The 53425-nt window shown below is 63.2% G+C and carries 47 protein-coding genes and 1 other RNA gene (1 of these 48 running past the window's edge); 16 read left to right on the plus strand and 32 right to left on the minus strand.

Annotated elements, in window-relative coordinates; all coding sequences use genetic code 11:
• From RN01_RS21075 to RN01_RS21085, 3 genes are all read left to right on the plus strand, one after another.
• A protein-coding gene (locus RN01_RS21075) for an NINE protein (protein WP_008643690.1) crosses the window boundary here: on the plus strand, positions 1-320 show its 3' portion. 172 nt of this gene lie to the left of the window's left edge; the window shows 320 of its 492 coding nt (coding positions 173-492); the start codon falls outside the window, past its left edge; its stop codon occupies positions 318-320.
• 32 nt (positions 321-352) lie between these two features.
• Positions 353-1285: a LysR family transcriptional regulator gene (locus tag RN01_RS21080; protein WP_024570700.1), complete on the plus strand. Its 933-nt coding sequence runs from the start codon at positions 353-355 to the stop codon at positions 1283-1285.
• Between the two features lie 134 nt (positions 1286-1419).
• Positions 1420-2505 (plus strand): PA0069 family radical SAM protein, encoded by a 1086-nt coding sequence (locus RN01_RS21085; protein WP_017515202.1) that lies wholly within the window; start codon positions 1420-1422, stop codon positions 2503-2505.
• Positions 2506-2524: 19 nt separating this feature from the next.
• Here the strand turns inward: RN01_RS21085 and RN01_RS21090 are convergent, their stop codons facing one another.
• Positions 2525-3034, minus strand: coding sequence for an Lrp/AsnC ligand binding domain-containing protein (locus RN01_RS21090; protein WP_008643687.1), 510 nt, complete (start codon positions 3032-3034; stop codon positions 2525-2527).
• Positions 3035-3142: 108 nt separating this feature from the next.
• Between RN01_RS21090 and RN01_RS21095 the strand changes: the two genes are divergently transcribed.
• On the plus strand, positions 3143-4447 hold the full coding sequence (locus RN01_RS21095; protein WP_008643686.1) for a D-amino acid dehydrogenase: 1305 nt from the start codon (positions 3143-3145) through the stop codon (positions 4445-4447).
• Between the two features lie 77 nt (positions 4448-4524).
• Here the strand turns inward: RN01_RS21095 and RN01_RS21100 are convergent, their stop codons facing one another.
• From RN01_RS21100 to RN01_RS21130, 7 genes are all read right to left on the minus strand, one after another.
• Entirely contained in the window at positions 4525-6309 is a 1785-nt protein-coding gene (locus RN01_RS21100) for an acyl-CoA dehydrogenase (protein WP_017513036.1), read from the minus strand.
• A gap of 119 nt (positions 6310-6428) precedes the next feature.
• Positions 6429-7364 (minus strand): electron transfer flavoprotein subunit alpha/FixB family protein, encoded by a 936-nt coding sequence (locus RN01_RS21105; protein ID WP_008643684.1) that lies wholly within the window; start codon positions 7362-7364, stop codon positions 6429-6431.
• An 18-nt stretch (positions 7365-7382) separates the two neighbouring features.
• Entirely contained in the window at positions 7383-8132 is a 750-nt protein-coding gene (locus tag RN01_RS21110) for an electron transfer flavoprotein subunit beta/FixA family protein (protein WP_008643682.1), read from the minus strand.
• A 211-nt stretch (positions 8133-8343) separates the two neighbouring features.
• The gene (locus tag RN01_RS21115; protein WP_017513035.1) at positions 8344-9138 is read right to left on the minus strand and encodes a MetQ/NlpA family ABC transporter substrate-binding protein; all 795 of its coding nucleotides are present in this window, start codon (positions 9136-9138) and stop codon (positions 8344-8346) included.
• Between the two features lie 66 nt (positions 9139-9204).
• A complete protein-coding gene (locus RN01_RS21120) occupies positions 9205-9858 on the minus strand; it encodes a methionine ABC transporter permease (protein ID WP_011515580.1) in 654 nt (217 codons plus the stop codon).
• The gene (locus RN01_RS21125) at positions 9848-10882 is read right to left on the minus strand and encodes a methionine ABC transporter ATP-binding protein (protein ID WP_008643673.1); all 1035 of its coding nucleotides are present in this window, start codon (positions 10880-10882) and stop codon (positions 9848-9850) included. Before RN01_RS21125 ends, RN01_RS21120 begins: the two co-directional genes overlap by 11 nt.
• A gap of 173 nt (positions 10883-11055) precedes the next feature.
• On the minus strand, positions 11056-11979 hold the full coding sequence (locus RN01_RS21130) for a histone deacetylase family protein (protein ID WP_008643671.1): 924 nt from the start codon (positions 11977-11979) through the stop codon (positions 11056-11058).
• Between the two features lie 164 nt (positions 11980-12143).
• On the opposite strand from RN01_RS21130, the gene mltB reads away from it, so the two are divergent.
• Positions 12144-13250, plus strand: a complete 1107-nt coding sequence (gene mltB, locus RN01_RS21135) for a lytic murein transglycosylase B (RefSeq protein ID WP_024570699.1) — start codon at positions 12144-12146, stop codon at positions 13248-13250.
• Between the two features lie 79 nt (positions 13251-13329).
• Here the strand turns inward: mltB and cysM are convergent, their stop codons facing one another.
• From cysM to cmk, 11 genes are all read right to left on the minus strand, one after another.
• On the minus strand, positions 13330-14232 hold the full coding sequence (gene cysM, locus RN01_RS21140) for a cysteine synthase CysM (protein WP_024570698.1): 903 nt from the start codon (positions 14230-14232) through the stop codon (positions 13330-13332).
• 110 nt (positions 14233-14342) lie between these two features.
• Complete coding sequence (locus tag RN01_RS21145) at positions 14343-15668, minus strand: solute carrier family 23 protein (protein WP_024570697.1); 1326 nt, start codon at positions 15666-15668, stop codon at positions 14343-14345.
• Positions 15669-15888: 220 nt separating this feature from the next.
• A complete protein-coding gene (locus RN01_RS21150; RefSeq protein WP_024570696.1) occupies positions 15889-16218 on the minus strand; it encodes a helix-hairpin-helix domain-containing protein in 330 nt (109 codons plus the stop codon).
• A 260-nt stretch (positions 16219-16478) separates the two neighbouring features.
• Positions 16479-17474, minus strand: coding sequence for an ADP-glyceromanno-heptose 6-epimerase (gene rfaD, locus RN01_RS21155; protein ID WP_017511709.1), 996 nt, complete (start codon positions 17472-17474; stop codon positions 16479-16481).
• 26 nt (positions 17475-17500) lie between these two features.
• Positions 17501-18445, minus strand: coding sequence for a D-glycero-beta-D-manno-heptose-7-phosphate kinase (gene rfaE1, locus RN01_RS21160; protein WP_011515574.1), 945 nt, complete (start codon positions 18443-18445; stop codon positions 17501-17503).
• A 79-nt stretch (positions 18446-18524) separates the two neighbouring features.
• The gene (locus RN01_RS21165; RefSeq protein WP_008643662.1) at positions 18525-19898 is read right to left on the minus strand and encodes a UDP-glucose/GDP-mannose dehydrogenase family protein; all 1374 of its coding nucleotides are present in this window, start codon (positions 19896-19898) and stop codon (positions 18525-18527) included.
• A gap of 57 nt (positions 19899-19955) precedes the next feature.
• Positions 19956-21185: a lipopolysaccharide assembly protein LapB gene (lapB, locus tag RN01_RS21170; protein WP_017511708.1), complete on the minus strand. Its 1230-nt coding sequence runs from the start codon at positions 21183-21185 to the stop codon at positions 19956-19958.
• Positions 21186-21188: 3 nt separating this feature from the next.
• On the minus strand, positions 21189-21512 hold the full coding sequence (locus tag RN01_RS21175; protein ID WP_008643660.1) for a lipopolysaccharide assembly LapA domain-containing protein: 324 nt from the start codon (positions 21510-21512) through the stop codon (positions 21189-21191).
• 228 nt (positions 21513-21740) lie between these two features.
• Complete coding sequence (locus tag RN01_RS21180; protein ID WP_017511707.1) at positions 21741-22148, minus strand: integration host factor subunit beta; 408 nt, start codon at positions 22146-22148, stop codon at positions 21741-21743.
• Between the two features lie 33 nt (positions 22149-22181).
• A complete protein-coding gene (gene rpsA, locus RN01_RS21185; RefSeq protein ID WP_008643658.1) occupies positions 22182-23876 on the minus strand; it encodes a 30S ribosomal protein S1 in 1695 nt (564 codons plus the stop codon).
• A gap of 143 nt (positions 23877-24019) precedes the next feature.
• Positions 24020-24679 carry a (d)CMP kinase gene (gene cmk / locus RN01_RS21190; protein WP_008643657.1) on the minus strand — a complete coding sequence of 220 codons (660 nt, stop codon included), beginning with the start codon at positions 24677-24679 and terminating at the stop codon, positions 24020-24022.
• A 158-nt stretch (positions 24680-24837) separates the two neighbouring features.
• Here cmk and RN01_RS21195 point away from each other — a divergent pair, with 158 nt between their 5' ends.
• Complete coding sequence (locus RN01_RS21195) at positions 24838-25068, plus strand: DUF2061 domain-containing protein (RefSeq protein WP_008643656.1); 231 nt, start codon at positions 24838-24840, stop codon at positions 25066-25068.
• Between the two features lie 27 nt (positions 25069-25095).
• On the opposite strand, the gene aroA is transcribed toward RN01_RS21195, so the two are convergent.
• From aroA to gyrA, 7 genes are all read right to left on the minus strand, one after another.
• A complete protein-coding gene (aroA, locus tag RN01_RS21200; RefSeq protein ID WP_017511706.1) occupies positions 25096-26409 on the minus strand; it encodes a 3-phosphoshikimate 1-carboxyvinyltransferase in 1314 nt (437 codons plus the stop codon).
• A gap of 43 nt (positions 26410-26452) precedes the next feature.
• Positions 26453-27361 carry a prephenate dehydrogenase/arogenate dehydrogenase family protein gene (locus tag RN01_RS21205; RefSeq protein WP_017511705.1) on the minus strand — a complete coding sequence of 303 codons (909 nt, stop codon included), beginning with the start codon at positions 27359-27361 and terminating at the stop codon, positions 26453-26455.
• 9 nt (positions 27362-27370) lie between these two features.
• A complete protein-coding gene (hisC, locus tag RN01_RS21210; protein WP_017511704.1) occupies positions 27371-28495 on the minus strand; it encodes a histidinol-phosphate transaminase in 1125 nt (374 codons plus the stop codon).
• A gap of 19 nt (positions 28496-28514) precedes the next feature.
• Positions 28515-29678: a prephenate dehydratase gene (gene pheA, locus RN01_RS21215; RefSeq protein ID WP_011515565.1), complete on the minus strand. Its 1164-nt coding sequence runs from the start codon at positions 29676-29678 to the stop codon at positions 28515-28517.
• 100 nt (positions 29679-29778) lie between these two features.
• On the minus strand, positions 29779-30942 hold the full coding sequence (gene serC / locus RN01_RS21220) for a 3-phosphoserine/phosphohydroxythreonine transaminase (protein WP_008643651.1): 1164 nt from the start codon (positions 30940-30942) through the stop codon (positions 29779-29781).
• Positions 30943-31110: 168 nt separating this feature from the next.
• Positions 31111-31680: a DUF2059 domain-containing protein gene (locus RN01_RS21225; protein WP_011515564.1), complete on the minus strand. Its 570-nt coding sequence runs from the start codon at positions 31678-31680 to the stop codon at positions 31111-31113.
• An 82-nt stretch (positions 31681-31762) separates the two neighbouring features.
• The gene (gyrA, locus tag RN01_RS21230; RefSeq protein ID WP_024570695.1) at positions 31763-34456 is read right to left on the minus strand and encodes a DNA gyrase subunit A; all 2694 of its coding nucleotides are present in this window, start codon (positions 34454-34456) and stop codon (positions 31763-31765) included.
• Positions 34457-34902: 446 nt separating this feature from the next.
• On the opposite strand from gyrA, the gene ompA reads away from it, so the two are divergent.
• The 4 genes from ompA to ssrA all read left to right on the plus strand — a co-directional run bounded on the left by ompA (position 34903) and on the right by ssrA (position 37493).
• Positions 34903-35556, plus strand: coding sequence for an outer membrane protein OmpA (gene ompA / locus RN01_RS21235; RefSeq protein ID WP_008643648.1), 654 nt, complete (start codon positions 34903-34905; stop codon positions 35554-35556).
• Positions 35557-35656: 100 nt separating this feature from the next.
• Positions 35657-36400 (plus strand): bifunctional 2-polyprenyl-6-hydroxyphenol methylase/3-demethylubiquinol 3-O-methyltransferase UbiG, encoded by a 744-nt coding sequence (gene ubiG, locus RN01_RS21240; RefSeq protein WP_017515205.1) that lies wholly within the window; start codon positions 35657-35659, stop codon positions 36398-36400.
• Positions 36401-36403: 3 nt separating this feature from the next.
• Positions 36404-37060 (plus strand): phosphoglycolate phosphatase, encoded by a 657-nt coding sequence (gene gph, locus RN01_RS21245; protein ID WP_024570694.1) that lies wholly within the window; start codon positions 36404-36406, stop codon positions 37058-37060.
• Between the two features lie 73 nt (positions 37061-37133).
• Positions 37134-37493: a transfer-messenger RNA gene (gene ssrA / locus RN01_RS33205) on the plus strand.
• A gap of 80 nt (positions 37494-37573) precedes the next feature.
• Here ssrA and RN01_RS21250 read toward each other — a convergent pair.
• Both RN01_RS21250 and RN01_RS35070 read right to left on the minus strand, forming a co-directional pair.
• On the minus strand, positions 37574-37945 hold the full coding sequence (locus tag RN01_RS21250; RefSeq protein ID WP_024570693.1) for a hypothetical protein: 372 nt from the start codon (positions 37943-37945) through the stop codon (positions 37574-37576).
• Positions 37946-38046: 101 nt separating this feature from the next.
• Positions 38047-38199 carry a carbohydrate-binding protein gene (locus tag RN01_RS35070; protein WP_369799878.1) on the minus strand — a complete coding sequence of 51 codons (153 nt, stop codon included), beginning with the start codon at positions 38197-38199 and terminating at the stop codon, positions 38047-38049.
• A gap of 287 nt (positions 38200-38486) precedes the next feature.
• On the opposite strand from RN01_RS35070, the gene RN01_RS21255 reads away from it, so the two are divergent.
• Positions 38487-38888 carry a hypothetical protein gene (locus RN01_RS21255; protein WP_008643644.1) on the plus strand — a complete coding sequence of 134 codons (402 nt, stop codon included), beginning with the start codon at positions 38487-38489 and terminating at the stop codon, positions 38886-38888.
• Between the two features lie 98 nt (positions 38889-38986).
• On the opposite strand, the gene RN01_RS21260 is transcribed toward RN01_RS21255, so the two are convergent.
• Positions 38987-39457, minus strand: a complete 471-nt coding sequence (locus RN01_RS21260; protein WP_017515705.1) for a DUF1854 domain-containing protein — start codon at positions 39455-39457, stop codon at positions 38987-38989.
• 34 nt (positions 39458-39491) lie between these two features.
• On the minus strand, positions 39492-41795 hold the full coding sequence (locus tag RN01_RS21265) for an ABC transporter ATP-binding protein (RefSeq protein WP_024570692.1): 2304 nt from the start codon (positions 41793-41795) through the stop codon (positions 39492-39494).
• Between the two features lie 294 nt (positions 41796-42089).
• Here RN01_RS21265 and cphA (RN01_RS21270) point away from each other — a divergent pair, with 294 nt between their 5' ends.
• The 3 genes from cphA (RN01_RS21270) to RN01_RS21280 all read left to right on the plus strand — a co-directional run bounded on the left by cphA (RN01_RS21270) (position 42090) and on the right by RN01_RS21280 (position 48060).
• Positions 42090-44741: a cyanophycin synthetase gene (gene cphA / locus RN01_RS21270; RefSeq protein WP_017514141.1), complete on the plus strand. Its 2652-nt coding sequence runs from the start codon at positions 42090-42092 to the stop codon at positions 44739-44741.
• Between the two features lie 36 nt (positions 44742-44777).
• Positions 44778-47348 carry a cyanophycin synthetase gene (cphA, locus tag RN01_RS21275; RefSeq protein WP_024570691.1) on the plus strand — a complete coding sequence of 857 codons (2571 nt, stop codon included), beginning with the start codon at positions 44778-44780 and terminating at the stop codon, positions 47346-47348.
• Positions 47349-47583: 235 nt separating this feature from the next.
• Complete coding sequence (locus RN01_RS21280) at positions 47584-48060, plus strand: SRPBCC family protein (RefSeq protein ID WP_017515504.1); 477 nt, start codon at positions 47584-47586, stop codon at positions 48058-48060.
• Between the two features lie 201 nt (positions 48061-48261).
• Here RN01_RS21280 and RN01_RS21285 read toward each other — a convergent pair whose 3' ends face one another.
• A complete protein-coding gene (locus RN01_RS21285) occupies positions 48262-49170 on the minus strand; it encodes a glutamate/aspartate ABC transporter substrate-binding protein (protein WP_017515503.1) in 909 nt (302 codons plus the stop codon).
• A gap of 88 nt (positions 49171-49258) precedes the next feature.
• Positions 49259-50536 (minus strand): D-amino acid dehydrogenase, encoded by a 1278-nt coding sequence (locus RN01_RS21290; RefSeq protein WP_024570690.1) that lies wholly within the window; start codon positions 50534-50536, stop codon positions 49259-49261.
• A 204-nt stretch (positions 50537-50740) separates the two neighbouring features.
• On the opposite strand from RN01_RS21290, the gene RN01_RS21295 reads away from it, so the two are divergent.
• Both RN01_RS21295 and RN01_RS21300 read left to right on the plus strand, forming a co-directional pair.
• Complete coding sequence (locus tag RN01_RS21295) at positions 50741-51694, plus strand: LysR substrate-binding domain-containing protein (protein ID WP_008643631.1); 954 nt, start codon at positions 50741-50743, stop codon at positions 51692-51694.
• Between the two features lie 82 nt (positions 51695-51776).
• On the plus strand, positions 51777-53093 hold the full coding sequence (locus tag RN01_RS21300) for a hemolysin family protein (protein ID WP_017513861.1): 1317 nt from the start codon (positions 51777-51779) through the stop codon (positions 53091-53093).
• Positions 53094-53425: the final 332 nt, after the last annotated feature.

Here is a 53425-nt window from a genome sequence, read left to right on the forward strand (position 1 = left end):
TAGCCGGCGTGCTCGGTATCGCCTCGCTGATCCTCGGCACCGGCAATACCGCACTGAACTGGGTCTTCGCAGTGGCCGGCGGCGCGTCCCTTATCAGCGCCTTCCTGACGGCCATCGTGTTCGGGCTGCGCCCCGACGACAAGTGGGATGCGCAATACAACCCCCATGGCACGCCCACGCGCTCGGGCTGGCCCGTGGTCATCCTGATCATCTTTTCGCTGATGATCGGCACCGGCCTGCTGATGGCAGGACTTGCCATCAGCTTCCAGACGTTCTTCGAATCGCAAGTCGAGGCAGCCAAGGCGCTCTCGCAGGAATAGCCGAAGGCCTGGCCCCACTTTACGCGCCGACGATGCCTTTCGACCTGACCGATATCGCGGTCTTCGTGCGCGCGGCGGCGCTCGGCAATCTGTCGGCGGCCGCACGCGATCTGGGACTGTCGACGTCGACCGCCAGCGCCCGACTCCAGCGCCTGGAGGATCGGCTAGGCACCCGCCTGCTACATCGCACAACGCGCCGCCTTTCGCTCACCGGAGATGGTGAGCGGTTCCTGACCCACGCCGAGCCATTGCTGGCCGCATCGGAAGTGGCCGCGCAATCCGTGGGCCGAGGCGCGGAGGTGCCGCACGGTCCGTTGCGTGTCACGGCGCCTGCCTCGTTTGGACGCCAGCATGTCTCGCCGGCGATCCCCGCCCTCCTGGCCACCTACCCCGGCATCACACTGGATCTGCGCCTGAGCGACCAGATCGTCGGCCTCGTCGATAGTGGGATTGACGTCGCGCTCCGCATGGGCGCGCTCCCCGATTCCTCGCTGGTCGCCAGGCCACTCGCGCCCAGTCATCGTGTGATCTGCGCATCGCCGGAATACCTCGCGCGACACGGCTCCCCACGGCACCCGGAAGACCTGAGCAATCACAACTGCCTGGTCCTCGGCGATCAATCGACCTGGCGCTTCGATACTCCGGTCGGCGAAAGCGCGGTGAGCGTGCGGGGCACGCTACGCGCCGATAACGGCGAGGTGATTCGCGACGCGATCGTCGCGGGCGTGGGCATCGCGCTGAAGTCGACCTGGGATGTGGCGCCATACCTGCGCCGCGGCGAGTTGGTCACCGTGCTCGATGAATACCCGGTATTGCCGGTCGTCTCGATCTGGGCGGTCTATCCGAGCCGGCATCTGGTTCCCGCCAAGACACACGCCTTTGTCGACTTCTTTGCCAACTGGTTCGGCTCCCCGCCCTACTGGGATCGCGACGACGCGCCTCCCTTGGCCACACGTACCGTCTGACGAGATCTGAAGCCCACCGGAGGTTCAATCCCCAGGGCGCGCATTCCATCAGGGCACTGATCAGGGCACTGGTATCTCGCCACCAATACTGTATATTTATACAGTATTGGAGATTGTACGAGTCAAGAGCCCCCATGACGTCACTACCCGATGGCTTCCGCAAGGGAAGAGGCGCGCTGTCGAACACGGAATCGCGTTTCGACAGCCTGTCCCGAGAGGCGGATGCGGCCATGCTTGCCGATCTGGAGGCCTTGCACGGAGAGTCTCCCGCGCCACGGACGACGATCGCGATCGAGCCGGCCAGGACGATCATCTCGCGCAACCAGTCGCCCGATGTTCCGTTCGACCAGTCGATCAACATGTACCGGGGTTGCGAGCACGGATGCTCGTACTGTTTTGCGCGACCGAATCATGCCTACCTGGGCCTGTCGCCTGGTCTCGACTTCGAGACAAAGCTGTTCGCCAAGCCAAATGCCGCTACGCTGCTCGAGCAGGAACTCCGCAAGAAACACTACAAGCCGAGCGTCATCGCGCTCGGCACCAACACCGATCCGTACCAGCCGATCGAGCGGAAATTCCAGCTCACGCGCGGCATTCTGGAGGTGCTGGAACGCTTCCAGCACCCGGTGGCCATCACAACCAAATCGTTTCTGGTGACGCGAGATATCGACATCCTTGCCCGTATGGCCCGGAATGGGCTGGCGCGCGTATTCATGTCCGTCACGACGCTCGATGCCGATATCGCCAGAAAGATGGAGCCGCGCGCCAGCACACCAGCCAAACGGATCGAAGGCATCCGGTTGCTGGCCGAGGCCGGCGTGCCGGCCGGGGTGCTCTTTGCCCCGGTGATACCGGCGCTGACCGACTACGACCTGGAAAACGTGCTGAAGGCCTGCAGCGAAGTCGGGGCAACGTCGGCCGGCTTCGTCATGCTGCGCCTGCCGCTAGAGGTTCACGGCATCTTCATCGAATGGCTCGAGGAGCATTTTCCCGGCCGCAAGCAGCATGTGCTGAGCATCATCGAGGACATGCGTAACGGGAAGCACAACGACGCGGCATTCACGAGCCGGATGCGCGGGACGGGCATTTTTGCCGAACTGGTCCGCAAGCGTTTCGAGATCGCATGCCGGAGGCTTGGGCTCAATCAGGAGCGCCACCCGCTGCGCACCGATCTGTTCCGCGTGCCGCCCGAGGATTCGCCGCAAGGCAGCCTTTTCTGAGCCGGCAGGCCAGGAGCCGTCAGCCCGGCTGGCTGCGCTCCTTCTCGTCCACGGCGATCGCCAGCGTCTCCTTGATCTCTTCCATCACCACGTAGCTTTTCGACTGCGCCGCGCCCGGCAGTTGCAGCAGGATGTCGCCGAGCAGCCGGCGATATTCGCCGATCTCGCGGATGCGCGCCTTGATCAGGTAATCGAAATCGCCCGATACCAGGTGGCACTCGAGCACCTCGGGGATCCGCAGCACCTCGCGCCGGAACTGCTCGAACATGTTGCCCGATTTGTTCCCCAGGGAGATCTCGACGAAGACCAGCAGCGCGCTGCCAAGCAGCGTCGGGTTCAGCCGCGCGTAGTACCCCATGATGACCCCGTCGCGTTCGAGCCGCTTCACGCGCTCGATGCACGGCGTGATGGTCAGCCCGACGGCCTCCGCCAGCTCCTTCATCGAAATCCGGCCATCGGCCTGCAGGACCCCCAGAATCTTCCGGTCCAGCCGATCCAGCGCACGTACCGGCTGACGACTCGTTCTCATGATTTTTTCCTGTTTTACAGAGAAATTCGGTAACTATGACTGCCTTGAAGTCAATAGTATAGAAGCGAATTCTCCCACACATCCATTCCGCAGTAGAGAGCCCCCAACATGCGCGTTCTAATTCTTGGCAGTGGCGTTATTGGCGTCACCAGTGCGTGGTATCTGGCCCGCGCCGGTCACGAAGTGATCGTGGTAGACCGCGAAGGCGGCCCCGCTCTTGGCACCAGCTTTGCCAACGCCGGCCAGATCTCTCCGGGCTATGCGTCGCCGTGGGCAGCACCCGGCGTTCCGCTCAAGGCGATCAAGTGGATGTTCCAGGAGCACGCACCGCTCACGATCAAACCCGACGGCACGCTGTTCCAGCTTCAGTGGATGTGGCAGATGCTGCAGAACTGCACGGCCGACCGCTACGCGGTGAACAAGGAGCGCATGGTGCGTCTGGCCGAGTACAGCCGGGACTGCATCCGCGCGCTGCGCGCGGATACCGGCATCAGCTATGAAGGCCGCCAGCAAGGCACGCTCCAGGTGTTCCGCACCGACGCGCAATTGGAAGCCGCGTCGCGCGACATCGCCGTGCTCGAGGAAGCCGGCGTGCCATACGAATTGCTTTCGCGCGAAGAACTCGCCGCGAGCGAACCGGCGCTCGCCGCCGTCGGCCACAAGCTGGCCGGTGGCCTGCGCCTGCCGAACGATGAAACCGGGGACTGCCAGCTGTTTACGGAACGGCTGGCAGCCATGGCCGAATCGATCGGCGTGCAGTTCATCTACAACCGCTCGATCGACGGCCTGCTGACGCAGGGCGATGCCGTGACCGGCGCGATCGTCGAAGGGCAACCGATGATGGCCGATGCCGTGGTGGTGGCGCTGGGCAGCTGGTCCACACCGTTCGTGAAGCACGTGCTGCCTGGCCTGTCGAACCTGCCCGTCTATCCGCTCAAGGGCTTCTCGATCACGGTGCCGCTCACCGATGCATCGAAGAGCCCGGTGTCGACGGTGCTCGACGAGACATACAAGGTGGCGATCACGCGCTTCGACGACCGCATCCGCGTGGGCGGCATGGCGCAGATTGTCGGCTATGACCGCTCGCTCGATCCGAACAAGCGCCGCACGCTGGAACATGTGGTGAACGACCTGTTCCCGGGCGCGGGCGATGTGAGCCGCGCCACGTTCTGGACCGGCCTGCGCCCGATGACACCCGATAGCACTCCGGTGGTCGGCCCCGCTGGCATCCGCGGCCTCTGGCTCAACACGGGTCACGGCACGCTTGGGTGGACGATGGCCTGCGGCTCGGGCCAGTTGCTGTCCGACCTGGTCTCGGGCACGCGCCCGGCAATCCGTGCCGACGACCTCTCGGTGGATCGCTACCGCAAGCAGCCGCGCACGCACCACTTGCCACGGCCGCTACCGGCCTGATCCTTCGGCACCATGACGAAAAAAGGGCGACCCCTCGGGGTCGCCCTTTTCATTGCCTTGATGCCCGGTGCGCTGGATCAGAACTGATCTGCCGTCAGCGCGTTGGCCGGAGCGCCACCGCCCACAATCGCGGCACGGAATGCGGATGCCTGGGACAGGATGTGCTGGCCGAAGAAATGCGCCGTCGCGATCTTTGCGTCGTAGAAGGCCGGATCTTCCGCGCGCTTCGCATCGGCAACCAGCATGGCACGTCCGAACTGCCAGCCCGAGAACACGATGCCACACAGCTTCAGGTACGGCACGCTACCGGCGAACACGGCATTCGGGTCCGCCTTCGCGCTGCCGATGACGAACTCCACCACGGCCTCCAGCGCTTCACGCCCCTGCTTCAGTTGCGCCTGCACCGCCGTGAACGCGTCACCGCCGTGCTTGCCCAGCGCCGCTTCGGTCTCGGCGATCTGCGCGCAGATTGCGCGTGCCATGGCGCCGCCATCGCGCACGGTCTTGCGGCCAATCAGATCGTTCGCCTGGATCGCGGTCGTGCCTTCATAGATCGGCAGGATGCGCGCGTCGCGATAGTGTTGTGCCGCGCCGGTTTCCTCGATGAAGCCCATGCCGCCGTGCACTTGCACGCCCAGGCTGGTCACGTCGATTGACAGCTCGGTGCTCCACCCCTTCACCACCGGCACCAGGAACTCGTACAGCGCCATGTTCTGACGACGCACACCCTCATCCGGATGCTGGTGCGCGATGTCGCTAGCGGCGGCGGCCACATAGGCCACCGAGCGTGCGCCTTCGATCAGCGCGCGCATCGTCATCAGCATCCGCTTGACGTCCGGATGATGGATGATCGTCACGGCCTCGCGGGCCGAGCCATCGACCGGACGGCTTTGCACGCGCTCCTTCGCGAACGCCACGGCCTGCTGGTAAGCACGCTCGGACACGGCGATGCCTTGCATGCCCACCGAGAAGCGTGCCGAGTTCATCATGATGAACATGTACTCAAGCCCGCGGTTCTCCTCGCCAACCAGCGTGCCAATGGCGCCACCGTGATCGCCGAACTGCAGCACGGCGGTGGGGCTGGCCTTGATACCGAGCTTGTGTTCGATCGACACGCAATGCACATCGTTGCGCTCGCCCAGCGAGCCGTCCGCATTGAGCAGGAACTTCGGCACGATGAACAGCGAAATGCCCTTGACGCCTTCGGGCGCGTTCGGGGTGCGTGCCAGCACGAGATGGACGATGTTCTCCGCCATATCGTGCTCGCCATACGTGATGAAGATCTTGGTGCCGAAGACCTTGAACGTGCCATCGCCCTGCGGCTCCGCGCGGGTCCGCACGGCGGCCAGATCCGAACCGGCTTGCGGTTCAGTCAGGTTCATCGTGCCGGTCCACTCGCCCGAGATCAGCTTCGGCAGGAAGGTTTCCTTCTGGGCATCCGATCCGGCTGTCAGCAGCGCCTCGATCGCACCGTCGGTCAGCAGCGGGCAGAGCGCGAACGACAGGTTCGCGGCATTCAGCATCTCGTTGCACGGCGTGGCCACCAGCTTCGGCAGACCCTGGCCGCCGAATTCGGACGGATGCAGCACGCCCTGCCAGCCGCCTTCACCAAACTGGCGGAATGCGTCGCTGAAACCCGGGGTCGTGGTCACCACGCCGTCCTTCCAGCTGCTCGGGTTCAGATCGCCCGCGCGGTTCAGCGGTGCCACGACCTGTTCGTTGAACTTCGCGGCCTCTTCCAGCACGGCCTGTGCCGTATCGGGCGTGGCGTCTTCGTAGCCAGGCAACTGGCTGATGCTTTCCAGGCCCGCCAGCTCGTTCATGACGAACTGCATGTCCTTGAGCGGTGCACGATAGGTCATTAATGTCTCCAGCGTTTGCAAAAAAGCCGCTCGCGGGCGATACCCGGAACGGCTTCATTCTTCTTGTTCGATCGACCGGCTTTCGCCGGCCGACCAGGCCATAAGCCCGGTGTTACCTATCAGCCCAGTGCGGCCACCAGCTCCGGCACCACGGTGTTCAGGTCGCCCACCAGACCGTAGTCGGCCACCGAGAAGATCGGGGCTTCGGCATCCTTGTTGATCGCGACGATCACCTTGGAGTCCTTCATGCCGGCCAGATGCTGGATCGCGCCGGAGATACCGACGGCGATGTACAGCTGCGGGGCAACGATCTTGCCGGTCTGACCAACCTGGTAGTCGTTCGGCACGAAGCCGGCATCGACTGCCGCGCGCGATGCGCCCAGCGCGGCGCCCAGCTTGTCGGCCAGCGGCGTCAGCACCTTGGTGTAGTTCTCGCCCGAACCCACGCCACGGCCACCCGAGACGATGATCTTGGCGGCGGTCAGTTCCGGACGATCGCTCTTGGTCACTTCACGCGACACGAATTGCGAGATGCCAGCGTCAGCCACGACCGGGATCGTGTCCACGGAAGCCGAGCCACCTTCGGCAGCGGCGGCGTCGAAGCCGGTACCGCGCACGGTGATGACCTTGATCTTGTCCGACGACTTCACGATGGCGATCGCGTTGCCAGCGTAGATCGGGCGCTCGAACGTGTCGGGCGAGTCGACCTTGGTGATGTCCGACAGTTGTGCCACGTCCAGCTTGGCGGCCACGCGCGGCAGGACGTTCTTGCCCGAGGCGGTAGCCGGAGCCAGGATGTGCGAGTAGTCGCTGGCCACGGCCAGGATCTGCTCAGCGAGGTTCTCGGCCAGGCCGTCACCAAAGTACGGTGCGTCGGCCAGCAGGACCTTCGACACGCCGGCGATCTTCGCGGCGGCATCGGCGGCAGCCTTGGCGTTCGAGCCAGCCACCAGCACGTGGACATCGCCGCCGCATTGGGCAGCTGCCGTCACGGTGTTCAGCGTGGCGGCCTTGATCGATTGATTGTCGTGTTCAGCAATGACGAGTGCAGTCATGTTCTATCTCCCCCGCGCTCAGATAACCTTGGCTTCCGTCTTCAGCTTCTGCACCAGCGTGGCCACATCCGGGACCATCACGCCAGCACTGCGCTTCGCGGGCTCGACGACCTTCACGGTCGACAGACGCGGCTTCACGTCGACGCCGAGATCTTCCGGCTTGACGGTTTCCAGCGGCTTCTTCTTGGCCTTCATGATGTTCGGCAGCGTGACGTAGCGCGGCTCGTTCAGGCGCAGGTCGGTGGTCACCACGGCCGGCAGCTTGATCGACACGGTCTCCAGACCGCCGTCCACTTCACGGGTCACCGATGCCTTGCCGTCAGCCAGCACGACCTTCGAGGCGAAGGTAGCTTGCGGCATGCCGGCCAGCGCGGCCACCATCTGGCCGGTCTGGTTCGAGTCATCGTCGATGGCCTGCTTGCCCAGGATCACCAGTTGCGGCTGCTCCTTGTCGATCAGGGCCTTGAGCAGCTTGGCCACGGCCAGCGGCTGCAGGTCTTCGTTCGACTCGACCAGGATGCCACGGTCGGCGCCGATGGCCATCGCGGTACGCAGGGTCTCCTGGCATTGCGCCACGCCGCACGACACGGCAATCACCTCGGTGACGACGCCGGCTTCCTTCAGGCGCACGGCCTCTTCCACGGCGATTTCGTCGAACGGGTTCATGCTCATCTTCACGTTGGCCAGGTCGACGCCCGTGCCATCCGACTTCACGCGGACCTTGACGTTGTAGTCCACCACCCGCTTGACTGCGACGAGTACTTTCATGCGCTCACTCCACTGATAGCTGATAGTCCAAAATTTTTTGAATCGCTCGCCATTATAACCACCGGGGTGGCAGCGCTTTTGATTTTCGAACGATCGTACTATTTTATAGGCAAAGAATTGCCGGGCATAGCCGGCAACTCAGAAAATTTTCACGCCATTGTGCCGCAGGATGCCCTGCGCGCACAGAGTTTGGATGAAAACCTCGAAAAGATCACCAAGCAGTGATCACAGAATCCTTGAACGTGGTCTGGATGTACTGCTTGATTTCCGGCGAGTGGTACGCCTTCACGAGCTTGGCCACCCACGGCTTGGTTTTGTCGGCCTCGCGGATCGCGATCAGGTTGGCGTACGGGCCCTTCGGACCTTCCATCGCAATCGCGTCGCGGGTGGGCGACAGGCCAGCCGATTCCGCGTAGTTGCCATTGATCGCGGCTGCGTCGAGGTCGTCGAGCGAGCGCGGCAGCTGGGCGGCGTCGAGTTCCACGAGCTTGATCTTCTTCGGATTCTCGACCACGTCGAGCGGCGTCGCCTTCAGGCCGGCGTCCGGGCGCAGCTTGATCAGGCCCTTGCTTTGCAGCAGCAGCAAGCCACGGCCACCATTCGTCGGATCGTTCGGCACGCCGACGCGGGCACCCTGCTTGAGCTGGTCAAGCGACTTGATCTTCTTCGAGTAGACCCCCATCGGGAACGTCACCGTGAAGGCCACGTTCGTGAACTTGTAGCCACGGTCCTTGATCTGTGCCTCGAGGTACGGCAGGTGCTGGTAGCTGTTGGCATCCAGATCGCCGGCAGCCAGCGCGGCGTTCGGCTGGATGTAGTCACTGAACTCCACCACCTGGATGGTCAGGCCATCCTTGGCTGCCACTTTCTTCACCTGCTCCATGATCTGGGCGTGCGGGCCACCCGTCACGCCGACCTTGATCGGCTTTTCCTGCGCGAATGCGCCAGCCGACACCACCACACCCAGCGCGACGATGGCGCCCTTCAGCACGTTACGACGTTGCATGTTTTACCCCAAGGTTTCCCTGTGAATTGCTTTGCGTTGCTTTGATTGATTTGAGCGGCCGTTGTATCAGCGATGGCTGATGCGGCGGACCAGCCAGTCGCCGAAACTCTGCACGGCTTGCACGAACACGATCAGGATCACCACCACGGCAACCATGACTTCCGTGATGTAGCGCTGGTAGCCGTAGCGGATGCCGAGGTCACCCAGACCACCACCGCCGATCGCGCCGGCCATGGCGGAATAGCCAACCAGGCTGACAAACGTGATGGTCAGACCGGCCACGATACCGGGCATGGCCTCTGGCAGCAGCACCTTCCAGACGATCTGGCCTGTGGTGGCACCCATCGACTGCGCGGCCTCCACCAGCCCCTTGTCGACCTCGCGCAGCGAGGCTTCCACCAGACGGGCGATAAACGGGATCGCCGCGATCGTCAGCGGCACGACCGCAGCCGTGGTGCCGATCGAGGAACCGACGATGAAACGCGTGAACGGGATCACCACCACGAGCAGGATGATGAACGGGATCGAACGCACGGCGTTGACGACCACGCCGATCGTGCGGTTGAACAGCGGGTGCGACAGCACACCACCACGATTCGTCAGATGCAGCAGCACGCCCAGCGGCACGCCCAGCAGCGCGCCAACCACGCCGGAAATCGCCACCATCAGCAGGGTCTCGCCGAACGACGACAGGAACAGGTCAAACATCTCAGACCACATGTTCGATCTCCTCCACCACTACGCCTTGCGACTGCAGATAGTCCATGGCCGCGCGCACGTCGGCCAGTTCGCCCGTGGCCATGATTGCCAGCGAGCCAAATGCCTGGCCCTGGATCTCATCGATATGGCCATGCAGGATGTTGAAATCGAGCCCGTGCTGGCGGATTGCCTGGGCCAGCACCGGCTGATCGACGTTCTCGCCCGTGAAAGCAAGGCGATAGACGTGATCGCGCCCATTGCCAAGACGGCTTTCCACGCGCTTGAGCACACTCACCGGCAGTTCCTGGGCAATGACGTCGCCGATCATGGCGCGCGTGACTTCGTGCTGCGGACGCAGGAACACGTCGATCACGCGGCCCGATTCCACCACCTGACCGGCCTCGAGCACGGCCACGCGGTCGCAAACCTGTTTGATCACTTCCATCTGGTGCGTGATCATCACGATGGTCAGGCCGAGCTCGCGATTGATCTGCTTGAGCAGGTCGAGAATCGCGCGCGTCGTTTCAGGATCCAGCGCCGAGGTTGCCTCGTCCGACAGCAGCACCTTCGGCTTGCTGGCCAGCGCCCGCGCAATGCCGACGCGCTGCTTCTGCCCGCCACTGATCTGGGCGGGATAGCGGTCACGCAGCTTCGACAGTCCGACCAGTTCGAGCAGCGGTTCCACGGTCGATGCGATCTCCTGCTTCGACTTGCCGGCCAGCTCGAGCGGCAGCGCCACATTGTCATAGACCGTGCGCGACGACAGCAGGTTGAAGTGCTGGAAGATCATGCCGATCTCGCGGCGGGCCTCGCGCAGCGCGCCCTTGTCGAGCGCGGTCAGATCCTGGCCGGCGACGATCACGCGGCCGCTGGTGGGTCGGTTCAGCAGGTTGATGGCGCGCACCAGCGTGCTCTTGCCGGCGCCGCTTCGGCCGATGATGCCGAAGATCTCACCGGAGGCGATGGAGAGGCTGACGTCTCGCAGCGCATGGACTTCCCCCGACCCGCCGGGGAACCGCTGCGAGAGTCCTTGCAGTTCAATCATGGAAAGTAAAAAGAAAACGGCAACATCGCGGGGTCTCCTGCGTTGTTGCCGCACTTTATTTTTGTGAAGCGAGCATTTTATGCGATCCGCTTCATACCTCAAACGAGATTTTTTCGATGGCTTTATGCGCTGGCGTCATATAGACGTCCCTATAAGCGGCGTTTTTGTCACTTTCAGGTCTCGACCAGCACCTTCAGGTGGGCGAATACGCTTCGCGCCAGGGCGCTAAGGTTGTACCCCCCCTCCAGGCAACTCACAATTCGGCCCTTCGCATGAGCCCGCGCCACATCGACGAGCTGCTGCGTGATCCACGCATAGTCCTGCTCGACCAGCCCCATCTGTCCGAGATCATCCTCGCGGTGCGCATCGAAGCCGGCGGAGATAAACAGCATCTCGGGCTTGAATTCGTTGAGCCGCGGCAGCCAGATCGTTTCCACGACCTCGCGCACGGCCAGGCCGTTGGAGTACGCGGGCAGCGGGATGTTCGACATGTTCGGCGCAAAGTGCTCCGTGCCGCTGTACGGGTAGAACGGGTGCTGGAAAAAGCTGCACATCAGCACCTGCGGGTCGTCGCGGAAAGCCGCCTCGGTGCCGTTGCCGTGGTGCACATCGAAATCGACGATCGCCACGCGCGACAGGCCGTGCGCCGTGAGCGCATGTCGTGCCGCAATCGCCACGTTATCGAAGAAACAGAATCCCATCGCGCGATCGGGCTCGGCATGATGGCCCGGCGGACGCGCGCAGCAGAACGCGTTCTCCAGTTCGCCGGCAATGACGGCGTCCGTGGCAGCCACCGCCGCACCAGCCGCATGCCTGGCAGCGGTGAGCGTGTGCGGGTTCATCAGGGTATCGGGATCGATCGGGTGGTAGCCGGTGGCGGGACTCATCGCGACAAGGCTGGCCACATATTCGGGCCGGTGCACGCGCTCGATCTGCGCGTCGGTGGCAGCCGGCGCCTCCCGCCGGTCCAGCAGGCCATCCATCCCGTGCGAAATCAGATGGTCCTCGATAGCCTGCAGGCGTTCCGGGCATTCAGGATGGAAATGCCCCATCTCATGCATCAGGAACGACGGATGCGTGTAGTAGCCCGTTGACATTATTCGTTATGGGTCAAGTTCGTCTCCAGACGCTACGTTAGCACATGACGTGCCCCGCGCTTCTGCGCCTGTTGGCTGTCGTGTGCGGCGCACCGGAATACGCCCTCGACGAGGCGTCGCGTACATCGCATCCGCTATACTCGGTGCGACTTGCAAAGGACAACATGACCGACCACCAGCGCACCCTGCGCCGCCCGCTGATGGGCGCCGCACTCACCGCTGCCGCATTGGGCCTGTGCGGCATTTCTCCTCGGCTTCTCGCCGCCGGCAAGCGCCGCGTGAGCGTCCGGGAAGAAGAGATCGAACCGGGCCGCTATCAGAATCATCCGCAAACCCGCGCATTCATCGACGAGATGGTGGCCAACAACGGCTTCCAGCGGGCCGAGCTCGAGGGATGGTTCAGCCAGGCGGTCTATTCCACGACGGTCGCACGACTGATCATGCCGCCGACCACCCCGGGCAAGAAAAGCTGGCGGGCGTACCGGTCACGCTTTATCGAACCGATCCGCATCAACGCCGGCGTACGCTTCTGGCAGCAGAACCGCGAGACGCTGCGTCGCGCCGAGGCCGAGTTCGGCGTGCCGGCATCGGTCATCGTCGGCATCATCGGGGTGGAGACGATCTACGGGCGCGACATGGGCAACTTCCGCGTCCTGGACTCGCTCTCGACGCTGGCGTTCGACTACCCCGACACCCCGAACCGTGAGGCGCGCACCAAGCTCTTCCGGAATCAGCTCGCTGACTACCTGCTCTGGTGCCGCGACACCAAGACCGACGTATTTTCGGTGCTGGGCTCCTATGCCGGCGCAATCGGCATCCCGCAGTTCATGCCCACGAGCCTGCGCGAGTACGCGGTCGACTATGACGGCGACGGGCATATCGACCTGCGCAACAGCCCGACCGATGCCATTGGCAGCGTCGGCCGATTCCTGCAACTGCATGGCTGGGAACAGGGACGTCCGGTGGTCTGGCAGATCGCCAACGACGATGGCAGCCGAGGCGTTGCCGCGGCCGCGGCCGACGGCGAACCGTGGCCGACACGCACACTCAACCAGCTCACGCGCGCCGGACTTCGCGTGGACGAACCGATCGACGTCGCCCGCGAAGGCGAAACAGGGGTGTTGATCGCCGATCTCCCGACGCCCGACCAGCCGACCGAATACGTGATCGGCCTGCGCAACTTCTACGTGCTGACGCGGTACAACCGAAGCTTCTTCTATGCGCTGACGGTGTATCAGCTTGGGGAAGCCGTGAAGGCCGCGATGGCCTGAACACCAAGCGGCGACAGCAAAGAAAAAGGCCCCGCGGCGCAAGCCTGCGGGGCCTTTCTTTCAGGGCAAATCCGGGCGATCAGGCTGGGAACACGCCCGTCGACAGATAGCGGTCACCGCGATCGCACACGACGAACACGATCGTCGCATTCTCGACTTCTTCGGCAATCCTCAGCGCCACGCACAGGGCGCCTGCGGCAGAGATACCTGCAAAGATGCCTTCCTCACGCGCCATGCGGCGAGCCATATGCTCCGCATCGGCCTGCGTTACGGGCTCCTGGCGATCAATGAACTTCGGATCGTAGATCTTCGGCAGATACGCCTCCGGCCATTTGCGGATACCCGGGATACGCGAACCTTCCGCCGGCTGCGCGCCAATGATCTGGACCAGCGGATTCTTTTCCTTCAGATAGCGTGACACGCCGGTGATCGTGCCCGTGGTGCCCATCGCCGAAACGAAGTGGGTCACGCGACCGTCAGTGTCTTTCCAGATCTCCGGGCCAGTCGTCTCGTAGTGCGCCAGCGGATTGTCCGGATTGGCGAACTGGTCGAGGATCACACCCTTGCCGTCACGCTCCATGGCATCGGCCAGATCGCGGGCGTATTCCATGCCACCCTTGACAGGCGTCAGGATGATTTCGGCGCCATACGCCGCCATGCTCTGGCGACGCTCGAGACTCAGATCCTCGGGCATGATCAGGACCATGCGATAGCCGCGGATAGCCGCGGCCATAGCCAGCGCAATGCCGGTATTGCCGGAAGTGGCTTCGATCAGCGTATCGCCGGGCTTGATGCGGCCACGGGCCTCGGCATGGCGGATCATCGACACCGCCGGACGGTCCTTGACCGAACCTGCCGGGTTATTGCCTTCAAGCTTGCCGAGAATCACATTGCCGCGTGCCTCGATCGCGGTGCCGGGAATGCGTTGGAGTCGGACCAACGGCGTGTTGCCAATGGTGTCTTCAATCGTTTTATAAGCCATGGGTGCGGTGTCGGTCGGTTTTTCGCAGGCCATTGTAATGCACCCAACTTATCCGCACCGGCGGCCGGGCCATTTCCAGGCGCCCAGCCGGCGGGATTCCCTGTGGCAGATCAATGCGTCAGGCCCTGCTCCTGCGTCCGGCCCTTGCCGAGCAGGTGGTACAGCAGGATGGCGCCAAATGTCGCGGTACCGATGCCGCCAAGCGTCAGGCCGCCCAGCTTCAGGGTCAAATCGCCGGCAGCCACCGTCAGCGTGGCGCCCACGGTAATCAGATTGCGCGAGCTCGAGAAATCGACGTGGTTCTGCACCCAGATGCGGCCCGCCGTCGCCGAAATCAGGCCGAACACGACAATGGTCAGGCCCCCGATCACCGGCCCCGGGATCGTCAGGATCAGCGCACCGAACTTCGGCGAGAAGCCGAGCAGGATAGCCACGGCGGCCGCCACCACGAAGATCAGCGTCGAATAGATCTTGGTCACCGCCATCACGCCCATATTCTCGGCGTAGGTGGTCACGCCAGTGCCGCCACCCGCCGCCGACAACATCGTTGCCACACCGTCACCGATGAAGGCGCGGCCGATGTACGGATCGAGGTTGCGGCCGGTCATGACGCCGATCGCCTTGATATGCCCGAGATTCTCCGCCACGAGCACGATGGCCACGGGCGCGATCAGCAGCATGGCATTGGCCTGGAATACCGGCGCCGTGAACTCCGGCATGCCGAACCAGTTCGCCGCCGCCACTCCCGAAAAGTCGATGGCCTTGCCCAGCCCCATCAGGTTGGTGGCAATGTAGTAGGCGAGATAGCCGGCCAGTCCGCCCAGCAGCACCGGCAAGCGGCCAAGCATACCTGGCGCGCGCACGGCGATCAGGCCGACAGCCAGCACCGTCAGCAAACCCACCCAGGTATCGAGCGGCGCAGCGCTGACCGCCTTGACCGCCACCGGCGCCAGGTTCAGGCCGATTGCCGCGACGATCGCACCAGTCACGACCGGCGGCATCAGCTTTTCCACCCAACCGTAGCCAACTGCCTGCACGACGAGGCCGATGACCGTATATAAGGCGCCCGCCGCGATGATGCCGCCCAGCGCCAGGGGAATATTGGGATTGGGACCACTGCCCGCATAGCCAGTGGCCGCGATGACAACGGCGATGAACGCAAAGCTCGAGCCGAGATAGCTAGGCACGCGACCGCGGACGAAAAGGAAGAACAGCAGGGTACCGATGCCCGAGAACAGGATGGCGATATTAGGATGGAAACCCATCAGGATCGGTGCGATTGCGGTCGACCCGAACATCGCCACCACGTGCTGGATACCCGCCAGCAGCGTCTGTCCGGCGGGCAGGCGCTCGTCGGGGCCGATCACGCCCTCGGTCTTGAGCCGCCACTTCGGAAAAAAACCTTCCTCCCCCGCATTGTCCTGGCCATTCGCCATGTTGTTCTCTCCCTTTTCAGTGGCGGCCCGGTCCACACCAGGCACGCCAGTTGGTTGGTCTTGTTCGATGGTTTTGTCGGATTGCACGGCCCGGCGACCACTGCCGGCAGTGGCGTTGCGCATGATACTCCGCACCCCGGGCCGTGCAAACGGCACCTCGTGCCGCAAGCACAACGCATACCAGCCTGCGACTGTTGACCCGGGTGCGGATCCGCTGGCGTCAGCGGGCGGCGGCCTTAGGCGCTGGCCGGGCATCCTTGCGCGCGACGTCCGGCGCCTTGCCGAACCTCAACCCCGCTGCCTGCAAGTTGGTCACCGATTTCGGCCCGATGCCGGGGACCCGATCCACCAGGTCGTTGGCATCCTTGAATGCACCGTTCTTGCCACGCTCATCGGCTATACGCTTGGCAGTGGCCGGCCCGATGCCCTTGACCGTGGCCAGCGCCACTTCGTCGGCACTATTGGCATCGACATCAGCATGAGCCGGGCTCATGGCCAGGATCGACATCGAAAGCCCGATTGCGGCACCCACGCGGCGCGCGGTACGCATGCAGCGATGCAACGAAATTTCAGGGAGGGAAAGATTGAACGTCCTGCGCATCAGAAAGACTCCTGTTCATTGGTCTGGTTGATGCCCGGCCGCCGGGTGGCGACGGGCAAACGCAGGATAGGAGTCCGAGCAGGCGTCGGAAGCGTCTGGACACGAACGTTCACAACCTTCGCGCCATTGTGTGTCGAATCGAAATAACCGCGTTGCAGTCCGCGGTTTTCACGCAACAGGGGACGACGAACGCCCCCTGCAAACGAACCTTAGGCGCTTCGCTCCAGCAGCCACTTGCAGTACCGGCTGACGCCTTCCTGCACGGTCAGGAACTGGTCGCTGTAGCCCGCCCCACGCAGGCGCGATACGTCCGACTGCGTGAAGCATTGATACTTGCCGCGCAGGGCATCAGGGAACTTGACGTACTCGACCAGCCCTTCCTGCACCATTTCCTCGAGCGAGAGCGCCGGCTTGCCTTCCGACTCCCGCAGCGCATTGACCACCGAGACGGCGATGTCGTTGAACGGCTGCGACCGGCCAGTACCGAGGTTGAAGATGCCGGACTTCTCCGGATGGTCCAGGAAGTACAGATTGACCTTGACCACGTCCTCCACGGACACGAAGTCCCGGCTCTGCGTGCCCGGCGCGTAGCCGTTGTACTCGCCAAACAGCTTGACCGTACCTTCGGCGCGGAACTGGTTGAAGTGATGGAACGCCACCGACGCCATACGGCCCTTGTGGAATTCGCGCGGCCCGTAGACGTTGAAGTAGCGGAAGCCCACGATCTGCGAATGGGCGGAAGGCAGGCGACGGCGCACCACCTGGTCGAACAGGAACTTGGAATAGCCGTAGACGTTCAGCGGCTTTTCGTAGTCACGGTCCTCGCGAAACATCGTCGAAGCGCCATAAGTGGCCGCCGACGACGCGTACAGGAACTGGGCGCCCTGCTCCAGGCACGCCTCCAGCAAGGCGAGCGTGTAGCGGTAGTTGTTCTCCATCATGTAGCGACCGTCGGTCTCCATCGTGTCGGAGCAGGCGCCCTCATGGAATACCGCGCGAACATTACCGAAATCGCCGCGCGCGAAGCGGGCGACGAAGTCGGTCTTGTCCAGGTAGTCGGCAATCTCGCAGTCGACGAGATTGTTGAACTTCTCGGCACGGGTCAGGTTGTCCACGGCGATGATGTTCGTCTCGCCGCGCTCGTTCAGGCCCTTGACGATGTTGCTGCCGATAAAGCCGGCAGCGCCGGTCACGATGATGGTCATGGCGGATTCAGGCTCGGTGGCGCCGCTCAGGCAGCGCCGAACAATTCGGAATAAGTAACAACGGCGGTACCCAGCTTGCCGACAACGATGGCGCCGGCACGATTGGCGTGCTGAACCGCTTCCTTGAGCGGCACGCCCGCGCCGAGCATGGTGGCCAGCGTGGCGATGACAGTGTCGCCGGCCCCCGATACATCATAGACCTCGCGCGCCTGCGCCGAGACATGCAGGACTTCGGCCTCGGTGTAGAGCGTCATGCCCTCTTCCGAGCGTGTCAGCAGCAGCGCCTCGAGTTGCAGCTCGCGCCGCAGGTTCTGGGCGCGGATCGTCAGGTCCGCCTCGGTCTTCCAGGCACCCACCACGGCACGCATTTCCGCGCGGTTCGGCGTGATCAGCGTGGCGCCGCGATAGCGCGAGTAGTCATCACCCTTGGGATCGACCAGCACGGCCCGGCCTGCGGCGCGGCCAGCCTCGACCATGCGGCCGACATGCGTCAGGCCGCCCTTGCCGTAGTCGGACAGCACCAGCACCTTGTAGTCGCTGATCAGCGTGCCGAAGCGGTCCTGCACCGACGCCAGCACTTCGCTGGCCGGCGCATTTTCGAAATCGACACGCAGCAGTTGCTGCTGGTGGGCCACCACTCGCAGCTTGATCGTCGTGTTCAGGCTGGCATCACGATGCAGGTACGGCTGCACGTGGCTGGCATTGAGCAGCGCCTCAAGCGTGCGGCCGGGTTCGTCGTCACCGACCACCCCCAACATGCCAACCTTCGCGCCCAGCGCGGCGGCGTTGCGCGCCACGTTGGCGGCGCCGCCCAGGCGCTCGTCGCTGCGCTTGATCTGCACCACCGGCACGGGGGCTTCGGGAGAAATGCGTTCGACATCGCCGAACCAGTAGCGGTCCAACATCATGTCGCCCACTACCAGCACTTGCGCTTGTCGGATCTGATCCAGCGAAATCGGGTTCTTGCTCATGAACTTCCCTTTGCGCCCTGGCCGCGCCCAACTGGGACGCGGCTCGATCGGGCTCTCACGGATACGCGGATTGAACGGGTCAGCGCGCCGAGCTCGAGCGCCCGATCGCGTGGTACTCGATGCCGGCCTCGGCCATGGCATCGGGTTCGTAGAGATTACGACCATCAATAATGACAGGCGTTTTGAGCATGTTACGAATTTGCGAGAAATCCGGGCTGCGGAACACCTTCCATTCGGTCACGATCACGAGTGCGTCGGCGTCCTTGAGCACGTCCATCTGGGCATTGCAGAACTGGATGCGCGCCATGGCGTCCGGAATATCGGCCAGATCGAGCTCGATCACGCGACGCGCCTCTTCCATCGCCACCGGATCATGCACGCGCAACGACGCGCCGCGCGAAATCAGCTCGCGCGCCAGCACGCGGGACGGCGCCTCGCGCATATCGTCGGTATTTGGCTTGAATGCCAGACCCCAGACACCAAACGTCTTGCCTGTCAGATCCTCGCCAAAACGCTTGATGATCTTGTCGCCAAGCACCTGCTTCTGGGAATCGTTGACGGCCTCCACGGCCTCCAGCACGCGCATCGGCTTGCCGTGGGCGCTAGCCGTGCGCATCAGCGCCTGCACGTCCTTCGGGAAGCACGAACCGCCATAGCCTGCGCCGGCGTACAGGAAGCTATAGCCAATACGCGGATCCGAACCGATGCCGAGGCGCACGAGTTCGATGTCCGCACCGACCTCGTCGGCCAGATTGGCCAGCTCGTTCATAAAGGAGATACGCGTGGCCAGCATCGAGTTCGCGGCGTACTTGGTGAACTCGGCCGAACGGACATCCATATAGAACGTGCGCTCGTGGTTACGATTGAACGGCGAGTAGAGCTGACGCATGATCGCCTGCGCATGGCGGCCCGCAACGTCGGGCGCGCAGCCCAGCACGATACGGTCCGGACGCATGAAGTCTTCCACGGCCGCGCCTTCCTTCAGGAACTCGGGGTTCGATACCACCGAGAACTGCAGGTCTTCCAGACCGCGCGCGGCCAGTTCCTCGCGAATCACGGCGCTGACGCGATCGCCTGTGCCAACCGGCACGGTCGACTTGTCCACCACCACCTTGAAGCCGGTCATATGCCGGCCGATATTGCGGGCCGCTGCCAGCACGTACTTCAGATCCGCCGAGCCGTCTTCGTCCGGCGGGGTACCCACGGCGATGAACTGTACGTCGGCATGTTCGACGCTGGCGGCAACATCGGTCGAGAACGTCAGGCGGCCGGCCGCACGGTTGCGGTCAATCAGCTCTTTCAGGCCTGGTTCGTAGATCGGCACGCCGCCGGCATTCAGCAGCGCGATCTTCTTTTCGTCGACATCGAGGCAGAACACGGAGTTGCCGAGTTCGGCCAGACAGGCGCCGGTCACCAGACCGACATAGCCGCTACCGATAATCGTGACTTTCATTGCGGAAGCTCCAGAATAGTAATGATCTTGATCGCCCGGGGCATTGCGTGTAGCGGCTTAGCCCAGCGCTTCGGAGCGGCGTGGCGCATACGTTTCCCAGCGGTTGCAGCCGGGGCATTGCCAGTAGAAAAGGCGGGCGCGGAAGCCACATTCGCGGCAGGTATAACGCGCCAGATTGCGAGTGCGCAGTTGCAGCAGATCGCGGATGGCGGCCGTTTCCTGCGCCTGCGGGTCGATCACGGCATCCCCACCGCCTTCGGCGGGCTCGGCGGATTCGGCCGACTGCTTCTGCGCCGCCTGGTTCTCGGCGGCCTGCGCCTCGAAATACTTGGTCAAGGCGAGCAGCGTCGGCTGACGACGCAGTTGCTCGCGCATCAAAGTAGCCGCGGCGACGGGGCCGTTCACTTCAAGTTCGGTGCGATACGCCGTATCGAGCAGTTCGGGGGCCAGGTTGCCCTTCAGCAGGCCGTGCAGCCACTCCAGTGCCTTGCCCTGTTCGCCGAGCGCCGCATACGCCTTCACAACCTTGTCGGCGACGAGCGGCACATAGGCGGCATCCTGCGCTTCGATCGCCAGCCATTGCTTGAGCGCGCCTTCAGTGTCACCGCCTGCGGCGGAGACGTCGCCAAGCAGGATCGGCGCGCGCACATTGGCGGGATTCTCCTGCATGGCACGGCGCAGCCATTCCACCGCATCCTCGGGACGCTTCTTCAGCAGCGCATCTTGGGCCAGCTCGCAGCAGAACTGAGCGATCTGCACGCGATAGTCCTGCTGGTCGAGTGCTTGCAGTTCGCGTGCCGCTTCGATGGCTTTCTGCCACTCCTTCTCGACTTCATACAGTTCGAGCAGCACACGCTTGGCCGAGGCCGCGTAGGGACCGGACATCAGCCGGCGCAGCGACTCTTCCGCACGGTCTAGCAGACCGGCGCGCAGGAAATCCTGCCCCAACTCATATAACGCGTGCTCTCGTTCAGGCTCCGGCAGATCGGGACGCGTGGCAAGGTTCTGGTGCACGCGAATCGCGCGTTCGGTTTCGCCACGGCGGCGAAACAGCGCGCCGAGCGCGAAGTGAAGCTCGGTGGTTTCCGGATCGAGGCGCGCCACTTCGACAAAGGCGTCGATTGCCTGATCCGGTTGTTCGTTCAGCAGGAAATTGAGGCCCTTGAAGTACGAGCGCGGCAAGGCGCCCTGCTCGCTGATGAGCTGGCGCAGATCAAAGCGCGCCGCCATCCAGCCAAGGCCAAAGACAAGTGGCAACGCCAGCAGCCACCAGGTTTCAAACATCATGGGTCAGACTTTCGGACCGACTACGTTATAAGGAACGCCGGGCTTGGCCTCGGGCGGCACTGCCTCGGCGGGCGACGTGGCCCGCGCTTCGCCAAGCGCCCGTCGCAAGCGCCCTGCCTCCATGCGCTGTCGCATCAGTCCCGGCGCCACGGCAGCCAATGCCGCAACGATGCCCAAGGCGAACGCTGCCAGCAGGATCAGGATCAGCGGCGCATGCCAAACCGCACCGAAGAACAGTTGCAGGGATGCATCGCCAGTGTTTCGCAGGGCCAGCACGAACAACAGGACGAACAGGACAATGCGGAAAATCCAGGCGACGAGTTTCATGCGGTCAGAGCCATCGAAATTGGATCGGAATCGTCAGGATATGCAGGAAACGCATCCGGACATCTCCGGCGACGGATTCCCGGCATTGTAACGGAATCACTTATGACAAACGGTAACCATTGGTCGCATCGCGACTAGACGGGATCAACAGATGCGCAACAAAAAAGCGCCCCCGAGGGAGCGCTTTCCAACAGACTTCCAGTCAGGCCAGCAAGCCTTCCAGTCCGATCAGGACCGGACCAGATTGAGCTGACCATCATCGTGCAACGACGCCGGCGATTGCGAGCCAAGCTGCGATTGCCCGGTTTTGCCGTGCGGGGCATGACCGTTGCCGTTCATGCCTCCGCCCTGCGCCACCGTACGATCGACGCGTTCGCGCAACTCCTTGCCAGCCTTGAAGTGCGGCACCCGTTTCTCGGGCACCAGCACTCGTTCGCCGGACTTGGGGTTGCGGCCCACGCGGGGCGGCCGCTTGTTCAAACCAAAACTGCCGAAACCTCGGATTTCGATGCGATGGCCATCGGCCAGCGCCTCGGACATCGCGTCGAGAATCGTTTTCACCGAGATGTCCGCATCCCGCAGCAGCAACTGCGGAAAGCGGGCAGCCAGTTTTTCGACGAGCTCTGACTTGGTCATGGGCGGTCTCGCTGCGCGCGGCGCGGCTCGATATTACTGGTTGTCCTGGCCGAGCTTGGCCTTCAGCAGTGCGCCGAGGTTGGTCGTGCCAGCCGTGCCGGTGTCAGCCTGGAACTTCTGCATCGCTTCTTGCTGCTCTGCGGAATCCTTGGCCTTGATCGACAGGTTGATGTTGCGCGACTTGCGGTCGACGTTCACCACCAGGGCGGTGATCTGCTCGCCTTCCTTCAGCACGTTGCGGGCGTCTTCCACGCGATCGGCGGAGATTTCCGAAGCGCGCAGGTAGCCTTCCACGTCGTCAGCCAGCTGCACCACGGCGCCCTTCGCGTCAACGGCCTTGATCGTGCCATTCACGAGCGAGCCCTTGTCGTTGGCCGAGATGAAGTTGTTGAACGGATCGCCCGACAGTTGCTTGATGCCCAGCGAGATGCGTTCCTTGTCGACGTCGATGCCCAGAACGACAGCTTCCACTTCGTCGCCCTTCTTGTACTTGCGCACGGCTTCTTCGCCCGACTCTTGCCACGACAGGTCGGACAGGTGCACCAGGCCGTCGATGCCGCCAGGCAGACCGATGAACACGCCGAAGTCGGTGATCGACTTGATCTGGCCGGTCAGCTTGTCGCCCTTCTTGTGGTTGCGGCTGAAATCGTCCCACGGATTGGCCTTGCACTGCTTCATGCCCAGGCTGATACGACGCTTGTCTTCGTCGATATCCAGAACCATGACTTCCACTTCGTCGCCCAGCTGGACAACCTTCGACGGAGCCACGTTCTTGTTGGTCCAGTCCATTTCGGACACGTGCACCAGACCTTCGATACCGGCTTCGATCTCGACGAACGCGCCGTAGTCGGTCAGGTTGGTCACCTTGCCGAACAGGCGGGTGCCTTGCGGGTAGCGGCGCGAGATGCCCACCCACGGATCTTCGCCCAGTTGCTTCACGCCCAGCGAGACGCGGTTCTTTTCCTGGTCGAACTTGAGGATCTTGGCGGTGATTTCCTGGCCAACCGACAGCACTTCGCTCGGGTGACGCACACGACGCCATGCCAGGTCGGTGATGTGCAACAGGCCGTCGATACCGCCGAGGTCCACGAACGCGCCGTAGTCGGTGATGTTCTTGACGATACCGTTGACGATCGCGCCTTCCTTCAGCGTTTCCATCAGCTTCTGACGCTCTTCGCCCAGCGTGGCTTCCACCACGGCGCGGCGCGACAGCACGACGTTGTTACGCTTGCGGTCGAGCTTGATGACCTTGAATTCCAGGGTCTTGCCTTCGTACGGCGTGGTGTCCTTGATCGGACGCACGTCGACGAGCGAACCCGGCAGGAAAGCACGGATGCCGTTGACCATGACGGTCAGGCCGCCCTTGACCTTGCCGGTCACGGTACCCGAGATGATCTCGCCGTCTTCCAGCGCCTTCTCGAGGTTCAGCCACGATGCCAGGCGCTTGGCCTTGTCGCGGGAAAGGATGGTGTCGCCATAGCCGTTCTCGAGCGCGTCGATGGCCACGGACACGTAGTCGCCGGCCTGCACTTCGAGTTCGCCCTGGTCGTTCAGGAACTCCTCCACCGGCACAAATGCCTCGGACTTGAGGCCGGCGTTGACGACCACGAAGTTGTGGTCGATGCGCACGACTTCAGCGGAAATCACTTCGCCAGCCTTCATATTGGAGCGGGCGATCGATTCCTCGAACAGTGCGGCAAAGGATTCGTTAGTTTGCAGGTCGGACATAAACGTAATTTAGCAATCCGCAGTACGCGGGCCGGCGCGACTATCGCGCTCAGTCTGCCTTGCGCAGCGGGGTCAAGTTGAACAACCGGTACCGGACGGGTTGGGTTCCGATACAGGTCCAGGTTGGCGCCTAGTGGTTTTAATCACCGCACTGCGGCGAACCACTCCAGCACCTGCGCCACCGCCTCTTCCACCGTCATTTCTGACGTATCGAGGCGATAAGCGCCTTCAGCGGGACGCAGCGGCGCGGCGGCACGGGTGCGATCCCGCGCGTCGCGTTCCTCAAGGTCACGCAAAAGGTCTTCGATATTAGCAGAAATTCCCTTATCAATCAATTGTTTATAGCGCCTACGAGCGCGGGCCTCCACGCTTGCGGTCAGGAACACCTTGAGCGGGGCATCCGGGAAGATCACCGTGCCCATGTCGCGGCCGTCGGCCACCAGGCCCGGGAGCTTGCGGAAGCCGCGCTGGAGTGCAGTCAACGCATCACGCACGGGCTGGTGCACGGCGATCGCGGACGCGCGGTTACCGATGGCTTCGAGGCGAATCGTCTGACTGACTTCCTCGCCGGACAGCCATACCCGGTCCGGGCCGAACTTGACATCGAGACGCGCGGCCATTTTTGCAAGGGTGTCGACGTCCTGCACGCCAACGTCTGCACGGTCGCTCGCCAGCGCCACGAGACGGTACAGCGCGCCGCTGTCGAGTAGATGAAAGCCGAGAGCATCCGCCACTTTGTGCGCCACGGTACCCTTACCGGATGCCGTCGGGCCATCAATGGTGATGACATCAACGATAGTCATTGATTATTACCAACGTAAAAACTATTAATTTCTAGAATCAATTGATACTCATTATCATTTGACTCATGGTTGCGCGGCTACCGGCCTTCCCTCTCCCGGCTCCCCCACAAAAGCGGTCGCGCAACCGCCCTGAATTCCCAAACGCGAGGCAATCTACCATGGCCAAGACCCTGACCTTCGGCATCATGCATCTGGGCATCGCTTTCAGCGTGACCTACGCCCTGACGGGCAGCCTGGCCATCAGCGGCGCGATTACATTCATCGAGCCCGCCGTGAACACGGTGGCTCACTACTTCTTCGACAAATTCTGGGAGCGCCGCGAACGCCAGGCCAAAACCCATGCAGCAACCCCCGAAGCAAAGACGGCGGCCCGTTACGCCGCCGCCTGATCATGGCCTCCCGGGCTGAGTGACCGCTTACCGCGCCACTCCGGCAAATACCTCGAAGTACTCGGGGAACGTCTTTGCCACACAGCCGGGGTCGTTGATCTTCACGGGCAACGGGCCGAATGCGGCCAACGAGAAACACATGGCCATCCGATGGTCATCATAGGTGCCAATTCCAGCATCCGGGGTCTGCCACGTCGCCAGGGAGGCCGGCGGCGTCACTTTCAGGTAGTCAGCCCCCTCCTCCACCTCCGCGCCGAGCTTGCGCAGCTCCGTCGCCATCGCCGAGATGCGGTCCGTTTCCTTGACCCGCCAGCTGGCGATGTTGGTCAGCGTGGTGGTGCCCTCCGCGAACAGCGCGGCCACGGCCAGCGTCATCGCCGCATCAGGAATGTGATTGCAGTCGAGCTCGATGCCGTTGAGTCGGCCGTCGTCACGCTCGGTGCCGCGCACCTCAATCCAGTTGCCACCGGCCATCACGTTGGCGCCCATCCGGTTCAGCGCATCGGCAAACCGAACATCGCCCTGGATACTCGCCATGCCCACACCCTCCACGCGTACCGGGCCACCGCCGATGGCGCCCGCCGCCAGGAAGTAGGATGCCGTGGACGCATCGCCCTCGACGTAAATCTCGCCCGGCGAACGGTATCGCGCGCCGGCCGGCAGGATAAAGCGCTCCCAGCCCTGTCTCTCAACGGCAATACCAAAGCGTGCCAGCAAGTTCAACGTGATCTCGATATACGGCTTCGAAATCAGTTCGCCGACCACCTCGATCTCGATGCGACCCGATTGCGCCTGGGCCATTGGCAACGTCATCAACAGCGCGGTCAGGAACTGGCTCGATACATCGCCGCGCACACGGATCGGTGCATCGATGCGAATCTGCGCAGGGTTGATCTGCAAAGGCGGGTAGCCAGGCGTGCCCAGGTAATCCACCGATGCGCCGACCTGCCGCAGGCCATCGACCAGATCGCCGATCGGCCGCTCATGCATCCGCTGCACGCCGCTCAGCTTGTACGTACCGCCTTGCAGCGCCAGTGCCGCGGTCAATGGCCGGATCGCCGTACCGGCATTACCCATGAACAGGTCTGCCGCCTTGCTCGGGAAATTTCCGCCCACGCCGGACACGATGCAGTCGTTGCCCTCGCGCCGCCATGCCACGCCGAGCACCTTGAGCGCTTCGAGCATGACACGCGTGTCGTCGGAATCGAGCAGGTCGCGGACGCGCGTTTCGCCGGTGGCGAGCGCGGACAGCAGCAGCACGCGGTTGGAGATGCTCTTGGAGCCGGGCAGGCGCACCGTGCCGGAAGCACGGGTCAGGGGGCCGAGGGTCAGTTGTTCCATGTTTTTGCGGCATGGCCGTTGCGCGCGGAGCGCGCTGGCGGCATCAGGGTTCGACGTTGTTGGCGGCCGCACGTGCGGCGCCCCATTTCAGGCGTGTGTCGCTGGCACGCGCGAACAGCCGTTCGAGCGCTGCGCCATCGCCTTCCTTGATCTTGGTCTTCAGATGCGCCAGCACGGACTCGTAGATACTGATCTCGCGCAGCAACGCATCCTTGTTGGCAATGCAGATATCGCGCCACATCTCTGGCGACGACGCCGCGATGCGCGTGAAATCGCGGAAGCCACCGCCCGCAAAGTCCAGCTTCAGCGCCGCGTCCTCCGCGTTTGCCACCTGGGCCACAAGCGCGTACGACAGCAGATGCGGTAGATGGCTGACCGACGCGAACACGGCATCGTGCTGCACGGCCGACATCACATGGCAATCAGCGCCCGTGGCTTCCCACATGGCGCGCACGGCGGCCACGTCCGCCCGCGAGTTCTCCTGCAACGGGCAAAGCACCACCTTCTTGCCTACGTAGAGATCGTCGAGCGCAGCCTCCACGCCGTTCAACTCACGGCCCGCGATCGGATGGGCGGGCACGAACTGGGCAACCTTGTCGCCGAGCGCGGTCTTGGCCGCCATGATGACGTCGGACTTGGTGCTGCCTGCGTCGGTCACGATCGTGCCCGGCTGCAGATGTGGTTCCAGCGCGTGGAGCAATGCGAAGTTCTGCGCCACAGGCGCGCACAGCACTACCAGACTTGCGCCTCGCATCGCGTCCTCGAGCGATGCGGCCTCGTCGATGACGCCAAGCGCCTTGGCCTTGTCCAGCGAAGCCGCAGAACGGCCTACGCCCACGACCGTCCCCACCACGCCCGCGCGCTTGAGCGACAGCGCCAGCGATCCGCCAATCAGGCCGACGCCGACAATCACGACTTTCGAAAAATGCAATGCGCTCACGGTTTCAGACATGCTTGAGTTTCACTTCAGGGCCTGTTCCAGCGCCGCGATGAACGCGTCGTTCTCTTCCGGCAGGCCGATCGTCACGCGCAGCCACTGCGGCAGGCCATAGTTGGCCACGGGGCGCACGATCACACCTTGCTTCAGCAGCGCCAGATTGACCCGCGCGCCAGCGCCATCGTCGCCACCTACGCGAACCATGACAAAGTTGCCGGACGACTTCACGTATTCAAGCCCACTTCGCTCGAACGCTTCCACCAGCCGCGCCTTGCCCTGACGATTCAGTTCGGCGCTGCGTTGCAGAAATGCCGTATCGTCGAGCGCTGCCACGGCAGCAGCCTGCGCCAGGCTGTTGACGTTGAACGGCTGGCGCACACGATTCAGCAAATCGGTAAGCTGGGGCTGTGCCACGCCATAGCCGACCCGCAGCCCCGCCAGCCCATAGGCCTTCGAGAACGTCCGCGACACCATCAGGTTCGGATACTTGCGCACCCAGGCAACCGATTCGTACTGCTGGCCCGCATCGAGATACTCGTTGTAGGCCTCGTCCAGCACAACCACCACATGCGGCGGCACCTTGGCCAGAAACGCCTCGATCTCGGCGGCGGACACGAATGTGCCAGTCGGATTGTTCGGGTTGGCGATGAAGACGAGCTTGGTGTCGGGCGCAATCGCCGCAGCCATCGCATCGAGATCATGACCATACTCGCGCGACTTGACCTCGATGGCGCGCGCGCCAACTTCCTGCGTGGCCAGTGCGTAGACCGCAAACGAGTACTCGGCGTAGACGATCGACTCGCCATTGCGCACCAATGCGTGCGCGGCCAGTTCCAGGATGTCATTGCTACCGTTGCCGAGCGTCAGCCACTCGGCCGGCACATCATATTTCTCCGACAGTTTCGCCTTCAGCTCGAAGCCGTTGCTGTCCGGATAGCGTCCCAGATCTTCCGTCGCGGCGGCGATAGCCGCCTTAGCCGAGGCGGGCATACCGAGCGGGTTCTCGTTCGACGCCAGCTTGACGATGCTTGCCTCGTCGAGTCCGAACTCGCGAGCCACTTCCGAGATCGGCTTGCCCGCGATATACGGCGAGATCTTGCGCACATAGGACGGACCAAAGTAGTCAGCCGCGTTGTCCTGCCCTGCCATGTCTGTCTCCTCGCTGCCGTTATTTGCTGGATGGATACGAGCCCAGGACCTTCAGGTACGCGGCATTGCGACGCAGCATCTCGATCGCGCGCGTCACGGCCGGTTCGTGCTGATGGCCTTCCACATCCACGTAGAAGTAGTACTCCCACGCGCCACTGCGCGCCGGGCGCGATTCAAACCTGCACATCGATACGCCGTTCTCGGCCAGTGGTGCCAGCAGTTGATACACGGCGCCCGCCTTGTTCGGCACCGACAGGATCAACGAGGTCTGATCGCTGCCAGAAGGCTCGGTCTCATAGCGACCGATCACCGCGAAACGGGTGCGATTGTGCGGATCGTCCTGGATGTGCGAACGGATAATGTGCAGGTGATAGCGATTGGCCGCCGTTTCACCGGCAATCGCCGCAACGGTAGGGTCCTCACTGGCCATGCGCGCGGCTTCGGCATTGCTGGACACGGCCTGGCGCTCCAGATGCGGATAGTTCGCGGACAGCCAGTTCTGGCATTGCGCCAGCGCCTGCGCATGGGCACGCACGACGGTCACACCTTTCATGTCCGGCGTGGAAGCCATGAGATTGTGGTGGACCTTCAGCGCGATCTCGCCGCTGATCTTGAGCGACGTCTGCAGGAACAGATCGAGCGTGCGCGACACCGCGCCCTCGGTCGAGTTCTCTACCGGCACCACGCCGTACTCGACGGTACCAGCCTCCACGGCACGGAACACCTCGTCAATGCTGGGGCACGGCACGCCCGTCACCTCGTGGCCGAAGTGCGCGTAGAGCGCCTGCTCGGAGAACGTTCCGGCCGGGCCCAGAAAGGCGATCTCGAGCGGCTTTTCCAGGCCGCGGCACGCGGACATCACCTCGCGCCAGATCGATGCCACGCTTTCGTCGAGCAGCGGACCGGGGTTGGCGCCCTGCACCTTGCGGATCACCTGCAACTCGCGTTCGGGACGAAATACCGGGGCGCCGTACTTCTTCTTGACCTCGCCCACGTCGAGGGCGAGCTGGGCGCGACGATTGAGCAGCGCCAGCAGTTCACGGTCGACGGTGTCGATCTGGGTGCGCAACGGCGCCAGATCGGCCGACAACGCCTGCTCCTGCGCGCTGGGTCCAGGAGCGTCCTGGCGCCCGGCTTCCTGTGCGGGGGCATCGGCGGCGGGGGACTTGTCTTGCTCTGTCATATCAAGGCCTGGCGGGCCGCGCGAAAAGGCGGCCTCGGAAAGTCTGGGGCGAAGCCACGCCGCGCGCATGGCTGTGCGCGGCGCGACGCTTTGACCGCCGTCAGGCGGCGGTACGCTCGAATTCGCGCATGAACTCGATCAGCGCGGTAACACCCTCGAGCGGCATCGCGTTGTAGATGCTTGCACGCATTCCGCCCACGGACTTGTGGCCCTTGAGCTGTACCAGGCCGTTCGCGCGCGCCTGGGTCAGGAACGCTTCGTTGCGCGATTCGTCGCGCAGGAAGAACGGTACGTTCATGCGCGAGCGGCAGCTGGGGTCGATTTCGTTGCGGTAGAAGTCGCTCTGGTCCAGGAAGTCGTACAGCGCGCGCGCCTTGGCGATATTGCGCTGCTCGATCGCGGGCACACCGCCCTGGGCCTTGAGCCATTTGAACACGAGCCCGGCGATGTAGATCGCATAGGTGGGCGGCGTGTTGTACATCGAATCATATTCGGCCACGAGGCGCCAGTTGAACGCCGACGGGCACAGCGGATGCGCGAAACCGATCAGGTCTTCGCGCACGATGACGATCGTCACACCGGCCGGGCCGATGTTCTTCTGGGCGCCACCATAGACCACCTGCACGCGCGACCAGTCGATCGGGCGCGAAAGGATGTGGCTCGACGCATCGGCCACGACGATGCGGCCCTTGTCGTGCGTGCCGGTCTGGCCAATGTCTGGGATTTCCTGGAACTCCGTGCCAACGATCGTCTCATTGGTGCACAGGTGCACGTACGCGGCATCGTCCGACAGCTTCCACGATGCCACATCCGGGATCTTGTGCCACTTCTGGTCCTGGCTCGAAGCCACGATGTTGACTTCGCTGTAGCGACGCGCTTCCTGCTCGGTCTTGACGGACCACGTGCCGGTGACGACGAAATCGGTCTTCGGCTTTGCTGCGTTGATGCGACTGGCAAGATTCAGCGGCACGATGCCGTTCTCGCCGATCGCACCGCCTTGCAGGAACAGGATGCGGAAATTCTTGGGCACCTGCAGCAGTTCGCGCAGGTCAGCCAGCGCCTCGTTGTGAATGCCTTCGAACTCACGGCTGCGGTGGCTCATCTCCATCACCGATACACCCGTGCCGCGCCACGACAGCATTTCCTCGGCGGCCTGATGCAGGACTTCAGTCGGCAGTGCGGCCGGACCAGGCGAGAAATTGAACACGCGCTCGGCCAGCGAACGTTGCAGGCCGACGAGGGCGGGATTCTGGGGATCGTTCATGGAGGGAAGATGGAAAAATGGCTGCCGGTTTGAACCAAGCAGCCATTATCCCTCAAACCCACGCCCCTTGGACACCATGGGTGCCGGCCAGGGGCGGTGTGAGCGGCAGACCAGCCCGGGAGAATGCCCCACAGGCCAGCCACCGATCACCTGCGGATCACTTGCCGATCACTTCGCAGCGGCGGCGATTTCCTTCTCGGCGGCGTCACGCATCGACTTGCCAACCTGCGGGCCGTACTTCTGCATCATCGAACCCCAGATTTCCTGAGTGGCCTTGCCCTGGTTGGCCATGAACTTCTGGCCGGTCGGCGACTTCAGGAACGTGGTCAGGTCCTTGATTTCCTGCGTGGAGTAGTACTTGCCGAAGGCGTCGTAGTGAGCCTTGAGGGCGTCCTGCTTGAACGCATCCGTCGAGAAGGCCGTGCCGGCGCCATCGACCATGCGCTGTACAGCGCCGTTCTTCTTGAGCTTCTCGACAGCAGCCTGCTTCTGCTTGTCGTTCAGCGTCTTGTTCTCAACCAGCACCTGCTCCAGCACCAGCGGCGCTTCCTGCTTCGCGCCCTGTTGCCAGTTGTCGGCCTGACCCTTCACAGCCTGGTCGGCCTGCATGACGGTCAGCAGTTCCTTGATGGCCGCGGTCTTATCCTTGTCGTCCGCCTGTGCGTGCGCGGCTTGCGCCAGCATCATCATCGGAGCAACTGCAGCCAGAACAGCGATACGTCGATAGGTTTTGAGCATTATGACTCCCTGGAAAATACGTCCGGATTAGTCCGCACGGCCGTCTGGCGAGTTCCGGCCGTGGTTCCAATGTTGCAACAAATTACGAATTCGCATCCGCGTCAGTGGCTCCGGCATCGGTGGCGCCCGCGGCATCATCGCCCGCTTCGCCTTCCTCTGCCCCCGAACCGTTGTCCGCGTCGCTTTCCACGATGCGCTGCAGACCCGACAGCTTGGTGCCTTCGTCGACGTTGATCAGCGTCACACCCTGCGTAGCACGACCCATCTCGCGGATTTCGGCCACGCGGGTGCGAATCAGCACGCCGCCGGTCGTGATCAGCATGATTTCATCTTCGGGCGAAACCAGCGCCGCAGCCACCACGCGGCCATTGCGCTCGCTCGTCTGGATCGCAATCATGCCCTTGGTGCCACGTCCGTGTCGAGTGTATTCGGAGATCGGAGTGCGCTTGCCGTAACCATTCTCGGTTGCGGTCAGGACGCTGCCCACTGGAGGCACGTCTCCCTCTGCCACCGACGATTCCGTTTCCGCGGATTCGGCCGGCGCAACCAGCATGGCGATCACGGCCTGACCTTCATCGAGGTTCATGCCGCGGACACCGCGTGCCTGCCGGCCCATCGGACGCACGTCGTTCTCATCGAATCGCACGGCCTTGCCGGCGTCGGAGAACAGCATGACGTCGTGCTGGCCGTCGGTCACGGCGGCACCGATCAGGAAGTCGCCCTCGTCGAGATCCACGGCGATGATGCCCGCCTTGCGCGGATTCGAGAAATCAGTCAGCACGGTCTTCTTCACCGTGCCACGCGCCGTGGCCATGAAGATGAAGTGCTCGGCATCGAACTGGCGCACCGGCAGGATGACGTTGATCTTTTCGCCGTCGGCCAGCGGGAACATGTTCACGATCGGCCGTCCACGCGAATTGCGCGAGCCCTGCGGCACCTCATAGACCTTCAGCCAGTACAGCCGGCCACGGTTCGAGAAGCACAGGATGTAGTCGTGTGTGTTTGCGACGAACAGCGTGTCGATCCAGTCGTCTTCCTTCGTCGCCGTCGCCAGCTTGCCGCGCCCACCACGCTTCTGCGCGCGGTACTCGGAAATCGGCTGGCTCTTCATATAGCCGGAATGCGACAGCGTCACGACCATGTCCTGCGGCGTGATCAGGTCCTCGGTATCGAGTTCGGTCGCGTTCAGCTCGATCTGCGAACGGCGCTCGTCGCCGAATTCCGCCCGGATCGCTCCAAGCTCGTCGGTGATGATCGTCGCGATGCGCTCCGGGCGGGCCAGGATGTCGAGCAGATCGGCGATCAGGCCCATGACCTCGCGGTACTCCTGGACAATCTTGTCCTGCTCAAGCCCCGTGAGGCGTTGCAGGCGCATTTGCAGGATTTCCTGAGCCTGACCGTCGGACAGGCGATACAGGCCATCCGGCTGCATGCCGAACACCGCCGGCAGACCGTCCGGGCGGTACGATGCGCGGCCGCCCGCAGTGTCGCTTTCGGCACGTGACAGCATTTCGCGCACCAGACCCGAATCCCAAGGCTTCGACATCAGTTCCTGCTTCGCGATCGGCGGCGTCGGCGCAGCCTTGATGATCGCGATGAACTCGTCGATGTTGGCCAGCGCCACGGCCAGGCCTTCCAGCACGTGACCGCGCTCGCGCGCCTTGCGCAGCTCGAACACGGTACGGCGGGTGACCACCTCGCGCCGGTGCGACAGGAACGCATCCAGCATCTGGCGCAGGTTCAGCAGGCGCGGCTGGCCATCGACCAGGGCCACCATGTTCATGCCGAAGGTGTCCTGGAGCTGGGTGTTCTTATATAGGTTGTTCAGAACGACCTCAGGCACCTCATTGCGCTTGAGTTCGATCACCACGCGCATACCTGACTTGTCAGATTCGTCGCGGATGTCCGAAATGCCTTCGACTTTCTTCTCGGTCACCAGCTCGGCAATGCGCTCGAGCAGTGTCCGCTTGTTCACTTGGTACGGCAGTTCGTCGACGATGATCGCCTGGCGCTGACCCCGGTCGATGTCCTCGAAGTGCGTGCGGGCGCGCATGACCACACGGCCGCGGCCAGTGCGGTAGCCTTCGCGCACGCCCTGGATGCCATAGATAATGCCGGCGGTCGGAAAATCGGGCGCCGGCACCAATTCGATCAGTTCATCGACGGTGGCATCGGGATTACGCAGCAGATGCAGACAGGCATCGACAACCTCATTGAGGTTATGCGGCGGAATATTGGTGGCCATGCCGACCGCAATACCCGACGAACCATTGATCAGAAGATTCGGAATACGCGCCGGCAAAATGCCAGGCTCTTTCTCCGAACCGTCATAGTTCGGTTCGAAATCGACAGTTTCCTTGTCGATATCCTGAAGCATTTCATGGGCAATCTTCGACAGGCGGATTTCGGTATAACGCATTGCCGCCGCGTTATCTCCATCCACCGAACCGAAGTTGCCCTGACCGTCGACCAGCATGTAGCGCAGGGAGAAATTCTGCGCCATACGCACGATCGTGTCGTACACCGCGGTATCGCCGTGCGGGTGATATTTACCAATCACATCGCCGACGATACGGGCCGACTTCTTGTACGGCCGGTTCCAGTCGTTGTTGAGCTCATGCATCGCAAAGAGCACGCGCCGGTGTACCGGTTTCAGGCCGTCCCGAACGTCGGGAAGCGCGCGCCCCACGATTACGCTCATTGCGTAATCTAGGTATGAGCGGCGCATTTCCTCTTCCAGTGAGACCGGAAGGGTTTCTTTGGCGAATTGATCCATTGCGACGTGGTTTATGCGGCGGGTTTAGGCAAATGGGACTCCGATTCCCGCATGACGGAGACCGGCATACGGCATCGGGCGAACATGGCATTCTATCATGCACGCACCCCCCTTCCCGACCCCGCGGGAACCCCTCGCTCCCGCCCCTTGACGGCGCTTTCAGCGACCACCCCCTCACCCGGCAACCCCATATGGGACAAGGCTTTGCGGGCGCCGCAAGGCGGATGTTGCACAAACACCACAGGCCCAAAACCGCTTGGTTGAATCGAATATATTTACTTCTTAGGAAACGAGCCTTGTGGCACAATTCCCCAGCGAAGAGCCAGACGTTGTTCGAAGTGGATCATGCTCCACGTCGAGAATGTTATACTCCGAAGAATGTATGACTTGTTTTCGTCCATTTGCTCGCAGTAACCCTGCGGTGATCTCATCCTGAGAGGAGAAATATGAAAAAATTTGCCAAGCTCGCGCTCGTTGCAGCTACCGCAGTAATGGCTGCATCCGCTCAAGCCCAGTCCGTCCCCTATGAAAAGAAGGCAGTGAACGACAACTGGGGCAACGGTACGAGCGAGTACGTGTGGAAGAATGGCACGAACGAGCTCTGCTGGCGCGACAGCTCCTGGACCCCGGCAACGGCCAATGCACAGTGCGATGGCGCGCTGGCTCCGGCTGCTGCGGCTCCGGCCCCGACCCCGGTGGCACCGCCGGTTGTGTCGAGCGAAAAGGTCACTTTCGCTGCTGACACCCTGTTCGACTTCGACAAGGCTGTTCTGAAGCCCGAAGGCAAGGCCAAGCTGGACGACCTGGTTTCGAAGCTGCAAGGCATCACCCTGGAAGTGATCATCGCTGTTGGTCACACCGATTCGTTCGGTTCGGACAAGTACAACGATCGCCTGTCGATCCGTCGTGCTGAGTCGGTCAAGGCCTACCTGGTGAGCAAGGGCGTTGAAGCCAACCGCGTGTACACCGAAGGCAAGGGCAAGCGTCAGCTGAAGGTTGATCCGAAGTCGTGCAAGGGCAACCGCACTGCTCAGATCGCCTGCCAGCAGCCGAACCGTCGCGTGGAAGTCGAAGTGGTCGGCACCCGCAGCGCACGTTAATCGGATCCTCTCCGATGAAAAAAAGCCCAGCGCAAGCTGGGCTTTTTTTTTGGTAAAGTTGCCGCAGACTTCTCACCTGATTTGCCGCTCGCCGGCACCCATGATGTCGCAATCGACCACCCTGCATTCCACTCCCGATACGCCAAGCAGCCGCAACGCCGATCCGAAGGAGATCGACAAGTTCAGCGAGCTGGCCCACCGCTGGTGGGACCCCAACAGCGAGTTCAAGCCGCTGCATGACCTCAACCCGCTGCGCCTGGGCTGGATCGACGACATTGCCCACCTGTCGGGCAAGCAGGTCATCGACGTCGGCTGCGGAGGCGGCATCCTTTCCGAAAGCATGGCCCGCGCGGGCGCTACCGTGCGCGGCATCGACCTGTCGACAAAGGCGCTCAAGGTAGCCGACCTGCACAGCCTGGAATCGGGCGTGGCGGTGACCTACGAGGAGATCGCCGTCGAGGATCTGGCGGCCCGCGCGCCGGCCAGCGTCGACGTGGTGACGTGCATGGAAATGCTGGAGCATGTGCCCGACCCCCAGTCGATCGTGCGCGCCTGCATGACGCTCGCAAAGCCGGGCGGCTACGTCTTCTTCTCGACCATCAACCGCAACCTCAAGGCGTACCTGCTTGCCGTCGTCGGCGCCGAGTACGTATTGAACATGCTGCCGCGCGGCACGCACGACTACGAGAAATTCATCACGCCATCCGAACTCGCCCGCTTCGCGCGAAATGCCGGACTGGACATGATCGAGATGCGCGGCATGACCTACAACCCGTTGACGCAGATCTACTCGCTTGGCCGCGACACCGACGTCAATTACATGATGGCTTTCCGCAAGCCTTGAACCATGATGACGTTCGACGCAGTTTTCTTCGATCTTGACGGCACACTTGCCGATACCGCTCCCGACCTCGCCGCAGCCGCGAACCGGCTGGTCATCGAACACGGCATGTTGCCAGTCGCGTACGAACGGCTCCGTCCGGTAGCTTCGCACGGCGCGCGTGGCCTGCTCGGCGTGGCGTTCGGCAAGCGCCCGGAGGATCCCGAGTTCCCGGCCTTGCGCGACGCGTTCCTCGACTACTACGAGGCCGATATCGCCGTCCATACGCGCCTGTTCGAGGGCATGGACCAGGTGCTGGCGCAACTGGAGTCCACGGGCATTCGCTGGGGCATCGTGACCAACAAGATTGCCCGCTTCACCGTGCCGCTGGTCAATGCGATCGGCCTGACGCCACGCGCTTCGGCCGTGGTCAGCGGTGACACCACCCCTTATGCCAAGCCACACCCCGCACCGCTGCTGCGAGCGGCAGAATTGAGCGGCGTGGCGCCCGGCCGGTGCATATACGTCGGTGACGACCTGCGCGACATTCAGGCTGGCCAGGCCGCCGGCATGACCACGGTCGCAGCGGCATACGGCTACTGCGGCGAAGCCGAACCTCCGGAAACCTGGGGCGCCGACTACCTGATCCGCCATCCCGCGGAGCTGCTACCGCTATTCTCCTGACCAAGGAACCGAACCACGCAGGGTGCGTCGAAAGCGAGTACAATCCGTTTTCTTTCGCGTTTTGACGCACATTGGGGCCGACCTGGTTTCGACGTGGGTTACAAAGCAGTGGAGGGCATACCGAGGACCCGTCACCTCGTTAATCAATGGGAATGCAATAACTGCTAACGACGAACGTTACGCACTGGCAGCCTAAGGGCCGCCGTCCTCGCACTGGCTCGCTGACGGGCTAGGGTTCGCAAGAACCAGCGAGGTCATTTACGTCAGATAAGCTTCGGGAGTGTCACGGGCCCGAGGACGAAAACCTAGTGACTCGCCGTCGTAGAGCGTGTTCGTCCGCGATGCGCCGGTTAAATCAAATGACAGAACTAAGTATGTAGAACTCTCTGTGGAGGGCTTGCGGACGCGGGTTCGATTCCCGCCGGCTCCACCAAACATGAAACCCAACCGTCACCGGTTGGGTTTTTTTTATGCCTGGACGATTCATCGCGCGCCGATGTGGCGCGCCCGCCGTCAGTGCATCGACGCGCCATCCAGAGGCATGCCAGCCAGCCGCGCCGCATGAAACGGTTCCACGCCAACCGTCACGCCGAGGTGCGTGTACAGCCGCTCCGCCTGATCAGGCGAAGTAAGCACGCCAGGCATCCATAGCCGCTGCAGCCGCGCCAAGGGTTCGCCCGAGTGCGCGGCAAACGCCTCGGGGCCGAACTCCTGAATGGCTTTGAACAGCACGAGACCGACCAGGTACATGTCGCCAGTGTTCAGCGCGATCTCTGCCTGGGCAGTCCAACGCGCTGTGCGATCTTCAATTTTTTCCGCTTCGGCGAAACGCTCTGTCATGGTCGGCATGAAGGCGTCACCCGGCGGGAGAAAGGTAAAACTCATCAAACGACTCCAGTCCCCGTATCTGAACGATGACGGCATTCTTCGCAGAAAACTTAAAAAATCGGAACCGATTCACGCAAGATCCAGCGAAAAAACAACACTTAGCGAACCACACGCCACAAGGCCAGCGTCACCGCTGGGGCCCTTCCAGCACTGCGCCACGTCGTATGCCTTCGGAGGCAGACGTAGCGCGTGCCCTGATAGATGACGGCCTGACCAATTTCATATGTGGTCCATACGTGAGGTCCTCGCACCAAGTGTCCAGGCTGGTGCCATTGGGCTGCCCTGTCGATCTACCCCTGGAGCTGCCATTGCCACCAGAACGTCCGCTTGCGCTGGGTGCGTCCTTGTCGACTTCATAGCGATAGCCGGATACGCCTTGATTTGATCTGTCCGCCAACACCAAGGAAATCGCAATTTCTATCAATCATCGGACATTCAGCCTGCCGTCAAGACAACGACCGATCAACGTCCGTGCCAGCACGCTGACGGGGAACGTTACAATAGGCCATCGCAGTTTCCCCTTCCCCGCATCGCCTCCATGTCTGACCACCCCCGCTTTACCGTTAATCGCTCCGTCTGCCTGCTTGTGCCGGAGCAGCCCTTCCTTGACTGGGTCAAGGCGGTGGATCCCGAACCTGTGCCCACGCTGACCCTCGAGGCCATCCGCGACGACGCCAGTGTGTTCCTATTGCCCGAGGTAGCAGATACACCTGAGAACGCGCTGCGCTGGGTGGAAAAGCGCTGGCGTACGTTCTTCGAGTTCATGCTCGGGGAATGGTTTGACGACTCGCTATGGCCCCAGCAGATCTCGCTGGAGATGTTCCGCCAGTGGTTCACCCCTCGTTTTCACTCGATGGTGTGGGACATGGCGCCGGACTCGCCGATCGAACTCGAAGACTGGGATGACGAGGACGACCAGGTATCGACGTTGCTGCACTGAGTCGCTTCGCGACTGCGCGACGGTCAGATGAGGAAACGAAAACGGCACGCAATTGCGTGCCGTTTTTCATGCCGTGCCGGGCAATGGCCTTGGCAGCGTCAGAGGAACCGGTCCAGGATCTTGCGGCTGGGCTTGTCGAGCGCCATCAGGTCTCGAATCAGATAGTGGATGCCGTGGCTGTCCGAGATCAGCAGCGTATTGCCAACGAGCCGGCGGATATCCTCCTCGCCACGCAGCACCAGATCAGTCTGGCCACGATCGGTCTGCACGGTCCACACGCTCGGTGTGGCATACGTGGAGACGCCCACGATCTTCCGGATTTCGGGCATGAACTCGCGCGCAGCCAGCTCCGCCTCGATCAGTTCGCGGGTCGGCGCCGGCAGGCCGTCGAGGCTCGGAATCCAGGCCAGTTCCCGGCCATCCGTACTCATCATGCCAACGCCGCCGTCGGGCGCGGAGATCGGGAAGGCTCGCACCGGCACTACCCCTTCGTGCGACACGCCATCGGCCAGCGTCAGCACCAGCTTGCCGAAGCTGTTGCGGGTCAGATTGAAGTCAGGCGTCTGCATGGCCGGTTGTTCTTGAGTCTGTTCGGAAGTTTGATTACTGCGCACCGACGGCCTCCTTCGCTTCCGCGACTTCGCCGTCGCTGATCGCATCGGCGTCGGTATCCACGTTGCGCGCCTGTGCCTGGTACAGCTTGTAGTACGCGCCTTCACGCGCCATCAGTTCGTCGTGATTGCCCACTTCAACGATCTGGCCACGATCCATCACCACCAGACGGTCGGCCTTGCGCAGCGTGGAGAGGCGGTGCGCGATGGCGATCGTGGTACGGCCCTGCACGAGGTTGTCCAGGGCCTTCTGGATTTCCTTCTCCGTCGTGGTATCCACCGACGAGGTGGCTTCGTCCAGAATCAGGATGCGCGGATTGATCAGCAGCGCGCGGGCGATCGAGATGCGCTGGCGCTCGCCGCCGGACAACGCCTGACCACGTTCGCCCACCAGCGAATCGTAGCCGTGCGGCAGCCGCAGAATGAACTCGTGCGCGTGGGCGGCACGGGCGGCCGCGATGATTTCCTCTCGGGTCGCGTCGGGCTTGCCGTAGGCGATATTGTCGGCGATCGTGCCGAAGAACAGGAACGGCTCCTGCAGAACCAGGCCGATATGGCGGCGGAACTCCGAAACCGGCAGCGAGCGGATATCGACACCGTCCACGCGAATCGCACCTTCGGACACGTCATAGAGACGGCAGATCAGGTTGACCAGCGTGCTCTTGCCCGAACCGCTATGCCCCACCAGGCCGATCATCTCGCCCGGCTGGATCGACAGGTTCAACCCGCGGATCACGGCGCGGTTCCCGTAGCGAAACCCGAGGTCGCGCAATTCGATGGCGCCTTGGACATTGTCGATGTGCACCGGCTTCTGCGGCTCCGGCACGCTCGACACGTGATCAAGAATATCGAAGATCCGCTTGGCGCCGGCGGCGGCCTTCTGCGTCACCGAGACGATACGGCTCATGGAATCCAGGCGCGTGTAGAAGCGGCTGATGTAGGTCAGGAACGCCACCAGCACACCCACGGTGATCGCATCGTGGCTGACCTGCCAGATGCCGAAAATCCAGACCACCAGCAGGCCCACCTCGGTCAGGAACGTGACCGTCGGCGTGAACAGCGACCACACCGCGTTGACCCGGTCATTGATGGCCAGGTTGTGCTTGTTCGCCTCCCGAAAGCGCGTCACTTCGCGCTTTTCCTGCGCGAAGGCCTTCACCACCCGGATACCCGGAATCGTATCGGCCAGCACGTTGGTGATCTCCGACCAGATCCGGTCGATCTTCTCGAAGCCATGGCGCAGGCGGTCGCGCACCAGATGGATCATCCACGCGATGAACGGCAGGGGCACCAGCGTAACTAGCGCCAGCCATGGATTGATCGACACGAGGATGATGGACGTCATCGCGATCATCAGCACGTCGGTGGCGAAGTCCAGCAGGTGCAAGGACAGGAACACGCTAATGCGGTCGCTCTCCGAGCCGATGCGCGCCATCAGGTCGCCGGTCCGCTTGCCGCCGAAATACTCGAGCGACAGCTTGAGCAAATGTTCGTAGGTGGTGGTGCGCAGGTCGGCGCTGATCCGCTCCGACACCCGGGCCAGCAGGTAGGTACGTGCCCAGCCCAGCACCCAGGCAACCAGGGCGGCGCCCAGCAGGCCGGCCAGGTAGAGTTTGACAAGGCCGATATCGATCGGCACACCGTTCTGGTAGGGAATCAGTACCTTGTCCATCAGCGGCATGGTCAGGTACGGCGGTACGAGCGTGGCGGCGGTGCCCAGCAGTAGCAGGACGAAGCCGCCCAGCAGTTCCCAGCGGTAGGGCCGCGCGAAGCGCCACAGGCGCAGGAGCGCCCATGTCGACGGGGGCGTTTCCAGTTCCCGGCTGCATTGCGGGCACTGTTCCTCGCCGGGCGGCAACGGCGCCTTGCAGGTGGGGCAGATCTCGGTATCGGCAGGCTCCGGGGCACGGCCCGTTGCCAGGGCGTCGCGACGCGTATCGAACTGGTCGGCCAGTCTCAATGCGTCGGGATTGTAACCAAGCGTATAGCGCCAGCTTGCCAGGCGGCGCTGGCCATCCGACAGTTCCAGCATGCCCACCCCGGCGTGGTCCCCATGGGCCAGCGTCTGGCCGGCCGTGATTTCCCAGTCCTGGAGGGTTTTTTCACCGGGCGCGCGCGCAATCAGGCGACGGTCCGTCACAACCAGCCACCCTTGGGTAAAATGCAACCTTGCGTCCAGGTCCAGCGTCAGTCCGGCCAGGACGTTTTCCCCAGGCTGCAGGGTGGCGCCGATTTCGGCACCCCAAGGTCCTTGCAAACCGGGGCTGGGAGGGACGGACGGGGAAGACTGGGTCATTGTTGGCGCGTCAGACAAGAAGCGAAAAGCGAATGAAAAGCGCGTCCGCAATGGGCCCCGAAGGGATCAGCGACGGACATAACTTGAAACAATTTAAGCGGAGCGCCATGTGGCGGCCCGCAATTTTGCCCGCAAGTATACATAACGCAAACAAGCGGAGGAGCCTGGTGCACTGCACAACACGTTCCGGCCAGATCGGGGCAGCCAAGGGTCAACCCTGAAGCCGCCGTAACGTTAACGAAAGGTTAGGCTTCCATTTCTCGGGCATTCAGCCCACTGCCTCAAGCTAAGTCAATGAAAAAGAAGGACATTGAGATTTTCGATGTCATGTCGCTGCGCGGCCCGAATATGTGGACATATCGGCCGGTGCTGGAGGCATGGGTCGATATCGGCGAACTGGAGGATTTTCCCTCCAACACGATTCCGGGGTTCTATGAGCGCCTGTCGGCATGGCTGCCAACGCTGATCGAACACCGCTGCAGCCCGGGGGTGCGCGGCGGCTTCCTGATGCGTCTGAAGGAAGGCACCTGGCCGGGCCACATCCTGGAACACGTCACGCTTGAGCTGCAGAACCTGGCCGGGATGCCGGGCGGCTTCGGCAAAGCTCGCGAGACCCCGATCCGCGGCGTGTACAAGGTCATCGTCCGCGCCTGGCACGAGGAAGTGACGCGCGCAGCCCTGTTCACGGCCCGTGACCTGGTCATGGCCGCCATCGAGGACCGTCCTTTCGACGTGCCCGCTGCGGTGGACAACCTGCGCCGCCTGGTCGACGAACACTGCCTGGGCCCGAGCACGGCCTGCATCGTCGATGCCGCGGATGACCGCGACATTCCGTCGATCCGCCTGTCGGACGGCAACCTCGTCCAGCTCGGCTATGGCGCCCGCCAGCGTCGCATCTGGACGGCCGAGACCGACCGGACCAGCGCCATCGGCGAGTCGATCTCGCGCGACAAGGACCTGACCAAGAGCTTGCTGGAATCTTGCGGCGTGCCGGTGCCGGAAGGCCGCATGGTCGAAAGTGCCGAAGACGCCTGGGATGCCGCCGAGGACATCGGCGTGCCCGTGGTGGTCAAGCCGTACGACGGCAACCACGGCCGTGGCGTGTTCACGAACCTGATGACCCGCGAGGAAGTGGAAACGGCCTATGCCGTGGCCATCGAGGAAGGCAGCGGCGTGATCGTCGAGCGTTTCGTGCCCGGCAACGAGCACCGCTTGCTGGTGGTGGGCGGCCGCGTGGTCGCCGTCGCGATGGGCGAAACCGCCTCGGTGGTTGGCGACGGCAAGTCGACGATCGACGAACTGATCGAATCGCAGATCAACTCCGACCCACGTCGGGGCACCACCGAAGACCATCCGCTGAACCGCGTGCGTCTGGATTCGGCCGCACGCCTGGAACTGAAGCGCCAGGGCTATGCCGACGGCAGCGCCGTGCCGCCGGAAGGCCGCACCGTGCTGATCCAGCGCAACGGCAATGTCGCGTTCGACGTGACCGACCGCGTGCATCCGAGCGTGGCCGCCCATGCCTCGCTGGCCGCTCGTGTGGTGGGTCTCGACATCGCCGGCGTGGACCTCGTCGCGCAGGACATCTCGCGCCCGCTGGCCGAACAACGTGGCGCCATCGTCGAAGTCAACGCCGGCCCGGGCCTGCTGATGCATATCAAGCCCGCCGAAGGCGAGCCGCGCCCGGTGGGCCGCGCTATCGTCGATCACCTGTTCCCGAGCCGGAACGGCGTGGAAGACGATGGCCGCATCCCCGTGGTGGGCATTACGGGCACCAACGGCAAGACTGTGGTGGCCAAGCTCGTGGCGCGACTGCTGCAACTGTCGGGCAAGCACACGGGTCTGGCCTGCAGCGACGGCCTGTTCCTGGACCGCCGCCAAGTGGAGAAAGGCGGCCGGGGCGACCGCGCGAGCTGGGATGCCGGTCATCGCATTCTGATGAACCGCGCAGTGGAAGCCGCCGTGTTCGAGAACGACAGCGGCATGATCCTGTCGCAGGGCCTGCCCTATGACCGCTGCCAGGTGGGCGTGGTCACGAACTTCGGAAAACCCGACCACATCGGCGACTTCTACGTCGAAGATGAAGACCGCATGTACAACGTGCTGCGCACGCAGGTGGATGTGGTGCTCAAGACCGGCGTGGCCGTGCTCAACGCCGCCGACGCGCGTCTGGTCGAAATGGCCGAGCTGTGCGATGGCGACGTCATCTTCTTCGGCCTGTCCGCCGACCTGCCGGCCATCGCCACGCATCGCGCGGCAGGCAAGCGCGCGGTGTTCGTGCGCGACGGCAAGGTGGTGCTGGCCACCGGCAACAGCGAGACCGCGCTGACCGATGTGTCGGCGATTCCGCTGACCTACGCCGGACGCGTGGCATTCCAGATCGAGAACGTGCTGGCCGCCGTGGCCACGGGTTGGGCGCTCGGCATTTCGAACGACCTGATCCGTGCCGGCATCGTCACGTTCGACGTCGGCCAGGTGGACGTTCCGGGCCGCTTCACGCTGTTCGAGCACCATGGCGCCACCGTGGTGGTGGACGACGCGCACAACGCTCCGGCGCTCGAAGCGCTGGCGGCCGCGCTCGACCGCTTTCCGTCCGAGCGCCGGATGCTCGTGTTCGGCGCGGGTGTGCAGCGTCGCGACGAGGACCTGATCGAACAGGGCAAGGTGATTGGCGCCACGTTCGACCGCGTGTTCCTGTGCGAGGACCAGAGCGTCAAGCGCGAACTCCCCGAGACCGAGGCGCGCGCGCTGCTCAAGAAGGGCCTGTACGAAGGCCGCCGCGTGACCAAGATCATCGACGAAGGCGCGCGCCGCGCGGCGGTGGAAGCCGCGCTGGCCCAACTCGTGGCGGGTGATCTGCTGGTACTGCAGTGCGACGAGGGCTCGACAGACAGCACGGTGGAACAGGTACACCAGTGGATGGGCCGCGCCGGACGCCGCGCGTGATGCGCGAGCCGGAAAGAAAAACGGAAAACTGATTCTATGGAAGTTTCTCGCATCCGGGCCCTGCGTGGCCCGAACCTCTGGTGTCGTCACACAGCCATCGAAGCCATCGTGGCGTGCTCGGACAAGTCCCTTCGGCTGGCCGAGCTGCCCGGTTTCGAAGACCGCCTGCGCGGGCGTTTTCCGGGCATCGGCCCGCTGCGCCCGGACGATGAGGCCGGATCGCCCTCGATGGCGCATGTGCTCGAAGTGGCAGCCCTGGGCCTGCAAGCCGCGGCCGGCTGCCCGGTGACGTTCAGCCACACCGCACCGACGCTCGAACCCGGCACCTATCAGGTGGTGGTGCAGTACAGCGAAGAGGAAGTGGGCCGTCTGGCATTCAATCTGGCCGAGCAGCTTTGCATCGCCGCGCGCGACGACCTGCCCTTCGACCTGGACGATGCCCTGCATCGCCTGCGTGAGCTCGACGAAGATGTGCGCCTGGGTCCGAGCACGGGCTCGATCGTCTACGCCGCCGTGGCGCGTGGCATTCCGTATCGCCGCCTGACGCAGGGCTCGATGGTCCAGTTTGGCTGGGGCAGCAAGCAGCGCCGCATCCAGGCCGCCGAGACCGACATGACCAGCGCGGTGTCCGAATCCATCGCGCAGGACAAGGAACTCACCAAGAGCCTGCTGCACGCGGCAGGTGTGCCGGTGCCGATGGGCCGCTCGGTCTCCAGCGCCGAAGAGGCATGGGCCGCCGCGCAGGAAATCAACGGTCCGGTGGTGGTCAAGCCGCGCGACGGCAACCAGGGCAAGGGCGTGGCCGTGCGCATCCGCACGCGCGAGGAAGTGATGACGGCTTATGAAGTGGCCGCCGATATTTCCTCGGACGTGCTCGTCGAGCGCTACATCCCCGGTCACGACTTCCGCCTGCTCGTGGTGGGCAAGCACCTGGTGGCCGCCGCCCGCCGCGATCCGCCGCAGGTGATTGGCGACGGGGTGCACACCGTGCGCCAGCTCGTGGAAGAAGTGAACCGCGACCCGCGCCGTGGCGAGGGTCATGCCACGTCGCTGACGAAGATCCGCTTCGACGATATCGCGCTGGCCACGCTGGCCAAGCAGGGCCTGAGCGCCGACGCCGTGCCGGCCAAGGGCACCCGCGTGGTCCTGCGCAACAACGCGAACCTGTCGACCGGCGGCAGCGCCACCGACGTCACCGACGACGTGCATCCAGACATCGCCGCGCGCGCCGTGGCGGCCGCGCAAATGGTCGGTCTGGACATCTGCGGCGTCGACGCGGTCTGTGAAACGATGCTCAAGCCGTTCGAAGAGCAGGCCGGCGGCATCGTCGAAGTCAATGCCGCGCCGGGCCTGCGCATGCACCTGCAGCCGTCGTACGGCAAAGGTCGCGCGGTCGGCGAAGCCATCATCTCGACCATGTTCGCCGATGGCGACGATGGCCGCATCCCGGTGGTTGCGGTCTCGGGCACCAACGGCAAGACCACCACGGTGCGCCTGATCACCCATATCCTGGCCTCCAACGGCCTGCGTATGGGCATGACGGGTACCGACGGCGTGTACATCCAGGGCGAACGCATCGATACCGGTGACTGCAGCGGGCCGCGCAGCGCGCGCAACGTGCTGTTGCACCCGGACGTGGACGCCGCCGTGTTCGAAACCGCGCGCGGTGGCCTGCTGCGCGAAGGCCTGGCATTCGACCGCTGCGACGTGGCCGTGGTGACCAACGTTGGCGAAGGCGATCACCTGGGCCTGTCGTACATCAGCACCGTCGAGGACCTGGCCGTGCTGAAGAGCGTGATCGTGCAGAACGTGGCGCCGCACGGGATGGCCGTGCTCAACGCCGCGGACGAAATGGTGGTGCGCATGGCCGATGCCTGCCCGGGCACCGTGACGTTCTTCGCGCACGATGCCGGTCTGCCAACGATGGCGCTGCATCGCGCGCAAGGCAGGCGCGTGGTGTTCGTCGAGGGCGACCAGATCGTGGCGACTGAAGGCGACACCGAAGTGCGCATCCCGCTGGCGGACATCCCGCTCACGCGCAACGGCTCGATCGGCTTCCAGGTGGAAAACGCGATGTCGTCGATCGCCGCCGCCTGGGCGCTTGGCATCGACTGGGCGGTAATCCGCCGCGCGCTGGCCACTTTCGTCAACGACGCCGCGACGGCCCCGGGCCGCTTCAACGTGTTCGACTACAAGGGCGCCACGCTGATCGCTGACTACGGCCACAACCCCGACGCCATCCAGGCGCTGTGCAATGCCGTGGAGACGATGCCGTCGAAGCGACGCGTGGTGGTGATCAGCGGCGCGGGCGACCGACGCGACGAGGACATCCGCAAGCAGACGCAGATCCTGGGTGGTGTGTTCGACGAGGTGGTGCTGTATCAGGACCAGTGCCAGCGCGGCCGCGAGGATGGCGAGGTACTGGCGCTGCTGCGCGAAGGCCTGCAAGGCGCCCAGCGCACGAGCCAGGTCGAGGAGATCCGCGGCGAGTTCGTCGCCATCGACACGGCACTGAGCCATCTGCAGCCGGGCGACCTGTGCCTGATCCTGATCGACCAGGTGGAAGAAGCGCTCGACCACATCGCAAAGCGCGTCGCGGGCAACTGATTCGGCTGATTCGGCCGAATCAGCCGCTACGTGGCTTGCCCCCTCTTCCGCCAGGCGGGAGAGGGGCCGGGGAAGCGGGCTTTCCGGCTCAACAACGACGTAACGTTGCCGGAACCACAAGCCCTCCCCCTACTCTCACCTGCTTGCCGTCCACCATCATTCGGTGCGACAGTATCCCTCCTCCCCATCGTTACCCTGACGGCCCCTGCTCCGCCCGTCATCGAGGAGATTCCACATGGCTATTCCGCAGACCATCGTCGTCACCTACATCGCCGCCACGCCGGAGCAAGTCTGGGGTGCGCTGACCGACCCCACGCAAAGCACGCAGTACTTCTTCGGCCGACGCGTCGAATCCGATTGGAAAGTCGACAGCCCGTTCGTGCTACGCATGGAAGATGGTCAAATCGATTCGCAGGGCGTGGTGCTGACCGCCGACGCGCCTTACCGGTTGTCCGTCACATGGCGCGTGGAATGGCTCGAGGCATTCCGGCAACTACCGGAAGTGATCGTCACCTGGCAAATCGACGCGCTCGGTGACGAGGCCGTACGACTGACCGTCAGCGAGACCCATCGGGAGCCGGTTGACGAACAGATCCTGCAGGGCGGCCGCAACGGCTGGCCGATGATCGTGGCAGGCCTGAAGACATGGCTTGAAACGGGACGCCGGCTCAAGCTCGAGACGCCACAGCCGCCGCCCGCGCCGGATCAGTGATCTGTCATCGGCGTGCGGGAAAAAATGAGAAGAGGGCGCGATGCTGATGTGCCGGTGTACGGCACGCTGTTGTTCTGGATGCATCGGCCCTCTCCTCCCCTTCCACGTCAACATGTCAACATGTCAACATGTCAACATGTCAACATTGACCAGACGGAAGGAACACCCCGCGCAAATCGCGATACAAGCGACTGATGGGCCTTACTGGAATGCCTTGTCGTTCGGCTCGGCAAACAGTTGCTTCATGTCCGGCGACAGCGGGTAATTCATATTGATGTTGCGCGGCGGGATCGGCGACTGGAACCACTTCGCGTAGAGCTTCTCGCCGCGGCCGCTGGTCATGATGTCCGCCACCACGCCATCCACCAGTTTCTTGAACGACGGATCGTCCTTGCGGAACATGCAGGCGTAGTTCTCGGTCTGCAGCGGCTTGCCAGCGACCACCCACTCAGCAGCATTCTTGGCCTTGGTGCGCTCGCCGTACAGCAGCGGCTCGTCCATCACGAACGCAGCAGCGCGACCGGTCTCGAGAATCAGGAACGCCTGGCCGTGATCCTTGGCGCTGGTCAGGTTCATGTTCATGCCTTCGCCGTTCATCTTGACCAGCAGGCGCTCGCCGGTGGTGCCAGCCGTGGTCACCACGTTCTTGTCCTTGAGCTGCGGGAAGTCCGTGACGCCCGAATCCTTCTTCGTCAGCATGCGGATGCCGTAGATAAACAGGCTATTCGAGAACGCCACCTGCTTCTGGCGCTCGAGGTTATTCGTGGTGCTGCCGCACTCGATGTCGATAGTGCCGTTCTGCATCAGCGGGATGCGGTTCTGCGACGTGATCGGCGTCAGCTTGACCTGCAGGTTCGGCATGTTCAGTGTCGCCTTCACCTTGTCGACGATCGCCAGCAGGTAGTCATGGGAGTAACCCATCACCTCCTTGCCGTCCGAGTACGAGAACGGAATCGACGACTCGCGGTAACCGAGCGAGATCACACCGCTGTCCTTGATCTTCTTGAGCGTATCGCCATCGGCGGCATGTGCGCCGGCAGCGGCGCAGAGCAGCGCAGCGGCGGCCAGCAGGCGGGTGACGGGGGTCGGACGGACGGACAGTGACTTCATGGTTCGGCTCCTTGGTTGGGGCTTGATTTAATGGCACGACTCTCAAACTGCGACTTCCAGCACAACCCGTGTGCGCCCGCGAGAATGACTATGCGAGCGCTGCACTGAAATCTTCGGCATCCACCACCGGCTTGCGGCCAGCCATCCGATCGGCCAGCACACCCGCGCTGCCCATGGCCAGCGTGAAACCCAGCGCGCCGTGGCCAAGGTTCAGCCACAGACCGCGAATGCGTGATTCGCCGATCATCGGCAAACCCGTGGGCGTGGCCGGACGCAGGCCGGCCCACGGCTGCAATGCATCAAGGTCCGCGCCATGGCTCACGTCGCCAAACACCGCACGCGTCTGCGTGACCAGCGTCTGCGCGCGCTCGCGGTCGATCACCGCGCCGCCGCGCACGATATCCGCCATCCCCGCTACACGCAGCGTATCGCCGATGCGCGCATAGACGATCTTGTTGGCGAAGTCCGTCACGCTGATACGCGGCGCCAGCACGCCCTGCCTGATCGGCACCGTGATGCTGTACCCCTTCAGCGGCCACAGCATCGGCCGCACACCGAGCGGCTTGAGCAACGGCACGCTGCCGATGCCGCCCGACACGATCACCGCATCGGCGCGGATATCACCCGCATCGGTGCACAGGCCCGTCACGCGATCCCCCGCGCGCACCAGTCCGGTCACACGCGTGCCGAAGCGCAGCGTGACACCCGGCCTGCCTTGCAACAGATGGGCCAGCGACACGCAGAAGCGATGGCAATCGCCCACTTCCTCGCTCGGCGTGTGGATCGCACCGACAATGTCCTGCCGAATGCCGGCCAACGCCGGCTCCAGCTCAACCGTGGTATCGCGATCCAATGCCTGCTGTTCGCAACCAAGACTGGCCTGATAATCGAGCAGGCGACAGGCCGATTCGTAGGCTGCCGCATCACGGTGCACGATCAACTTGCCGCTACGCGCGAAATCGAAACCACCGCCCTCCTGCCGCGCGTCCGGACGATCGACGAAAGCCTGCATCAGATCGCGCGAGTAGAACGACAGGCGCAGTAGCTTGCGCGTGGCGGCCTCGCTCGCCGATGCATTGCACGCGCGGGCGAAATCCAGCAGCCAGCGCCATTGCGACGGGTCCATGGATGGCCGGAAGCGCATCGGTGAATCGCGATCCAGCAGCCAGCCCGGCACCTTCGACAACACGCCCGGCCCGGCCAGCGGCGCCACATAGCTGTAGCTGAGCTGGCCGCCGTTGGCGAAGCTGGTTTCCTCGCCCGGACCATCATGGCGCTCGACCACGGTGACTTCGTGACCATCGTTGGCCAACCGCCACGCGGAGGTCATGCCGACCACACCGGCACCCACGATCGCTATGCGCATCCGCTTGCCTTGCGTCCTGTTCAAACGATGGGCCAGAGCGTAGAGCACCCGGCGCGGCTTGCCCAATGCCAATACGTGCCAGAATATGTCCTCAAGCTATAGGGGCCCGCCACCCGGGTCTACCCGTAGTGCGGAGCACCATTTCCCGCACCAACACGAACACCAGCGCAAGCACCAGCGCGAACATTCCCCCGCACCAGAACCATGCGCCTGCGCCAGATTGAAGTGTTCCGTGCCGTAATGCTGACCGGTACCGTCAGCGAGGCGGCGCGCCTGCTCCATGTGTCCCAGCCCGTGGTCAGCCGCGTACTGCAGCATGCGGAATCATCGCTGGGCTTCCGCCTGTTCGATCGCCAGCGCGGCAGGCTGCAGCCGACGCCGGAAGCGCTTGCGCTCTATGGCGATGTCGAAAGGCTATATGGTGAGATCGAGCGTGTGCGGCGCGTATCGGAAAGCCTGCGCCACAAGGGCACGGGACGCCTGCGCGTGGCCGCCACGCCGAGCCTGGCCAACCCGCTGCTGGTGCCTGCGGTGCGCCGCTTCTGCGCGCGGCATCCGGAAACGCAGGTTCAGGTGCTGACGCACCATACAAGCGAGATCGTCGAGGCGCTGCTGGCCAACCAGATCGACGTGGGCTTTGCCTTTTCGCCGCCCAGGCACGAGGCAATCACCAGCGAGCCCGTGGCCGCCGGGCGAATGCTGCTGGCCGTGCCGCGCCCGCAGGCACTGCCCTCGGGCGGCCGGCGCGGCATCGTGTCGATTCGCAAGCTGATGGAGCGGCCGTTCATCGGCTATGACGACGACAGCTCGCTGGGGCTGCTGGTCCGGCAAACGCTGGCCCGTCACGCACTGGAACCACATTCGACGCTCGAGGTCCAAACCTATTCCCTCGCACTGGCCCTGGTGGATGCGGGCCTGGGCGTCACGCTGCTCGACCAGTACACCGCGTTGAGCGCCAATCCGGCCAATGTCGCGCTGCACGACGTGCAACCCGAATTGCCGTTCGAAATCCAGATGCTGCGCGCCACCCATCGTGGCAAATCGAGCCTGGTCGATGATATGCGGACACAGTTCGCGGCCGCCGCCTCGGCGCTGGCCGCCACGCTCGACGATCGTCTGGATTCGCCCGTCGTCCAGTTTGATCCTGCCCCGCGCTGACTGGCAGACATTTACCAGACAATTGACAGGCCCCCGCCTGTGCACCAATATCAACACGCCCAGATCGGCGCGTGAATAACTTATGTTCGTACTGATCCTGACCCTTCTCGTGGTGGTAAGCGCGTTCTTTTCGATCTCCGAGATCGCCTTGACCGCCGCCCGCCGCACCAAGCTCCAAGTCCTGTCTGAACGCGGCGACCACCGCGCGACCAAAGTATTGCTGCTCAAGGAGGAGCCCGGCAACTTCTTCACCGTGGTACAGATCGGCGTCAACAGCGTGGCGATCCTGGCCGGTATCCTCGGCGAGAAACATGTCTCGGATCTCGTCTACGGATTCCTGAGTGCGTACCTCGATGCCGGCACGGCACAGCGCATCGCCAATGTCAGCTCGTTCCTGATCGTCACGCTGTTGTTCATCCAGTTCGCGGACCTGATCCCCAAACGCATCGCCATGACCTTCCCCGAGGCGTGCGCGGTGCAGGTGATCGGCCCGATGCTGACGCTGCTCAAGCTGTTCAAGCCCGTGGTCTGGGTGTTCAATGCAGCGGCCGATGCCACGCTCAAGCTGTTCGGCATTCCCACCAAGCCAGTCGATCAGATCACCACCGAGGATATCGCCGCCATGGTCGATGCCGGCGCCGAGGCCGGCGTTCTGCACAAGCACGAACTGCATCTGATCGAAAACGTGTTCGAACTCGATTCGAAGCCGATCACGGCCATCATGACCCAGCGCGACGACGTGGTCTTCCTGACCCTCGACGACACCGCCGACGGCCTGCGCCGCAAGCTGGTCAAGCAACCGCACGCACAATACCCGGTGTGCGGCAAGAACATCGACGACGTGCTGGGCTATATGGAGTCGAAGGTCATCCTGCAACTGCTGCTGGCCGATGAAAGCGGCGCAGCATTGGACAGCATCGGCAAGCACTACGACAAGAACGTGCTGGTGATCCCGGACACGTTGACACTCTCGGAGTCACTGACTCGCTTCCGCGAGATGCATGAGAATTTTGCGGTGGTAATGAACGAGTACGGGCTGGTGGTGGGCATCGTCACGCTGGACGACATCGTCGGCGCGCTGATGGGGGACATCCTCTATTCGAACGAAGACGAACAGATCGTGCGCCGCGATGAGTCTTCGTGGCTGGTCGACGGCCTGACACCGCTGGTCGACCTGAAGAAGGCACTGGATATCGACGTGCTGCCTGGCGAAGACTATGTAGATACAGCAGCCGGCCTGGTGATCTACTCGCTGAAGCGGATCCCGAAGAAGTCGGAAGCGATCACCGTCGCGGGCTTCCGGTTCGAGGTGGTCGATATCGACCATCACAAGATCGACCAGTTGCTGGTTTCAAGGCTGCCAGCGAGTGCTTCGCAACCTGTGGCATCTGGTGAGTGAGGCGGCCTGCAGCGGACAGGGTCTGTCACAAATTGTGACAAATTTTGTCACTCCAGGGCGGCTACTTGGACAAATTACGGCACCTGACACTGACAAATTCTGTCACCAGTACCTCAAATCGATTACCTTTGACTGACAAAATTTGTCAATTTCCGGGCTGCGAGGCTGTTTTTGACCCTGGCACGCGAGTTGCTCACTGTTGACCCAGCAGCGCTCTGGCTGCCTAACAAATTATGGGTATTCGGAAAAGGCTGTTGATTCGGTGTTGTAGGTCAGCATCTACATTTCAATTTTGATTTCGTAGATTGCTGTTGACAGCCTGCATTCTTGGC

The organism is Cupriavidus sp. SHE, assembly GCF_000812445.1.
Lineage (GTDB): Bacteria > Pseudomonadota > Gammaproteobacteria > Burkholderiales > Burkholderiaceae > Cupriavidus > Cupriavidus metallidurans.

Excerpts from the sequence above, each read along its gene's own strand:
- RN01_RS21225 (WP_011515564.1), bottom strand. The coding sequence starts at position 31,680 with ATGCTCAAAACCTATCGACGTATCGCTGTTCTGGCTGCAGTTGCTCCG.
- cmk (WP_008643657.1), bottom strand. The coding sequence starts at position 24,679 with ATGACTATCGTTGATGTCATCACCATTGATGGCCCGACGGCATCCGGT.
- RN01_RS21285 (WP_017515503.1), bottom strand. The coding sequence starts at position 49,170 with ATGAAGTCACTGTCCGTCCGTCCGACCCCCGTCACCCGCCTGCTGGCC.
- RN01_RS21290 (WP_024570690.1), bottom strand. The coding sequence starts at position 50,536 with ATGCGCATAGCGATCGTGGGTGCCGGTGTGGTCGGCATGACCTCCGCG.
- RN01_RS21180 (WP_017511707.1), bottom strand. The coding sequence starts at position 22,148 with ATGACCAAGTCAGAGCTCGTCGAAAAACTGGCTGCCCGCTTTCCGCAG.
- RN01_RS21080 (WP_024570700.1), top strand. The coding sequence starts at position 353 with ATGCCTTTCGACCTGACCGATATCGCGGTCTTCGTGCGCGCGGCGGCG.
- RN01_RS21120 (WP_011515580.1), bottom strand. The coding sequence starts at position 9,858 with ATGTGGTCTGAGATGTTTGACCTGTTCCTGTCGTCGTTCGGCGAGACC.
- RN01_RS21150 (WP_024570696.1), bottom strand. The coding sequence starts at position 16,218 with ATGCGTACCGCGCGCCGCGTGGGTGCCGCAATCGGGCTTTCGATGTCG.
- rfaD (WP_017511709.1), bottom strand. The coding sequence starts at position 17,474 with ATGACCATCATCGTGACCGGCGCTGCCGGCTTTATCGGCAGCAACATC.
- RN01_RS21145 (WP_024570697.1), bottom strand. The coding sequence starts at position 15,668 with ATGGCGAATGGCCAGGACAATGCGGGGGAGGAAGGTTTTTTTCCGAAG.
- RN01_RS21105 (WP_008643684.1), bottom strand. The coding sequence starts at position 7,364 with ATGACTGCACTCGTCATTGCTGAACACGACAATCAATCGATCAAGGCC.
- RN01_RS21125 (WP_008643673.1), bottom strand. The coding sequence starts at position 10,882 with ATGATTGAACTGCAAGGACTCTCGCAGCGGTTCCCCGGCGGGTCGGGG.
- cphA (WP_024570691.1), top strand. The coding sequence starts at position 44,778 with ATGGAAGTTTCTCGCATCCGGGCCCTGCGTGGCCCGAACCTCTGGTGT.
- RN01_RS21165 (WP_008643662.1), bottom strand. The coding sequence starts at position 19,898 with ATGAAAGTCACGATTATCGGTAGCGGCTATGTCGGTCTGGTGACCGGC.
- gyrA (WP_024570695.1), bottom strand. The coding sequence starts at position 34,456 with ATGGATCAATTCGCCAAAGAAACCCTTCCGGTCTCACTGGAAGAGGAA.
- pheA (WP_011515565.1), bottom strand. The coding sequence starts at position 29,678 with ATGACAGAGCAAGACAAGTCCCCCGCCGCCGATGCCCCCGCACAGGAA.
- RN01_RS21115 (WP_017513035.1), bottom strand. The coding sequence starts at position 9,138 with ATGCAACGTCGTAACGTGCTGAAGGGCGCCATCGTCGCGCTGGGTGTG.
- lapB (WP_017511708.1), bottom strand. The coding sequence starts at position 21,185 with ATGATGTTTGAAACCTGGTGGCTGCTGGCGTTGCCACTTGTCTTTGGC.
- RN01_RS21090 (WP_008643687.1), bottom strand. The coding sequence starts at position 3,034 with ATGAGAACGAGTCGTCAGCCGGTACGTGCGCTGGATCGGCTGGACCGG.
- RN01_RS21300 (WP_017513861.1), top strand. The coding sequence starts at position 51,777 with ATGTTCGTACTGATCCTGACCCTTCTCGTGGTGGTAAGCGCGTTCTTT.
- gph (WP_024570694.1), top strand. The coding sequence starts at position 36,404 with ATGATGACGTTCGACGCAGTTTTCTTCGATCTTGACGGCACACTTGCC.
- mltB (WP_024570699.1), top strand. The coding sequence starts at position 12,144 with ATGACCGACCACCAGCGCACCCTGCGCCGCCCGCTGATGGGCGCCGCA.
- RN01_RS21095 (WP_008643686.1), top strand. The coding sequence starts at position 3,143 with ATGCGCGTTCTAATTCTTGGCAGTGGCGTTATTGGCGTCACCAGTGCG.
- RN01_RS21280 (WP_017515504.1), top strand. The coding sequence starts at position 47,584 with ATGGCTATTCCGCAGACCATCGTCGTCACCTACATCGCCGCCACGCCG.
- RN01_RS21205 (WP_017511705.1), bottom strand. The coding sequence starts at position 27,361 with ATGTCTGAAACCGTGAGCGCATTGCATTTTTCGAAAGTCGTGATTGTC.
- RN01_RS21250 (WP_024570693.1), bottom strand. The coding sequence starts at position 37,945 with ATGAGTTTTACCTTTCTCCCGCCGGGTGACGCCTTCATGCCGACCATG.
- RN01_RS21130 (WP_008643671.1), bottom strand. The coding sequence starts at position 11,979 with ATGTCAACGGGCTACTACACGCATCCGTCGTTCCTGATGCATGAGATG.
- RN01_RS21255 (WP_008643644.1), top strand. The coding sequence starts at position 38,487 with ATGTCTGACCACCCCCGCTTTACCGTTAATCGCTCCGTCTGCCTGCTT.
- rpsA (WP_008643658.1), bottom strand. The coding sequence starts at position 23,876 with ATGTCCGACCTGCAAACTAACGAATCCTTTGCCGCACTGTTCGAGGAA.
- RN01_RS21110 (WP_008643682.1), bottom strand. The coding sequence starts at position 8,132 with ATGAAAGTACTCGTCGCAGTCAAGCGGGTGGTGGACTACAACGTCAAG.
- rfaE1 (WP_011515574.1), bottom strand. The coding sequence starts at position 18,445 with ATGAGCAAGAACCCGATTTCGCTGGATCAGATCCGACAAGCGCAAGTG.
- RN01_RS21195 (WP_008643656.1), top strand. The coding sequence starts at position 24,838 with ATGGCCAAGACCCTGACCTTCGGCATCATGCATCTGGGCATCGCTTTC.
- hisC (WP_017511704.1), bottom strand. The coding sequence starts at position 28,495 with ATGGCAGGGCAGGACAACGCGGCTGACTACTTTGGTCCGTCCTATGTG.
- RN01_RS21100 (WP_017513036.1), bottom strand. The coding sequence starts at position 6,309 with ATGACCTATCGTGCACCGCTCAAGGACATGCAGTTCGTCATGAACGAG.
- RN01_RS21085 (WP_017515202.1), top strand. The coding sequence starts at position 1,420 with ATGACGTCACTACCCGATGGCTTCCGCAAGGGAAGAGGCGCGCTGTCG.
- ubiG (WP_017515205.1), top strand. The coding sequence starts at position 35,657 with ATGATGTCGCAATCGACCACCCTGCATTCCACTCCCGATACGCCAAGC.
- RN01_RS21295 (WP_008643631.1), top strand. The coding sequence starts at position 50,741 with ATGCGCCTGCGCCAGATTGAAGTGTTCCGTGCCGTAATGCTGACCGGT.
- aroA (WP_017511706.1), bottom strand. The coding sequence starts at position 26,409 with ATGGAACAACTGACCCTCGGCCCCCTGACCCGTGCTTCCGGCACGGTG.
- ompA (WP_008643648.1), top strand. The coding sequence starts at position 34,903 with ATGAAAAAATTTGCCAAGCTCGCGCTCGTTGCAGCTACCGCAGTAATG.
- RN01_RS21260 (WP_017515705.1), bottom strand. The coding sequence starts at position 39,457 with ATGCAGACGCCTGACTTCAATCTGACCCGCAACAGCTTCGGCAAGCTG.
- RN01_RS21265 (WP_024570692.1), bottom strand. The coding sequence starts at position 41,795 with ATGACCCAGTCTTCCCCGTCCGTCCCTCCCAGCCCCGGTTTGCAAGGA.
- serC (WP_008643651.1), bottom strand. The coding sequence starts at position 30,942 with ATGAACGATCCCCAGAATCCCGCCCTCGTCGGCCTGCAACGTTCGCTG.
- cysM (WP_024570698.1), bottom strand. The coding sequence starts at position 14,232 with ATGGCTTATAAAACGATTGAAGACACCATTGGCAACACGCCGTTGGTC.
- cphA (WP_017514141.1), top strand. The coding sequence starts at position 42,090 with ATGAAAAAGAAGGACATTGAGATTTTCGATGTCATGTCGCTGCGCGGC.
- RN01_RS21175 (WP_008643660.1), bottom strand. The coding sequence starts at position 21,512 with ATGAAACTCGTCGCCTGGATTTTCCGCATTGTCCTGTTCGTCCTGTTG.